Source organism: Chryseobacterium culicis (assembly GCF_900108365.1).
GTDB classification, from domain to species: domain Bacteria; phylum Bacteroidota; class Bacteroidia; order Flavobacteriales; family Weeksellaceae; genus Chryseobacterium; species Chryseobacterium culicis.
Genome location: NZ_FNWQ01000002.1, coordinates 57,672 through 115,342, shown reverse-complemented (window position 1 = coordinate 115,342; position 57,671 = coordinate 57,672). Strand labels below are relative to the sequence as shown.

The 57,671-nt window shown below is 38.3% G+C and carries 51 protein-coding genes and 2 tRNA genes (2 of these 53 cut by a window edge); 24 read left to right on the top strand and 29 right to left on the bottom strand.

Annotated features, from left to right (window positions below; all coding sequences use genetic code 11):
• Both BLW74_RS06835 and BLW74_RS06830 read right to left on the bottom strand, forming a co-directional pair.
• Positions 1–3,008, bottom strand: partial view of a TonB-dependent receptor gene (locus BLW74_RS06835; RefSeq protein WP_089690913.1) — the 5' portion only. Its footprint begins 280 nt before the window's first position; 3,008 of the gene's 3,288 nt are visible here — the first part of the coding sequence; the start codon lies at positions 3,006–3,008; its stop codon lies beyond the left edge, outside the window.
• A gap of 51 nt (positions 3,009–3,059) precedes the next feature.
• Entirely contained in the window at positions 3,060–4,007 is a 948-nt protein-coding gene (locus BLW74_RS06830; protein ID WP_228424802.1) for a FecR family protein, read from the bottom strand.
• A 242-nt stretch (positions 4,008–4,249) separates the two neighbouring features.
• Between BLW74_RS06830 and BLW74_RS06825 the strand changes: the two genes are divergently transcribed.
• Entirely contained in the window at positions 4,250–4,876 is a 627-nt protein-coding gene (locus tag BLW74_RS06825) for an RNA polymerase sigma factor (protein WP_089690909.1), read from the top strand.
• 437 nt (positions 4,877–5,313) lie between these two features.
• On the opposite strand, the gene hxpB is transcribed toward BLW74_RS06825, so the two are convergent.
• Both hxpB and BLW74_RS06815 read right to left on the bottom strand, forming a co-directional pair.
• Positions 5,314–5,961 (bottom strand): hexitol phosphatase HxpB, encoded by a 648-nt coding sequence (hxpB, locus tag BLW74_RS06820; RefSeq protein ID WP_089690907.1) that lies wholly within the window; start codon positions 5,959–5,961, stop codon positions 5,314–5,316.
• Positions 5,962–5,996: 35 nt separating this feature from the next.
• Positions 5,997–6,617, bottom strand: coding sequence for a helix-turn-helix transcriptional regulator (locus BLW74_RS06815; RefSeq protein WP_089690905.1), 621 nt, complete (start codon positions 6,615–6,617; stop codon positions 5,997–5,999).
• Between the two features lie 193 nt (positions 6,618–6,810).
• Here BLW74_RS06815 and BLW74_RS06810 point away from each other — a divergent pair, with 193 nt between their 5' ends.
• The 4 genes from BLW74_RS06810 to BLW74_RS06795 all read left to right on the top strand — a co-directional run bounded on the left by BLW74_RS06810 (position 6,811) and on the right by BLW74_RS06795 (position 9,104).
• Positions 6,811–7,437, top strand: coding sequence for a superoxide dismutase (locus BLW74_RS06810; protein ID WP_089690903.1), 627 nt, complete (start codon positions 6,811–6,813; stop codon positions 7,435–7,437).
• Positions 7,438–7,459: 22 nt separating this feature from the next.
• Positions 7,460–7,960 (top strand): DUF2480 family protein, encoded by a 501-nt coding sequence (locus BLW74_RS06805; RefSeq protein ID WP_089690901.1) that lies wholly within the window; start codon positions 7,460–7,462, stop codon positions 7,958–7,960.
• Positions 7,961–7,963: 3 nt separating this feature from the next.
• Positions 7,964–8,548 (top strand): NADPH-dependent FMN reductase, encoded by a 585-nt coding sequence (locus tag BLW74_RS06800; RefSeq protein ID WP_089690899.1) that lies wholly within the window; start codon positions 7,964–7,966, stop codon positions 8,546–8,548.
• 205 nt (positions 8,549–8,753) lie between these two features.
• Positions 8,754–9,104, top strand: a complete 351-nt coding sequence (locus tag BLW74_RS06795) for a 4Fe-4S dicluster domain-containing protein (protein ID WP_089692571.1) — start codon at positions 8,754–8,756, stop codon at positions 9,102–9,104.
• Positions 9,105–9,263: 159 nt separating this feature from the next.
• On the opposite strand, the gene BLW74_RS06790 is transcribed toward BLW74_RS06795, so the two are convergent.
• A complete protein-coding gene (locus BLW74_RS06790; protein WP_089690898.1) occupies positions 9,264–10,211 on the bottom strand; it encodes a ketopantoate reductase family protein in 948 nt (315 codons plus the stop codon).
• A gap of 64 nt (positions 10,212–10,275) precedes the next feature.
• Positions 10,276–10,857, bottom strand: a complete 582-nt coding sequence (locus BLW74_RS06785; RefSeq protein ID WP_089690896.1) for a Crp/Fnr family transcriptional regulator — start codon at positions 10,855–10,857, stop codon at positions 10,276–10,278.
• A 178-nt stretch (positions 10,858–11,035) separates the two neighbouring features.
• Here BLW74_RS06785 and BLW74_RS06780 point away from each other — a divergent pair, with 178 nt between their 5' ends.
• Together BLW74_RS06780 and BLW74_RS06775 are read left to right on the top strand one after the other, a co-directional pair.
• On the top strand, positions 11,036–11,791 hold the full coding sequence (locus BLW74_RS06780) for a helix-turn-helix domain-containing protein (RefSeq protein ID WP_089690892.1): 756 nt from the start codon (positions 11,036–11,038) through the stop codon (positions 11,789–11,791).
• Positions 11,792–11,815: 24 nt separating this feature from the next.
• The gene (locus tag BLW74_RS06775; protein WP_089690890.1) at positions 11,816–12,976 is read left to right on the top strand and encodes an FAD-dependent oxidoreductase; all 1,161 of its coding nucleotides are present in this window, start codon (positions 11,816–11,818) and stop codon (positions 12,974–12,976) included.
• Positions 12,977–13,087: 111 nt separating this feature from the next.
• Here the strand turns inward: BLW74_RS06775 and BLW74_RS06770 are convergent, their stop codons facing one another.
• The 3 genes from BLW74_RS06770 to BLW74_RS06760 form a co-directional block, all read right to left on the bottom strand.
• Positions 13,088–16,123, bottom strand: coding sequence for a reprolysin-like metallopeptidase (locus BLW74_RS06770; RefSeq protein WP_089690888.1), 3,036 nt, complete (start codon positions 16,121–16,123; stop codon positions 13,088–13,090).
• Between the two features lie 640 nt (positions 16,124–16,763).
• The gene (locus tag BLW74_RS06765; protein ID WP_139265711.1) at positions 16,764–18,188 is read right to left on the bottom strand and encodes a tetratricopeptide repeat protein; all 1,425 of its coding nucleotides are present in this window, start codon (positions 18,186–18,188) and stop codon (positions 16,764–16,766) included.
• A gap of 156 nt (positions 18,189–18,344) precedes the next feature.
• Positions 18,345–19,775: a tetratricopeptide repeat protein gene (locus BLW74_RS06760; protein WP_139265710.1), complete on the bottom strand. Its 1,431-nt coding sequence runs from the start codon at positions 19,773–19,775 to the stop codon at positions 18,345–18,347.
• Positions 19,776–20,254: 479 nt separating this feature from the next.
• Between BLW74_RS06760 and BLW74_RS06755 the strand changes: the two genes are divergently transcribed.
• On the top strand, positions 20,255–20,746 hold the full coding sequence (locus BLW74_RS06755; RefSeq protein WP_089690883.1) for a GNAT family N-acetyltransferase: 492 nt from the start codon (positions 20,255–20,257) through the stop codon (positions 20,744–20,746).
• Positions 20,747–20,779: 33 nt separating this feature from the next.
• On the opposite strand, the gene BLW74_RS06750 is transcribed toward BLW74_RS06755, so the two are convergent.
• A tRNA-Lys gene (locus BLW74_RS06750) sits at positions 20,780–20,852 on the bottom strand.
• A 289-nt stretch (positions 20,853–21,141) separates the two neighbouring features.
• Here BLW74_RS06750 and BLW74_RS22365 point away from each other — a divergent pair.
• On the top strand, positions 21,142–21,303 hold the full coding sequence (locus tag BLW74_RS22365) for a hypothetical protein (protein WP_167358392.1): 162 nt from the start codon (positions 21,142–21,144) through the stop codon (positions 21,301–21,303).
• Between the two features lie 156 nt (positions 21,304–21,459).
• On the opposite strand, the gene BLW74_RS06745 is transcribed toward BLW74_RS22365, so the two are convergent.
• The 4 genes from BLW74_RS06745 to BLW74_RS06730 form a co-directional block, all read right to left on the bottom strand.
• A tRNA-Lys gene (locus tag BLW74_RS06745) sits at positions 21,460–21,532 on the bottom strand.
• A 306-nt stretch (positions 21,533–21,838) separates the two neighbouring features.
• Positions 21,839–23,431, bottom strand: coding sequence for an efflux MFS transporter permease (locus BLW74_RS06740; RefSeq protein ID WP_089690881.1), 1,593 nt, complete (start codon positions 23,429–23,431; stop codon positions 21,839–21,841).
• Positions 23,424–24,488 carry an HlyD family secretion protein gene (locus tag BLW74_RS06735; protein ID WP_089690879.1) on the bottom strand — a complete coding sequence of 355 codons (1,065 nt, stop codon included), beginning with the start codon at positions 24,486–24,488 and terminating at the stop codon, positions 23,424–23,426. The genes BLW74_RS06740 and BLW74_RS06735 overlap by 8 nt, the downstream gene beginning before the upstream one ends.
• A 4-nt stretch (positions 24,489–24,492) precedes the next feature.
• Positions 24,493–25,815: a TolC family protein gene (locus tag BLW74_RS06730; protein ID WP_089690876.1), complete on the bottom strand. Its 1,323-nt coding sequence runs from the start codon at positions 25,813–25,815 to the stop codon at positions 24,493–24,495.
• A 131-nt stretch (positions 25,816–25,946) separates the two neighbouring features.
• Between BLW74_RS06730 and BLW74_RS06725 the strand changes: the two genes are divergently transcribed.
• Positions 25,947–26,759, top strand: coding sequence for an AraC family transcriptional regulator (locus tag BLW74_RS06725; protein ID WP_089690874.1), 813 nt, complete (start codon positions 25,947–25,949; stop codon positions 26,757–26,759).
• A gap of 76 nt (positions 26,760–26,835) precedes the next feature.
• Here BLW74_RS06725 and BLW74_RS06720 read toward each other — a convergent pair whose 3' ends face one another.
• The 6 genes from BLW74_RS06720 to BLW74_RS06695 all read right to left on the bottom strand — a co-directional run bounded on the left by BLW74_RS06720 (position 26,836) and on the right by BLW74_RS06695 (position 34,295).
• The gene (locus BLW74_RS06720; protein WP_089690872.1) at positions 26,836–30,321 is read right to left on the bottom strand and encodes a glycosyltransferase family 117 protein; all 3,486 of its coding nucleotides are present in this window, start codon (positions 30,319–30,321) and stop codon (positions 26,836–26,838) included.
• A gap of 109 nt (positions 30,322–30,430) precedes the next feature.
• On the bottom strand, positions 30,431–31,219 hold the full coding sequence (locus BLW74_RS06715) for an SDR family oxidoreductase (RefSeq protein WP_089692570.1): 789 nt from the start codon (positions 31,217–31,219) through the stop codon (positions 30,431–30,433).
• A 193-nt stretch (positions 31,220–31,412) separates the two neighbouring features.
• A complete protein-coding gene (locus BLW74_RS06710; RefSeq protein WP_089690870.1) occupies positions 31,413–32,222 on the bottom strand; it encodes a hypothetical protein in 810 nt (269 codons plus the stop codon).
• A gap of 381 nt (positions 32,223–32,603) precedes the next feature.
• Positions 32,604–32,993, bottom strand: coding sequence for a RidA family protein (locus BLW74_RS06705; RefSeq protein WP_089690869.1), 390 nt, complete (start codon positions 32,991–32,993; stop codon positions 32,604–32,606).
• Between the two features lie 97 nt (positions 32,994–33,090).
• A complete protein-coding gene (locus BLW74_RS06700) occupies positions 33,091–33,654 on the bottom strand; it encodes a Crp/Fnr family transcriptional regulator (protein ID WP_089690866.1) in 564 nt (187 codons plus the stop codon).
• A gap of 38 nt (positions 33,655–33,692) precedes the next feature.
• The gene (locus tag BLW74_RS06695) at positions 33,693–34,295 is read right to left on the bottom strand and encodes a TlpA family protein disulfide reductase (protein ID WP_089692569.1); all 603 of its coding nucleotides are present in this window, start codon (positions 34,293–34,295) and stop codon (positions 33,693–33,695) included.
• A 393-nt stretch (positions 34,296–34,688) separates the two neighbouring features.
• On the opposite strand from BLW74_RS06695, the gene BLW74_RS06690 reads away from it, so the two are divergent.
• The 3 genes from BLW74_RS06690 (at position 34,689) to BLW74_RS06680 (ending at position 38,348) form a co-directional block, all read left to right on the top strand.
• The gene (locus BLW74_RS06690; RefSeq protein ID WP_089690864.1) at positions 34,689–37,019 is read left to right on the top strand and encodes a TonB-dependent receptor; all 2,331 of its coding nucleotides are present in this window, start codon (positions 34,689–34,691) and stop codon (positions 37,017–37,019) included.
• Positions 37,020–37,022: 3 nt separating this feature from the next.
• Positions 37,023–37,841: a DUF4249 domain-containing protein gene (locus tag BLW74_RS06685; RefSeq protein ID WP_089690862.1), complete on the top strand. Its 819-nt coding sequence runs from the start codon at positions 37,023–37,025 to the stop codon at positions 37,839–37,841.
• Between the two features lie 111 nt (positions 37,842–37,952).
• Positions 37,953–38,348: a VOC family protein gene (locus tag BLW74_RS06680; protein WP_089690860.1), complete on the top strand. Its 396-nt coding sequence runs from the start codon at positions 37,953–37,955 to the stop codon at positions 38,346–38,348.
• An 80-nt stretch (positions 38,349–38,428) separates the two neighbouring features.
• Here the strand turns inward: BLW74_RS06680 and BLW74_RS06675 are convergent, their stop codons facing one another.
• From BLW74_RS06675 to BLW74_RS06655, 5 genes are all read right to left on the bottom strand, one after another.
• A complete protein-coding gene (locus tag BLW74_RS06675; protein ID WP_089690858.1) occupies positions 38,429–39,376 on the bottom strand; it encodes an alpha/beta fold hydrolase in 948 nt (315 codons plus the stop codon).
• A 178-nt stretch (positions 39,377–39,554) separates the two neighbouring features.
• Positions 39,555–40,019 carry a hypothetical protein gene (locus tag BLW74_RS06670; protein WP_089690856.1) on the bottom strand — a complete coding sequence of 155 codons (465 nt, stop codon included), beginning with the start codon at positions 40,017–40,019 and terminating at the stop codon, positions 39,555–39,557.
• Positions 40,020–40,101: 82 nt separating this feature from the next.
• The gene (locus BLW74_RS06665) at positions 40,102–40,500 is read right to left on the bottom strand and encodes an ACT domain-containing protein (RefSeq protein ID WP_089690854.1); all 399 of its coding nucleotides are present in this window, start codon (positions 40,498–40,500) and stop codon (positions 40,102–40,104) included.
• Positions 40,501–40,960: 460 nt separating this feature from the next.
• The gene (locus BLW74_RS06660; RefSeq protein WP_089690852.1) at positions 40,961–41,614 is read right to left on the bottom strand and encodes a response regulator transcription factor; all 654 of its coding nucleotides are present in this window, start codon (positions 41,612–41,614) and stop codon (positions 40,961–40,963) included.
• The gene (locus tag BLW74_RS06655; protein ID WP_089690849.1) at positions 41,592–43,325 is read right to left on the bottom strand and encodes a sensor histidine kinase; all 1,734 of its coding nucleotides are present in this window, start codon (positions 43,323–43,325) and stop codon (positions 41,592–41,594) included. Before BLW74_RS06655 ends, BLW74_RS06660 begins: the two co-directional genes overlap by 23 nt.
• An 821-nt stretch (positions 43,326–44,146) precedes the next feature.
• On the opposite strand from BLW74_RS06655, the gene BLW74_RS06645 reads away from it, so the two are divergent.
• From BLW74_RS06645 to arsB, 10 genes are all read left to right on the top strand, one after another.
• Entirely contained in the window at positions 44,147–44,932 is a 786-nt protein-coding gene (locus BLW74_RS06645; RefSeq protein ID WP_089690845.1) for a hypothetical protein, read from the top strand.
• Between the two features lie 235 nt (positions 44,933–45,167).
• Entirely contained in the window at positions 45,168–46,307 is a 1,140-nt protein-coding gene (locus BLW74_RS06640; protein ID WP_089690843.1) for a vWA domain-containing protein, read from the top strand.
• Positions 46,308–46,361: 54 nt separating this feature from the next.
• On the top strand, positions 46,362–47,816 hold the full coding sequence (locus BLW74_RS06635; RefSeq protein ID WP_089690841.1) for a sigma 54-interacting transcriptional regulator: 1,455 nt from the start codon (positions 46,362–46,364) through the stop codon (positions 47,814–47,816).
• Positions 47,817–47,999: 183 nt separating this feature from the next.
• A complete protein-coding gene (locus tag BLW74_RS06630; RefSeq protein WP_089690839.1) occupies positions 48,000–48,824 on the top strand; it encodes an AraC family transcriptional regulator in 825 nt (274 codons plus the stop codon).
• A 68-nt stretch (positions 48,825–48,892) separates the two neighbouring features.
• Entirely contained in the window at positions 48,893–50,014 is a 1,122-nt protein-coding gene (locus BLW74_RS06625; RefSeq protein WP_089690837.1) for an agmatine deiminase family protein, read from the top strand.
• Positions 50,015–50,142: 128 nt separating this feature from the next.
• The gene (locus BLW74_RS06620; protein ID WP_089690835.1) at positions 50,143–51,084 is read left to right on the top strand and encodes a 3',5'-cyclic-nucleotide phosphodiesterase; all 942 of its coding nucleotides are present in this window, start codon (positions 50,143–50,145) and stop codon (positions 51,082–51,084) included.
• A 192-nt stretch (positions 51,085–51,276) separates the two neighbouring features.
• Complete coding sequence (locus BLW74_RS06615) at positions 51,277–51,606, top strand: ArsR/SmtB family transcription factor (protein ID WP_089690833.1); 330 nt, start codon at positions 51,277–51,279, stop codon at positions 51,604–51,606.
• An 80-nt stretch (positions 51,607–51,686) separates the two neighbouring features.
• Positions 51,687–52,160 carry a DUF6428 family protein gene (locus BLW74_RS06610; RefSeq protein WP_089690831.1) on the top strand — a complete coding sequence of 158 codons (474 nt, stop codon included), beginning with the start codon at positions 51,687–51,689 and terminating at the stop codon, positions 52,158–52,160.
• A gap of 16 nt (positions 52,161–52,176) precedes the next feature.
• Positions 52,177–52,788, top strand: coding sequence for an arsenate-mycothiol transferase ArsC (locus BLW74_RS06605; protein WP_089690829.1), 612 nt, complete (start codon positions 52,177–52,179; stop codon positions 52,786–52,788).
• Positions 52,789–52,790: 2 nt separating this feature from the next.
• Complete coding sequence (gene arsB, locus BLW74_RS06600; protein ID WP_089690827.1) at positions 52,791–53,819, top strand: ACR3 family arsenite efflux transporter; 1,029 nt, start codon at positions 52,791–52,793, stop codon at positions 53,817–53,819.
• Positions 53,820–53,914: 95 nt separating this feature from the next.
• Here arsB and BLW74_RS06595 read toward each other — a convergent pair whose 3' ends face one another.
• Complete coding sequence (locus BLW74_RS06595) at positions 53,915–54,574, bottom strand: hypothetical protein (protein ID WP_089690826.1); 660 nt, start codon at positions 54,572–54,574, stop codon at positions 53,915–53,917.
• A gap of 34 nt (positions 54,575–54,608) precedes the next feature.
• Entirely contained in the window at positions 54,609–55,373 is a 765-nt protein-coding gene (locus tag BLW74_RS06590; protein WP_089690824.1) for a helix-turn-helix transcriptional regulator, read from the bottom strand.
• 134 nt (positions 55,374–55,507) lie between these two features.
• Between BLW74_RS06590 and BLW74_RS06585 the strand changes: the two genes are divergently transcribed.
• Positions 55,508–56,296 (top strand): PhzF family phenazine biosynthesis protein, encoded by a 789-nt coding sequence (locus BLW74_RS06585; RefSeq protein ID WP_089690822.1) that lies wholly within the window; start codon positions 55,508–55,510, stop codon positions 56,294–56,296.
• A 166-nt stretch (positions 56,297–56,462) separates the two neighbouring features.
• Here BLW74_RS06585 and BLW74_RS06580 read toward each other — a convergent pair whose 3' ends face one another.
• Positions 56,463–56,915, bottom strand: coding sequence for an Hsp20/alpha crystallin family protein (locus BLW74_RS06580; RefSeq protein ID WP_089692568.1), 453 nt, complete (start codon positions 56,913–56,915; stop codon positions 56,463–56,465).
• A 182-nt stretch (positions 56,916–57,097) separates the two neighbouring features.
• Positions 57,098–57,671 carry the final stretch of a cation:proton antiporter gene (locus BLW74_RS06575; protein ID WP_228424800.1) on the bottom strand. The gene runs 575 nt beyond the window's last position, so 574 of the gene's 1,149 nt are visible here — the last part of the coding sequence; its start codon lies off the right edge, out of view; its stop codon occupies positions 57,098–57,100.

The window sequence follows — 57,671 nt, the reverse complement described above, 5'->3', positions numbered from 1 at the left end:
GCGTAAGGGCGCTGTATTTCCTCCCCTTTGTAAGCATATCCTACCGTAATGTATTGATCTCCTTTGGCGTTATACAAAAAACTCAATCCTAATCGGGTTCCGTCATAGATCAAACCCAGATTGTACGCATATGGAGTCTGCCCGTAAAGCGGCCTTTTAACTTCATAGGTTTCGTCATTATCACCTGTTTTATACAGGTCTTTAAAAGCTACTACCTTTGTATGGTTATAGGTAAAGTTTCCGCTGACGAAAAGTTTTTCCAGAAAAGTTCCGTCTGCTATAAAACCGAGGCTTTTTCTCACTTCAGCCTCCACTCCTATCAGCTTTGCATTTTTTGAATTTCCATTGTACAGAAACAGATTACCCTCACTGGAAATATGACCTTCACGTTCAATAGGTCTGTCAATATTTTTATAATACAACCCTGCAGAAAATATCTCACCAAGCCCTGGAAACCATTCAAATTTGAAATCATAATTATTAATTACAGAAGAGGTTAATTCGGTATTGTATATTAAACCATTGGCGATAGGATCAAAGTATGGCAGTCCTGTTCTTTCATTGAACTGAGGACGGATGACAGATTTGTTGTACGCCAGCCTGAGGTTGATCTTATGGGTAGGGCTGTACGTAAAATTCACGGATGGCATCCACTGCCAGGGTTTATCATCAATAGCTGTTCTGGTGATGTATTTAGAATCATTAGGATCCAGCTGCTGGGAAATCATATTGTACTTAAAATATTCTGCACGAAGTCCCCAGACCAGTCTTAATTTCTTCCAACGGTTATCAAACATCACAAAAACAGCGTGCTGGTCCACTTCTCCCTCATATCTGTCGTTTTTATAAAGAGCTCTTGTTTCCCATCCAATACCCCCCGGAACATAATGGGAACCATTGAACCAGTCAGCGAGAGAGCCATACATCGTCAAATAGTTCTTCTCGCTATTCGGAACGTTCCGGTTTTCATCAACGCGAAGAAAAAATTTCTGCTGTTGATTGGTATTGGTTTTTAGAGCGCCGGCATATCCGGTTTTGATGGTATTTTTAAAACTTCCGGCATCCATGTCCCATTTCACGGAAGCGCCATAGTTGTAATCTGTTTCCTTATTTTCAATATATCCTCTGTAGAAGTCCGCTCCCGAATTATAGATCTTATGGAAGGTCAGGATTTCACTTCCGATAAAATCATACCGGGTAATATACTGTGTATAATCTTTGGTGTCCGAGGCTACTCCTGTACGGGCTGCGAACCAACTGATCTCTGTATTCCCCATTTTATGATTTCCCTCTAATTTATTTTGTAAAAGGGTTTGAAAAATCGGATAATTGGTATTATCGGTATACGGTCTGTCTAAGTTTTTGATCTGAGCAGGATCATTATTAGGAATGACTCCATTGTAGAAATAATTATATGCTAATTCTGCATTGGCTGCCATTCCACTTCCGGTTGAGTACTCATTCCAGCCTGTTACTCTTGTCAGGGTATTATCAAAAATATGGGTATATGAATTACGGAAAGAGATTCTGTTTTTTCCAAACTGCCATCCGAAGTTCAGCATTCCGGCCAGCGTAGAATTATAATTGTAGGAAGCTCCGCTGTTTTTAAAATTGTAGAATGGAATCTGCCCGCCGGCATCAGGCATTCCCGTTGTATCCAGCCAGTTTCCTCTTCCTGTATGGTCAATATCCAGTTTATTCTGTTCATTTCTGATAACAAATGCTCCGGCAAATCCCCATTTATTACTGTTTTTAAGAGTGTAAGTTCTACCTAAGGCCAGCTGAATGTTAGACCCCATGTCACCTCTTGTTTTGTAGGTACTGAAATTATCACTGGTAAACTGTCTGGATTGTTCAAAAAACCTGGGGTCTGTCCTGTTCATTGGCTCAAGTCCTTTGGGGAAATCCCTGGTTCCATCATCATACCCGAAATAATCATACTTTCCGCGTTTACGGGTGAGAAATTCTTTGAATGCCGACTGATCATTATAAGAGGTTCCCATGGTTACCGTTGTAAAGTTTTCATTGGGAATATCTTTTGTTCTCACTTCCACATAGCCTCCTGCAAAGCTGGCATTCATATCCGGTGTTGCAGATTTGCTTACCACCACACTTTCTACCATTGCTGTAGGGATGATATCAAATGAAAAGTTCTGATTATAGGCTTCCGTACTGGGCAGGTTAATGCCGTCCATCGCTGCGGTGTTCCAGCGTTCTCCCATTGATCTTACCACCACATATTTGTTATCAATCGTAGTGATTCCTGTTACCCTTTTCAATGTTCCTCCTACATCGCTGTCCGGAGTTTTTGAAATCTGTTCTGCTGAAATACCGTCACTCATCTGGGCTGCTTTCTTCTGCTGGGCAAGAAGTCCTGCCTGGGTATCTGCTTTACGGGATGCAGTAATTTTAACTTCTTTAATATCGGTAATCTTATCCGAAGCTTTGTTTAGTGCAAAGGAAACGGAATTGGTTTCTCTGTTTGTAACAGATAATCTTTCAACCTTCAGCGTATTATATCGGGAAGCTTTTATAGTAAGGGTGTAAGTTCCCGAAGGAAGATCTACTGTAAAATCTCCGTTATTGTCTGTGATCACGGTTTTCTGAGCGATATTCACTTCTGCTCCGGTAATGGGATTTCCCACCTCATCTACTATTTTACCGGAAATACGTCCGTTTCCCGGTACGGAAATGTTTGAACCTTCATATTTTACAGAAATAAGGTCACCATGCAGACGGTATAGTACAGGAAGTCCGCTGGTAATATCCTTCAGGCAGTTGTTCACGGAAGTATTTTCACATTTCACTCCTCTTACCTTCAGCTCTTTAATATCCACTTTAGAATAAGCGAGTCTCATCCCTGTTTTTCCGGCAAATTCTTCTAAAACTTCAATCAGCGGTCTGTTGGCCGGTACGGAAAATGTTACTTTCTGAACCAGTTCCTGAGCCTCTGCGGCTACCGTAAAAAATAAGGCTGCTATGGTTATCCCACATTTCAAACTTTTCATACTTAATAGTGTTCTCTTGATTATGATTATTTAATTTTTTTGAATATTGATTTATTTTGTAAGGATATAGGTGTTTTCTTTTTTCTGTACTTCCAGCCCCAGAATAAAGGCCAGTGATTCTATATTTTCACCCACAGTGCCTCCGGTAAAATCTGCGGTGATCTTTTTATCTTCGGCATCCTTAGGATAGAGAACCTTTGTTCCGTAACTGTTTTCCAGCACTGCGACCACTTCTTTCAGAGGAACATCATTAAAGCTTAAGGACAATATTGCGGGAACTTTACCTGCTGAGTTCTTTACTGGCTTCAATGAAACAATTGCTGTGGTATGAGCAATCCCGAAATTGGTCCATTTCTGATTAGGTGTAAGGAAAGAAACCGGAACGCCCGGAGATGATACGGCAACCTTCCCTTCATAAAGATCAACTGCTTTTTTCTTCCCTGATTGTGAGATTTTAAATACCGTTCCCAATACTTTAGTACTGAAACCATCTGCACGAACAATGAAAGGATGTGTTTTCGACTTCGCTACAGAAAAGATGGCATCTCCTTTCAGATCCACAATCCTTGTAGAAGCAGGAAATGACTGGGCTACCGTCAACTCAGCGCCCGGCAAAAGCGTAACTACCGATCCGTCTTCAAGATGTACCGTTTTGTTTTCATATTTTGCAAAGTATACATGTGGCTTAGTGAAAGCTGTGTACGTGAAAATGCAGCCAAGTGATAAAAGCAGAATAATAACGGCCGCAATTTTATAAAAATGGGTTTTAAAACTTTTTGCAGACCGTATATCTCTTTGAGGAAAATAATGTTCCAGTCCGGATAATATCCTTTCTCTGGATTCTTTAAGATGAGCAATATCCAGGTCTTTTTCTGCAATGATTTTCCATTGCTTTAAAAGCTCATTTTCTTTTTCAGAAATGTTATCTTCTGAAACTTCCCGTTCCCAAAGTCTGAAAACAAAGGCTTCAATATTTTTATAGGTCAAGCGTTTTTTCATAGAGTCTTTCATCGTATTCACAGATACTTCTATGTATAAGACTTTGAAAATGAAAAACTTCCCCGGCGCATTCTTAATATTATATTCACATTTACATTAAATTGTTAATAATTTTCGTTGTTTTTCACATTTACCCAACATTAACCTCTGATTTCGGGCCGTTTTTTCAGAAATAATTAATCTTAACCCACCCAAAGTTCACAAAAAGTTAATTTTCCTTTAGGTAATTTTGTCACTACAATATGAGCGCAACAGACTATACATTATTAAAGAAAATAAAATCAGGCGACCGCCCTGCATTTATGCTGCTGTATGACCGATACTGGGATAGTTTGTATCGTTTTGTTTTTGTACGGACACGGGATAAAGAAGTCTCTGAAGAAATTCTTCAGAATCTATGGATGAAGATTCTTGAGAATACAGATGTGATACAGACTGATGATGCAGAAAGTGCAAGAGGGTATCTTATCCGCCATCTTCATTATCGTATCATTGATTTTTATAACAGCTACAAAAAAACACCACCTACCTTAAGTATTGATGAACTGGATATTCCCAATGAAATTGAAATTGCAGATTCTGAGTATTATGAAATCCTCGAGGAGAATGAGATCAGTGATCTTTTATCCATGATTGATGAGGTAGTTTCCCAGCTTTCTTCTACAGAACAGCAGGTATATGATATGAGAATCCGCAAAAACAGGTCTGTACATGAAACTGCAGAAGCACTGGGAATCAGCAATAAGACCGTAAGTAACAAATTAAGCAAAGCTTTGGGAGAAATCCGCGAGAAACTCAATCCGGAATATCAGTCATCTAAAAAATTGGTTTCTATTCTGCTTCTGATGGAGGTTCTGACGAGGAATTGAGATGCGGGGTGCGCAATTTGCTGCGCAGTCAATCGTCAATTTTTACGATCATTAATAAAATCAAAGCAAAGCGGATTGACCACTCACATTCATAATTATTCGTCAATGGTAAGTTTGCTTCGCAGTCAATCGTGAATAATTAATTGCTGATTAGAAATACCTGCATACAAAAACGAATAGTTTACCCTTAACCTCAAATCACGCAACCCAGAACCTCGAACTTACAAAAAATTCACAGCAAAGCGGATTGACCACTCACATTCATAATTATTCGTCAATTGTCAGTTTGCTGCGCAGTCAATCGTGAATAATTAATTGCTGATTAGAAATACCTGCATACAAAAACGAATAGTTTACCCGTAACCTCAAATCACGCAACCCAGAATCTCGAACTTACAAAAAATTCACAGCGAAGCGGATTCACCATTCACCATTCGTTATTCAACCAATACGGCTGGAAAACCTTCATTAAAATCTAAGATTTTAAAATCGGCAAGATTTGAATGCATGCTTTCATCACTGTTAGTGAAAATTATGGTCTGCATTCCGGCCGCTTTTGCTGCTTTCAATCCGGAATGGCTGTCTTCAATAGCAATACAGTGTTCGGGAGAAACCCCCAGGTTTTTCGCGGAAGTAAGATATACGGCCGGATGAGGTTTTCCCTGTGTTTCAAATTCCGATGAGTGAACAGCATCAAACAGATGACGAACCTGAAGTTTATCAAGAACCACATGTGCTACACGCAAAGGAGCATTAGTGGCCAATCCTATTTTATACTCATTATTTTTAAGATTTTTAATAAACTCCTGCACTCCGGACATTGTACAGTCTTGGTTTTGTATCATTTCGATCACTCTGGTGACTACTTTATTTTCTAAATCAGAGGAATCAAAATTCTCCCACGGAAATCTTTCATACCAGAATTCTGTGACTTGCTGAGTGGTCATATATCTGGTTTGTGCCGCCAGTTCATCCGTAACCTGTACTCCATACGATGAAAATACATCAAGTTCTGCCTGCGTCCAGAATTTTTCTGAGTCTATCAGCACTCCGTCCATATCAAATATTACTGCTTTTAAAGCCATCTTTGAATGATAAATTATAAGTTGTGAATAATGAATTACTGGCTGATTTTATAAACACAGCGCTGTCCTCCGGAAATAATATGATCTACTCTTTCCACTTTGTAATCCTTTCCTATCAAAGACTGGAAATTGGATAGCTCAGCACGGCAAAAGCCTTGGCATTCCGTTGCAGCAGCACAGATCGGGCAATGGTTTTCAATCAGAAAATAAGTATCACCTTCTTTCTTCCATTCTGCCATATAACCCTCATCACTCCGGACTTTTGCAAGGGATTCAAGGCGCTGTTCCAGAGATTCTGTATTGGAGAGTATTTTTTCGTACCGGTCGTGAGTATTTTTTTCGCGATCGCTGATTAAAAGGTTTAAAGCATTTTCGCCCAAAAGATTTTTCACTGATTTCAAAATCTGAACCGTCACATCTGCATGGGTATCCGGAAACTGAGCCAACCCCTTCTCAGTAAGGGTATAGTAAGTAGACGGACGGCCTACTCCCTCACTCTTCACCGAGGAACGGATCAGTCCTTCCTGAGCCAGGTTCAGCAGATGTTTTCTGGCGCCTTCTTTGGTGATCGACAATTCTTCAGCGATAAGAAGCGATGTAGCCTCACCTCTCATCTTTAAAAACATCAAAATACGATCCGCAGCCGGCTTCTTCATTTGACAATATTTAGGTTGTTTTATTTTTCAACAACAAATATAGTCATTTTCTATAACTCAATAAAATCAAGCTTAAATTAAACAATTTCAATGCAGTAAACAACCAAAACACAACATTAATAAAACAAATTAAAAGTTGTTTTATTAAAATATATTTTTACCTTTGCGATATAGTAATCAAAAAAATAAAACGATGAACCCATTTACATTACCCCAGTTACCTTACGCTTATGATGCCCTGGTACCTTTTATTGATAAAGAAACAATGACGATCCACCATCAAAAGCATCACCAGGCTTACGTAGACAATCTGAATACTGCCCTGGCACAGGCTAATGAAACTAATCCTGATCTTGATTCCTTACTGCAAAGAATCAGCGAATACAGTCCGGCGGTAAGAAATAATGGGGGCGGTCACTATAATCACTCCTTATTCTGGGAAATCCTTTCGCCGAAACCCCAACTTACTCCTGAAGGTATCCTGCACAATGCTATTACAGCTACTTTCGGAAATCTTGAACATCTGAAATCAGAAATGAAAAAAACAGGTTTAGCTCAGTTTGGTTCCGGATGGGTGTGGCTTTTTGTAAAATTTAACGGATCTCTGGCGATCAGTTCTACTCCTAATCAGGACAATCCGATGATGGATATTCTTTCGATGAACAGAGGTTTTCCTATTATTGGAATAGACGTCTGGGAGCATGCCTATTATCTGAATTATCAGAATAAACGTGCTGATTATCTGGATGCCTTCTGGTCGGTACTGGACTGGTCTGCAGTTGAAAAAAAATATGAAGAAGCTCTATCAAAAGTAAGATAATGAACCCGTAATATAATAAAGTATGACTGAGGAAAAATTTATCAATAAAGCAAAGGCTTCAGGCATTATTGCTCTTGACCTTTCGGACTACAGGCCAACTACGGAAATTGTAGAATTTGATATCAAGGATCATCTTTTCATGGGAATGATTGTGAAGGAAAAAGAATTTAAAGAATCAATTGCTGCAGTGGATTTTTCTGTATACAACGAAAAAGCAGTAGGAATTATCTGTTCTACAGATGCTGTCATCCCGCCCTGGGCCTATATGCTGATTATGGAAAAATTATCTCCTTATGCGTCTTATGCTGACTTAAACAATGCGGAAACCATTCTGCTCGATCTCTGGAAACGCCGTCTTATCTATGCGGATCTGAAGCAGTATAGAAATCAGAAAGTGGTAGTTCGTGCCAATACCAATTATGATCCTGCTTTGTATTTATTAGCTGCCGGATTATTGAAGCCTTTGGTAAAAAGCCTGATGTATGGTGAGATAGGATTACCCAAAGTAATTTTTAAACAATAAAAAATGAAAGCAATTATCTTCAACGGATCGCTGGAAAGAAGAACCTTATCGACTTCCGGACTGATTTCGCAGTATTTCTCAGAACGTCTGAAACAGCAGGGAATTCAGACTGATATTTTTACGCTTGCAGATTCCGGTATTCCTTTATTTGATGTTACCCTTACTAAAACTCCTCTGGCAGTAGAACGAATGACCCAGATGTTTACGGATGCCGATATTCATATCTGGCTGGCTCCCCTTTATCATGGCAGCATTCCCGGAGTAATGAAAAACTGCCTGGACTGGCTTGAAGTAACTGCCGACCGATATGAACCTTATCTTACGGATAAAACCGTCGGGCTGGTTTGCTGGGCTGATGGCCTGCAGGCTATGCAGGGAATCAACACTATGGATTCTATTGCTAAATCCTTACGTGCGTGGCCATTGCCATTCAGTGTTCCTATTGTAAGATCGTCATTATTTGCTTCTGACAGCTCAACTGAAATTTCGGACCTCTATTCCGGTAAGTTTGATAAGCTTATCCGCATTGCAACTTCCAAAAAAATAGAAAGTATCAATTCTTCAGATGTACTGCGCCCGGAAGATTAGCTTCCAAATTCATTTCAGATTCCTAAAGGATGATCTATCTGTAGAAGTTACTGCTTATTAATGAGTTAAAAATAAAAATTAGCACGCTTTATGCTTCTTATTTGTAAAGAACAGTGTTGAACTGCTTTAATTAAGTTTAGTGGGGGTTTCCTATCCGTCCGACGTTGAGGAAATCCCCTTTATCAATCTTTTAAATCCAGATTATATGGCGATAAAAATAACGGATGCCTGTATCAACTGTGGAGCCTGCGAACCTGAATGCCCCAATTCAGCCATTTACGAGGGTGCCATCGACTGGCGCTGGAAAGACAAGACCAGACTTTCGGGACATATAACATTTCCTGATGGTACTGAAGGTGATGCTGATGCTTATCATCCGGCTGTTTCGGATGAGGTTTATTATATTGTTTCCGGAAAATGTACGGAATGCAAAGGTTTTCACGATGAACCCCAATGTAAAGCGGTATGCCCTGTAGACTGCTGTGTGGATGACCCCGATCACCGGGAAACGGAAGAGGTTTTATTGGACCGGCAGAAGTTTATGCACAGCGCTTAGATATTCTGCTCAGGTAATAACAGATTCCTGTTGGTTATAGAAGAAGTCAGAGAATTTTTAAAATTTCTATCTTTTATATTTAATTTCAATAAAGGCGGGTTTAGACCTGGTCATGGTCGGAAGAAATTTCCGACCATTTTTATGTTTTTTAATTGGGCTTTACCTTAGACGTATTTTCTCTTTGATCTCATTGTATATTTTTTGAGTAAAAGGGGTTTCTACACCTTCCTCAATCCCATATTTCAGCACTGCTCCGGCAAATAATTCCAGCTCATTATCTTTCTTTCCTGAATTGATATCAAGCTGTAAAGAAGTAGGGGTTTCAAAAGGAAACATAGAAGATTTTTCTAAAGTAGCAGTAATGATATCGTCCTGCAGATCAATTCCTTTCTTAGCTGCAATCCGCTGTATTTCGTTCATGATTCCTGCAGCTTCGCTCTTCTGCTGTTCATCAGTACGAACGGCTCCCATAGAAGAATTATATTTGGCGGTCACCAATCCGAAGCTCGCGATGAAAATGAATTTTGTCCAGATCGCATGCAGCGAATTATCTTTAAACTCAAATTCGATTTTACTTTCGCTCAATACATCTTTAACCCATTCTACCGGAGCAGAAAAATGTTCAGGATCTCTTCCTACAATAATTTTGCCCGGGCTTCCTTTGTGCTCTACAATTCCTCTTTCTTTAATATGGGAAGCTACGTATACACAGGTGGGAAGAACGACATGATCCGGAATTACAGTACGTATCCTGTCGTAGATATCTACTCCGTTCATCATTGGAAGCAGTACGGTATCTCTGCTGATAACCGGCAGTAATTGTCTGCAGACATTTTCAAGGTCATATTCTTTTACACCAATCAAAACAAGATCCGCATTTTTGATTTCACTGATGTTCTCTACTACAGCATCAGGACGGGTGTTTGAATTGGAATGCTCAGGAGAAACCAAAGTCAATCCATTTTCTTTTACCTTCTTATACGTTTCACCTCGGGCAACAAAAGAAACGTTATATTTTCCACTTGTTTCATTGGTTTGATTGATTTTAAAACCAAAATAACCGCCTACGCCACCCAATCCTACTACAACAATATGTTTTTTATTCATGAAATTATTTTTAAGCAAAGATCAGGGATGATTTCTGAACAATCACTTGACAAATGAAAAGAAATTACAGTTTATGAATATCTCTTCTGATCCGGCTCAGGGAACTGTCTTTGATTCCAAGATAGGAAGCAATCACCTTCAAAGGAACATGTTTAAAAATTTCAGGATCTTTCTTCATCAGATTAAAATATCTTGTAGAAGCTTTCTGGCTGGCCATTTCAATCAGCCTGTCGTGAATATTATAATAATTTAGAACAAAGAGAAGCCTGCTGAACTCCCTGAATTCAGGAATAGTATGGAAATTGTGCTGCACATTTTCCAATCCGGTCTCCCAAAAAACACATTCAGTCACCGTCTGGTATATTTCTTTGGCAGGCTGCTGTCTGAAAAAGGACAGAAAATCATTAACAAAACAGGGCGCTCTGTAAATATTGGTGGTAATTTCCTCATTATCCTCATTCAGTATGTATGAACGTACATAACCTTTTTCCAAAAAATAGGTTTTGGTGCTGATCGCATCCTTATGTATTAAAACAGTGTGTGCTTTTAATTCAAAATAGCTGAATTTTTCAGTGATTTTTTCGACTACCTCAGCTTTGATACTGAATAAAGAATGGAAGTAGGTATTAAGTGATGATTTGTCCATTAAAGTCTCGTCAAAATCTGTTTTTTGAGCAGTCTAAAATAATGATAATTCCCGGAAGTACGGATACCGAGATTTATTTCACCGGATGCGAATAACATTGAATTTCAAAGGACTTGCTGATGTATCGCGAATTTTTGTAATTTTCTTCGTTGAAAATCCGAATTAACGGACAATAATTATGGATGCTGATTTCACCTATACCTTCATTGAACCGGACCGCGAAATCGCAGATTTCGTTGAAAATCTGGGAACTTTTCAGAATCTTTCGGATAAGGCTAAAGAAGTGGTGATCATTCCTGATGGAAGGATCGATTTGTTTTTCTCGAAGTCTGCTTCAGAATCATTTCACATTACCCTTCTCGGACTGGAAACATACCCTGAGCAAAGAGATATTGCTGCGCATACAACTGCTTTTGTGGTCAGCTTCAAGCCTCTTGCCGTAGAATATATTTTACAAACTTCGATCGCAGATTTACTGAATATCGGAAAAGAGCTTTCTCCTGATTTCTGGAATTTTACAGCTGATGATTTAAATGATTTTAGTTACTGTTGCACAAAAGCTATGGAGAAGATAAAAGAGCTGCTTCCCCTGAAAACAGATGAAAGAAAACGCCGGCTTTTTGAGTTGGTGTATGCCTCAAAAGGTGAAATGAGCGTGCAGGAACTTTCTGAAAGAACAGGCTGGAGCAGCCGACAGATCAACCGCTATTTTACCAGGCAGCTTGGTTTATCATTAAAAGCCTACTCTACTATTTTGCGTTTCCGGGCATCGCTGGAACATATTGCGCAGGGAAGACTTTTTCCGGAACTTAATTATACTGATCAGAATCATTTCATCAAGGAGGTGAAAAAATTCTCAGGAGTTCCTCCCAAAGAATTATCCAAAAATAAAAACGACCGATTTGTACTATTATCCGTATTGAAAGGAAAATAAATTTGCATTGTAAAATTTAAAACAATGCTGATAGAAAATAAATCAATAGCAATTATTGGTGGTGGTCCTGCAGGGCTTACACTGGCAAGACTTTTACAACTGAAAGGAGCAGACGTAAAAGTATACGAAAGAGACTTTGACAAACATGCTCGGGTTCAGGGCTCTCCTCTTGATATGCATGAAGATTCCGGGCTGGCGGCCATCCGTAAAGCAGAACTATTGGGGGAATTTAAAAAGTCTTTTCGCCCCGGTGCAGACAGAACGCTAATCATGAATGAAAAGGCTGAAGTATTTTTTAACGATCATGAGACAAAACCTGAGGAAGATTTTGGTCAAGAACATTTCCGTCCGGAAATAGACCGTGGTCCGTTAAGAAATATGCTTTTAGATGCTCTTCGACCTGAAACGGTTGTCTGGGACAGCCATTTTCTCGCCATGGAACCTATGGGTGAAGGCTGGCTGATGCATTTCAAAAACGGAAACTCAGCGTATGCAGATCTTGTTGTTGCCGGAGACGGAGCCAATTCTAAAATCCGGTCTTACCTTACGGATATTAAGCCTGTTTATTCGGGAATTATTATGCTGGAAGGAAATGTTTCCAAAGAAAATGCACCTCAGATTGATGCTTTAATCAAAGGCGGGAAAATAATGGCATTCGGAAATACACAAAATATTCTGCTGGGACAGAAAGGCAACGGAGATCTTGGATTTTATGCAAGCTTTAAAGCTGATGAAAACTGGGCTGCAGACAGTGGTCTTGATTTTTCTGATAATGCTCAGATGCTGCAATGGTTTCAAAATGAATATTCAGGATGGAGTTCTGTCTGGGAAGAACTTTTTAGAAAGGCAAAAACACCTTTTATTCCCCGACTGATCTACTCCATGCCTCTGGACCAGACCTGGGAGGCTCAGTCTAATCTGACATTGATAGGTGATGCAGCTCACGTGATGCCTCCTTTTGCAGGAGAAGGTGCTAATATGGCGATGCTGGATGCGCTTGAGCTGAGTGAATATTTAACGGACGGCCGTTACCACACTTTACAGGAAGCGATTTCCAATTACGAACAGACAATGCGGAAAAGAGCAGCTATTGCTACTAAGGAATCTCTTGAGAACGGAGAACGGATGCATTCTGAAACATCATTAACCACTATGCTTGATTTTTTTAATAGCCATCTGGATTAATTAATAACCGTCAAAAGGCTGCCTTCTGTTGAAGACAGCCTTTTTTCCCTCTTGAAATAATTCTTTTTCTCTCCGCTTTTAGATCCTGATACGGAGATTCATTCGTGCCGTTTATTTTTTGATTAATTTGGTGTTATAAGTATTTTTCTCATCTTGTATTGTTACCACGTACATTCCTTTTACCAGTGACGCGACGTTAATTTTTCCTTCAATCTTACCTTCCTGAACAAGTCTTCCGTCTGCACTGTAGATTTTGTAATCCGCTTTACCTTTCAGATTCTTCACTTCTACAAATGTATCTGCAGGGTTAGGGTAAATAGATACTTCTGATGACCTGGTGTCTTTTATTTCTCGCACTGCAAGATTAGCATTTTCTGAAATTTTCACAGAAAAATCTCTGAAAGATCCTACCGAAACGATTCCTCCTCCATTTACAGGTACAGTAGGGCTTCCACAAGGTCCGCTAGCTGCATTAAAGAAAGTACTTGCCACTCTCATTCTCAATAATTTATCACCAGAATATGCAGTATCAGGCACTGTAAAGGTGACATCACCATCACGAAGATAAGCCTGAGCTGCGGCAGCATAGAAAGGAAGAGCTCCACTCGTTGCTACTTTTTCAGAGCTTTCGAATACTCCGTTTCTGTTATAATCGATCCAGATTTCAAGCCAGTCATTATAATTTCCTCCTGCAAGGTTTCTGAAGCTTGCTGTGTATGGTGTTCCTTTTGTCAGGTTTACAACTTTGGTTGCATCCTCACTAAAGTCGAGGTAGGTTTTATAAACATCTAATCCTGTATATACATAGGCCAGGTTAGATAATGTTAATCTAACAAGACCGCTGTTAAAGCTGCCGCCATTTCCTCCTGTAGTCATTAAACAATAATCTGTACCTGTTCTCAGACCTTTGGTTTTGAAGGAATAATTAGTTGAGAATGCACCCGGAACATTATTTACAACAGCAGCCACCTGCACTTCATAATTGGTTTCATCTTCCAGATTTGATAATAATACCGAATTTGCAGTGCTTGTTGTATTCAACCAGCTTGCTGCTCCTGCTTTTCTGTAGTTCACAGAATAAGTAGCTCCTGATACTTTATTCCAGGATATTCTTGCGGTTGTTTTAAACACTTCTGTATCTATCGCAGAAACTCCTGTTGGAGCAGCTGTAGTAGAAGTAGGAGCTGTCCCTACTGTTACCGCTGGAGATACAGCATAGAAAATATTACCAATTGCTGATATTCTTAATTTAACAGCACCAGTTACATTCGCCGGCATTTGTACAGTATAGCTTCCTGTGTTAGGGGTAGAAGCTACCAGGTCCGTCCAAGTAGTTCCGTTATTGGTAGTATAGTCTATTTTTACAGAAGCTACATTATAGGGGGCGTTATTGGTGTTTGCGGGATCCCATGTGATTGTATTGGAAGCATCATTATATAAAACAGAGGTTGTGGTAAGCCCGCTGAATTTGAAAGGTCCGTCAGCACCAACTGTTATTACTGTTTCCGCAGTGGAGGTCATTGGCCTTACGGCGTTTTGATCTCTTACAGTTACTGCATAATTTAACGTTCTTGGGATGTAGGAAACAGTTTCCCATACCTGCTTGTCTGTCAATTTGCCATTCACAACTGTTTCCAGCTTCGGGAAATATCTTCTGCCGTTAGCTGTTCCCGGCAATGATCTTGCAATGGCTCCTTCTGCATTGTATCCCCATCCGCTGTCTCCTGAAATAGAATTTCTGTCTCCTACACTATTATATTGTTCCCATGTATAATTCATCAGATCACCTTCCGCGTCTGCTGCTACTGCGTCCAGGTAATAAGCAGTTCCTTTTGGTATAGAATAATTAACCAGCGGTGTAATCACCGGTGCAGTATTGTTAATGATATCAGCAGCAAAACCGCAGCCTATTTTGGATTCAAGGTTATTTAATACCTGAGAAATAGATTTATAATGAAAATATCCGTCCATATTTGCCTGAATATTGTCTTGTGTAATCCCAGGATATCCCATAATTGTTGTTCCTCCCCAAGGCTCCACATTAGCATTTGAACCTTCAGTTCTCATAGAAAAGGTATGATTGGCGCCCAACTGGTGCCCCATTTCATGAGCTGCCATTAAATCAAATACTTCTCCTACCGGATCAGGGCTCATTGAAAAAGCAGATCCTTTTCCTAGAGAAGTATTTGTTGCAGGATTGGTACAAACAATTCCGATTCCTCCTGCATTTCCATTTCTGCTTTGTCCTGCATTGCGGTGAAATACGTGTCCGATATCATAGTTAGCATTTCCTACCTCTGCTGTAAGTTTTTGCTGTAACTGTAAGTTTAGAGACGGATCAGTTGCAACGGCCTGAGGGGTATAAAAATCAGTAGCAGGATCAGTATAAATAATTCCAGGAAGATCAAGAACATTAAAATGAGCTCCAAAGTCTCTCTCAAAAATCCCATTAATTCTTGTCATTGTATTATTGATGGCAGCAATGGCTCCGGCAGGTGTACCGCCATGAAATTGTGTATATTCACCGGTAGCAGCCATAGCCATTCTGAAAGTTCTGTATTTGGTATTCGTAGGTCGGTTGGTAATTCCTACGTTGGAAAGCATTTTTTTCCCGTTTTCCACCAGCTTATCAATATCTTTAAGATCATGGTCCGTATCACATTCAAACCCATGCATATCACCTTTTTCTTTGGTTTTATAAAAAACTCCGTAAGTTTGTTTATCAGCAGAGATGGGCTCTATAAACTGAAATATACCATCCCTGATGATCATAGACTGCATGTCATTGGGTGATGTACTGAATCTTAAGTATTTAGCAGGGTCATCCACTCCTATTCCTACATAGGATCCTAACTGATACTTTTCTACCAGAGATTTATCCATTACAGGATTGCTGTACACGGAAAATTTTTCTATCTTTCCTTCTGCTGTAGGCAAAGAAATAACAACAGGTCTGGCATTTTTACCGGTTTCTTCAGCATTTTTAAGAAGTTCTCGCAAAGATTTCAGATCTACCCTATACGAGTATTGTACTTCCACACCTTCTCTGATCTGAGAGGATTTTTGAGAAACAGACTCCCATCTCTGAGCTTTGAAAACGGTAAAACAAGACGCTAGCGCGCAAACTAATAAAATTCTTTTTTTCATAAATTAATTTAAAGGTATTTTGGAGAGCATGCTGCGAATAGAATAGTATTCAAATCTCCTTTCATTCAGGCAAATGTTATCATCAGTTCAACAAAACGATATTTATCATACAATATTCACAACAAAGCTGATTACAAAACTTATCTATTTTGAATAAAAAACAAAAAAAGACCCTACTACACAGATACAACCAATTTACAATAGGTTAATTATCAGCAAATTACAATCTGACAGTAATTTTTCTTTTTTAACCTTTCAATTTTTGAACTGTAAAAAATCAGTAAGATGTTTGCTGAAAATGAAGAAGATAAAACCGTTTGAAAATCAGATGGAACACAGTACTTAAAAGAACTCAAAATGATTCGTTGGCAGATTTCAGATCAAAATACGAGGCGGTTTTAGAAACATATTGTCTTTTTTCATCAATAAATGATCAGAAATCTATATTTATACAAAACACTGAATATCAATAACTTAAAAACACATATACGCCGTGTAGTACCCGTGTAGTAGAGCGTTTTTTTCTGTTTTAGCTAAAAATTTTCATATTTGAACCTGAGACCACAAAAAAATACAAGTGGTGAAAAGAGAATATTTCGAGTGCTGTCTGACCTGATGAATCAGACAGTTTTTTTTTGACTTATTTCAGGGTATCAAAAAACAGATAGATATCTGTTTCGCTGGGAATATTCAGTTTTTTTCTGATCCTGTATTTTTTCTGCTGAACACTTCTGTGCTGAACCAAAGTGTAAGCGGCAATTTCTTTGGACGTAAAATGCAGTTTGAGCATGGCACAAAAAGCCAGTTCAGAACTTTCGAGTCCGGGATTAATCGCCAGAAGCTGCTCTATGAATTCAGGATAAACTTCCTTGAAACGATTAAGAAATTCGGGATCGTTCTTTTTCCCCAGCTCTATAATCTCTTCCTGCTTATTGTCATTCATTTTTATTGCAAGATCCTCAGCTTCCATCTTAAGAACTTCTTTTCTTCTCCCCAAAGCGCGGATAATTCTCCATGCATATACTCCCAGTAAAGAAAGCCCTGCCAGTGATAAAAGAATAATCCACCGTATTTTGCTCTGATGCTGGTCTGCATCCTTCTGAGCTCCGGTAATAAATGCTTCCATATCCTGATTAATGGTTGCCAGTAAAGAACTGTTCGTCTTATAATAAGCATCGGTATATGCTTTCAAGTATAGGTAGGCTTTTTCTTTATCTCCGGTACGTTCATACAACATTCTGAGATCATTATAGATGTATTTGCCGTAATATGCATAGATTCTTTTCGTCTTTTCATTGATTTTCAATGCTTTCTTAAGCGCATCTTCCGCTCTGCCGTATTCTTTATAGGTAAGATAGTATTCTCCCATAATTGTGTTGGCATATAATGCAATACCGTCTTCTTTTCCCCTCGCACTGGCTTTGTTATAAGCTACTGACACATATTTATAAGCTGAATCCTTATTTTTATGCATATACACATAATCACCTATTGCACAATCTGTTAAACCTGTGTTGTCTAATTTTTTTGCCTGATGAAAATAGTGAAGTGCTTTTTCGTAGTTTTTTTTCTGGATAAAATAGACGGCCTGTCTGAAATAAATACTGAAAAGCAAATCATTTTTAAGCTCAGATGATCCGCTTTTCCGGATATAGCTCATGGCCTCGTTATTATACTGAAACGCTTTATCTATCCTTCTGAGCTCTATATTGAACCGGCCGTAGACATTGTAAAACCGCGCTTTATGGATATTATCTTGAGAACGGTCCAGGATTTTTTTAGCATTATCAAAAAGAATCTGTGATTTCTGAAAGTTTTCGAGAGATATATTCAGTTCCGCCAGATTGATATAGCATAATGCTTTACCGTCAGCATAATTCATGATGTCGGCTTGTCTGTAGTATCTTTTATTAAGATCGATCAGAGAATCGTATTCCCCGGCAATCCTGAATTTCTCATTCTGTCTCAGCAAAGAAACATCAAATTTCTGTTCCACCTCCTTTTTAGAATGAGAACGGCACGAAACCAAAATTAGTAATAAAACAGTAAGAAAAATACGAATCATACGTTTCTTTATTTAAGCTCAATTTCTGTATACATGATGATTAAAATACGCTCCTGGGAATGGGATGCTTTTAAATTTTCACTGGTTATTTATGCTGAGATTAATAAAATCTTTTCATAAAACAAAATCCTGACACTTTTATTGTGATGCGTATCTTTATTCGGTTAAATTTTCAAAAAAGTCATAAATATCTGTTTCTCCGGGGATATTCAATCTTTTTCTTATTCTGTATTTCTTCTGCTGAACGGATCTGTGCTGTACAAAAGTATAGTCTGCAATCTCCTTGGACGAAAAACGCAGTTTCAGCATAGCGCAGAATGTGAGTTCGGAATTTTCCAGATCGGGATTGATTTCAAGAAGTGCTTTTATAAATCCGGGATACAGTTCTTTAAATTTCAACAGAAACGAAGAATCATTTCTTTTGGCGAGCTCTGTTACTTCCTCAAGCTGCTTAGTGTGAACGCGGTTTTTCAATGCATTGGTCTGCTCCTTCAGGGTATTTTTCTTCTGTTTCAATCCATTGATCATTTTTCGGACATATACTCCTGAAACTGTAAGAACAGTGATTGAGAGGGCTATAAATAACGGGAGATCATTTTTATGCCAGTCAGACTCCTGCTTCACCTCGGAAATAAAATCTTCAGTAGCTTTATTCATGGTAGCAAATCTTGCGGCATCAGATTTCCTTTCTTCTTCCATATATTTCTTCAGATAAAAATATGCTTTACCTCCGTCGTTCTTTTTCTTATATAATTCTGCAAGGGCCTTATACACTTCTTTTATATGGGAAGAATAGGTACGCCTTGTTTTAATATTGATTTCAAGGGCCTTTTTAAGTGCCTTTTCGGCTTCTTCGCTATTATCAACCTCATTATAATAGTATCCCATGGTATAATATACCCAAAGGGATTCTACATCTGTAGTTTTTTGACTGATCATTTTTTCATCTGCTTTCGCGATGTACATGCCTGCAGAGTCCGGCTTATGATTAAATAAATAATATTGTGCCACCATGCAGTTTGTGTAAGCCGAATTTTCCAGCTCATTTCCCTTTTTAAAGCATTTTAAAGATGTTCCCATCCATCCTTTCCATGCTTCGTAAATCCCCTTGTTTACATAAAGTCTCGGAAGAAGCTTCTGAGTGAGTTCGGTCTTTTTTGACTGCTTATAATACTGAAATGCTTTACTGTTACATTCCAGTGCTTTATCATTGAGTTTAAGATGTGAATAGTACAGGCTGTAATCATTATAGAAAGCTGCTTTATGATAGGCTTGTTCAGAATTTTCCAGATCTTTTTCTGCTTTGCCGAAAAAATACCGGGCCTTTTCATAGTTTCCTGCCGAGATGTTAACACCGGCCATATTCAGATAGCACAGTCCTTTACCCTCTTTATAGTTCATTTTAGCAGCTTTTTTCAGAAATGAAATATTGAGGCGGACGAAAGCTTCATATTCACCGGATAATTGAAGATCAGCGCTCTGAGTCAGCAAAGACACATCGAAATTTTCCTTTTCTTTCTCGTAAGGATCAGGACTGCAGGCCATTATGCTAAAAAATAATCCCATACAGATTGCATAGGTTATCATTTTTTTTATCCTTTCCTTTTTATTACGACAATCGATCCTATTTACTTTTACCATCACCAATTTTCCCTATATCTACCTATGCATATTGAAGTGAAATATGCCAGCAATTTTCTACCGTTATTTTATTATTTTTCCGCAATATATGTTATAAATATACATAAATTATCATGCTTATTGCGAAATAAGCAGTTTATTTTGCAAAAATGTAACATATAAATAAAGCGACATGTTTTTCCCCTTAAACAGACACTTTTTAGTATTTCGGAATGTATTGTGCAGGATTTTCCGATCAAAAAAAATGAATGTTTTATATAAATAATAAGACTCTTTACAATGAGATTTGTTACAAATATCTCTTCAGATTTAAAAATTTCCCCAAACATTTAAACCGATTCCCTCATAAATATTGAAATTATGATTAAAATAATTATCATATTTACATTTATAAATTAATAAAAAACAAGCAAAATAAGAATTTAATGAATATAAATTATAGAAAACTTTTTCCAAAAGAAAGTAAAATGTATCGGAATATCAGGCTGGAAAGTCTGGAAAAATTTCCGGATGCGTTTTGTGCCAGCTATCAGGAAGCGTTGAAAACTGAAAAATTCCGTATGGAAAATGATATTGAGCTGCAAACAGCAGAAAGATTTGTATTGGGAGCTTTTATTGAAAAGCAACTTATTGGTATCTGTGCTTTTGTGAAAGATGAAACGGATACAGGAAATATTTACCAGATGTATGTAAAAAGAGAATTTCAGGGAAAAAATATAGGTTTGGGCCTGATTAAAGCTGTTATTCATCTAGCCCGTCAACAATTTGATAATATTGAAATTGGTTTAGAAGTTATTCCGGGAAACAATAGTGCTTACAGGCTGTACAAAAAGGCAGGATTTGAGGAAATAACAGACGAGTCTGATAAAGAGCCGGGAAAAAGCATTATGATGAAATACAGACATGATAAGATATAAAAAAAGCTTCAACAGGAGTTGAAGCTTTTATTGTGACCCGGCTGGGATTCGAACCCAGGACCCATACATTAAAAGTGTATTGCTCTACCAGCTGAGCTACCGAGTCGGCCACTTACTTTTTTAAGTAAATCCCTTTATTTAAGGGACTGCAAAGATAGAAACTTTTTGTTTATTTACAATACTTTCCTGATATTTTACCAACTGAATTACGCTAACTTTTACAAAATCAGAGACAAAAATTTTTGCGCTCTGTAACTGATAAAATGCTGCCAGTTTTACGCAGCGCAAAAATCCATTCAAATAGTCATTTCCAGTCAGCCGCTACTCCCATATTAACTTTCATTATTTTTTAAGTTAAAATTTGTTTTTTTCAAATCAATTCACTATATTAAGGCATGAAAAAAAATGAACGTCAGGACAATATAACACATGCTGGCAAAGTTAGTGAAAGAACAAAAGCTTTGGAAGTTCTTGAAAAAGCAAAAAAAGTACAGGGAAAAATTACATTTCTTCGTCAGGGAGTCGGAAAAAACTTTAAACCGAAAAATGAAGAGTAAGATGAAGCGGCGTTAGCATTTATAAAATACCGGCCGTTTTTGAAACATTATAGCAGACACTATAAAAAAACAAACCTGCAAATCATTGATTTTGCAGGTTTACTACTATTTTTCCTGATGCATTTGAAAATTTTATTTTTCAAATCTTTCAGATCGTGACCCGGCTGGGATTCGAACCCAGGACCCATACATTAAAAGTGTATTGCTCTACCAGCTGAGCTACCGAGTCGGCCATTTACTTTTTTAAGTAAATCCCTTTGTTTATGGGACTGCAAAGATAGTAAAACCCTCACTAAATCCAAATTTTTCACAACCTTTTTATGGTAAAACTGATGACAAAAAAGTCAAACACCTGTTTATAAATTAATTACGTTTACGCTTTTTTTGATAAAATTTTATAATAAAGATCCTTCACTGGCGGACAAAACCTTTTCTTATATACCACAAAAGAGACTGTCTTATCAGACAGCCTCAGCACTCTACTATAAAATCAGCTAACAAGCTATACTCTTTGTATTAAAAAATTCAGACTTCCTTATGCAGGTGACAGTTTACGAGATTTCAGATAAAGGGCGGTCCGGTTCAGGTAAGGAAATAGAACGATCAGCAGTAATGAAGCAGCCAGAATCCAAACCATTATTTCGTAATAATCCATAGCAAAACGGACGTGATTCTGAGCGTTTAATCTTCCCGTCAATAATTTATTGGCCGCTTTTATAGCTTTACCTTCAGGCATTCCCCCTGCAGCAAGCTTAGCCGTCTGCCGATGAAGAAATATTTTAACGGCGGGATCTACAGCACTCAGATGATCCTGAAAAGCGTTGTAATGACGGCTTTTTTCAAACAGTTCAAAAAAATTGATTAAAGCGATACTGGCACAAAATCCCAGATACCTGATTGTTAAAGCCGCTGCTGCAGCGGAAGGTCCAATAGCAGATGGTACAGATGAGATAATAAAGATAATTGTAGGAACCATAATAAGTCCTACTCCCAGTCCCTGTACAAATAATGGAATATAATAATTAAATTCATCAGCCTGAACATCGAAAGAATAATACATTATTCCGTGGAAGATCAAAAGCATTGTAAAGCCAGCTCCCCAGATATAACGTATATTCTTCTTTTGCAAAACCATACAGCAGGCAATGATTACCCCGATCACCAATCCCGCGAGATTGAAGATATTAATATAAGAAATGTGAAACGGATCCAAATGCAGCTCCGCCGCAAAGTACGTATTGACAATCCCGGATGCGAACCTGCAGATGTACATTACAAATAGAATCAGCAAACCTACTTTAAAGTTCCGGTACCTGAAAACCCGAAGGTCAATATAAGGCCTTTTAATAGACTGCTGACGGAATATGGATATTCCGGTTAAAACAATAATTCCTATTACACCTGCCAGAATCCTCCGGTCTTCCAGCCAATAGTATTCCTGGCCAAAAATGGAAATATATCCTACGAGTACCAGAATAATACTGAACAGTACAAAGCTTTGCCAATCCAGTTTATAGAGATGAAATCTTGCGTGTGTTCTGTAATTACTCATGGTAAGAGCCAGGAAAACAAGTCCCGGCAAATAGGAAAATATGGCGGTTTTGTAAACGATATTAAAATTATAAGAATCTATGAGGTCTGCTGTAATCAGATTATTGAATGGCAAGGCACAGATCAGGATTCCGAAAAAGACAGAAAAACTGATCTCCCGTCCCCTTTCACTGCTTAACCTTGTAAAAATAAGAGTGAGCGAAAGATTTACATTTCCTGCAAACAGCATTCCCTGTATAAAACGAACCGGCAATAAAATGCCAATTTCGCGGGTACAGTAACAGATCAGACAAGCCAGAATCTGGAGGGTGGTGAAGAGAAGAAAATATTCTTTGGCGGCCAGAAAGCTGAAAAATCTCCGTTCCAGACTGTAAAAGCCAACATATCCCGCATAAAATAAAGCCACAGAAAACTGAATGTCAGCCGGTTCACATCCATAATATCCTGCTGCGGCATTCACATTCGATAATGGCAGAAAAAATATGATAATTCCCGGAAGCGTCATTGAAAAAAGAATGATCTTAATAAGCCACTCCGGCGCCCAACTCCTGAAAAATGGCATCTGTCTTTTAGCCATGAGAATGTTTTTTGTCGGCATACACATTCACATTCATTCCTACTTTCAGCACCTCTATATCTTTCCTGCTCCCCTCCACTTTAATTCTCACAGGAATACGCTGTACAATTTTCACGTAGTTTCCGGTAGAATTATCGGGTGGGAGCAGCGAAAAGCTTGATCCTGTTGCCGGAGAAAGCGAAATAATGGTTCCCCGAAACTCTCTGTCCGGATAGGAATCAGCTATAATTTTCACGTGGTCTCCGATACGCATATCTTTGATCTGAGTTTCTTTATAATTGGCGACCACCCATTTATCGGTTTCATTATTAACAATAAATGCGAGGGTTTCTCCTGCATCAATCATCTGCCCTACTTCAACGGTTCTTCGTCCCATTCTTCCGTTATAAGCAGCGATAACAGCCGTATAACTTACATCCAGCTGATGACGGTCCAGCAACGCCTCCAGCCTTGCTATTTCCGCTAAGACAACTGTTTTTTCAGCCTGAATATCTCTGATTTTAGACACGGAAGCTTCATAATGTTCCTGAGAAGATTTATAATCGCTTTCATTGACATCCAATGTTGCTTTCACATCTTCGAGACGCTGCCTGGTAGCAGATTCTTCGTCATACAGTTTTTTATACCTGTTATAATCAAGCTGCTGTTTCCAGACCTTTGCTTTGCTGGCATCTACCTGAGCCATGGCTGCTTCGGCTTCCTTTTCTGTAGTTCCTGTTGTACTTTCCAGCACTTTCAGCTGGGCACGGGCTTTCTGAATGGCTGCCTGCGTCTGTTTCTCCTGAAGAACATATTCACGGTTATCAATTATGAGGAGAGTATCTCCTTTTTTAACTTCCTGATTTTCTTCAAACTTTACGGCTACGATAAATCCTCCGGCTCTTGAAATGACAGGATTAACGTATTCCTGAACCTGTGCATCATTGGTCTGCTCGTAGGCATAGTAATTCTTAAGAGTAAAACCGCCCCACACGGCAAGTGCAGCTACGATTATAACAGAAATCCATCCTGTGATCTTTGTGATCAGCCTGTCGGTGGGAGTATATTTTTTTTTCATTGTATTATAAAATGCCTGTAATGTTTTGTAATAGATAATAATTGTTTTGAGCCATAATTTTTGCCGCTTCCAGTTCAAATTTGGTCTGAAGCAGCTGTATATCCGCATCCAGCAGCTCTGTAATTAACGAAGTCTGGCTGAAATAGGTATTTTTAATGATCCGTGCATTTTCTTTGGCCTGACTGACATTGGCTTCCGCTACCTTTATCTGCTCAAGCGCTTCCTGATATCTTAAATAGGCTTCCTTCACCTGTTGTCTCACCTTATCCTCGGTATCTTTGTGGGCTTCTTCTTCTTTCTCAAACTCCAGCTGCGCTGCTTTCACTTTATGGGTGTTATGATAAAGGGAAGAAATAGAAAAGGAGGCTTTAATGCCTACAATTCCCAGTGAGTACCAATACGGATTATAGGGATAAAGAAAAATCTGTGGATTGGCGTAATAAAACTCACCATACATTCCTATTTTAGGTCGTACATTCGCTTTTACCTGCTGCACTCTAAGTCTGCTTAATTCCGTCTGCTGTTCAGAGACATGATAGTTGAAAGAATGCTCCAGTGCCAGTTTCAGATATTCGCTGTAGGATGTATTTTCATTCCACTGATTAGTGGGTGCTTCGGGTATTACCATCTGTTCATCAGGAATTCCGAGTATAATATTCAGTTTTTGTGTTGCAATCAGAATATCATTTTCGATGGTTATAAGTGTCATCTTTCGTTTTGAAAGCTCAAGCTCAATTCTTAACACATCACTTTTTAAAACCACTCCGTTTTTATAAAGCGCCTGTATTTCTTTGAGCTGTATTTTCTGATCGGCAATATCCTGCTTAATAAGATCTCTGAAAATCAATGTTTTCTGAAGTTCAAGATAAAGAGCTGCTGTTTTATAATGAATATCGGAAACCGACTCTTCTTTCCGAATATCCCTTATTTTCTGAAGCGTCTGATTTTCTTTAATTTTAAGGTTCAGCTTATTTCCGTTATAGATGTTCAGATAAAAATCGGCTCCGGCTCTGTAAAGGGTGTGGATCACTTCATGCTGTGTGGGTTTTGAAAAAATTCCATTTTCATAAATGGGAATATTGGACGCTTTTTCTACAGAACCTTTTACCTCAATTTCCGGAAGTCGTTCTCTTTTGGCATCTTTTATTTCAGCTTCGGCAATGTCTGCATTGATGGTATTAATTCTGATATGGCGGCTGTTTTCTTCCGCTTTTTGCCATGCTTCTTTTAGGGAAAGTCGTATGGTATCCTTTGCTGGACTGCCGGTCTGAGCTGATAAGTTGCTGGAAATTCCGAGCATCAGCAATCCGGCGACATAAGTTTTCATTTGAATTTTTGAATTATTGCACTGCAAATTTATTGGCAATCCTGAAATTTTATTTATCTAAAATAGTCAACTTTTACATGATTCCAGCCAAATGACTATATTTGCATTTTAACGGATATTTGATATTGGGTATGGGATTAATTGCCGCGCTTCCGGATATTGATAAAGATGACAAAAGTGTATTTGTGATGCACGAAAAATCGGAAAAACTGATTCCTTTTCATAAACATACAAAGGGGCAGCTGAGCTATGTGGAGGGAGGAATTGCTTATATTACCATCAACAACAGGACCTATGTGGTTCCGGCAAGACATTTTTTCTGGATTCCGCAAGGGATGGAGCATATTTTAGAGATCGGATATACCGCAACAGTCCTGCGGTCTCTTTATTTTTATGCCCATGATGATATTTCAGATCCTTTCTACAGCAGACTGGGGATCTATCCTGCGTCAGAATTGCTTATCCAAATGATAAAATATTCAGAAATATGGGATGAAAAGCATGTTACCGCAAAAGATGAAAATTTTGAATTTTTAGTGGCTTTAAAAAAGATTCTTCCCAAAATCCATCAACAGCCCCTTCCCATTATTCTCCCTGCCACCCACAATAAACAGATGATGAAAATAGTGTCTTATCTGGAGTGGAATATTGGAGAAAAACTTACGTTAGCAAGTGTAAGCAGCAGATTTGGGTTGAGTGAACGTTCTCTCTCCCGACTTTTTAAAGCGGATATGGACATTTCGTTTCTTCAGTACCTGAAAACGTTAAGAATCATCAAAGCCATTGAGCTCCTTTTAAATACGGATAAGCCCGTTAATGAAATTGCCGATGATGTGGGTTACAGCTCCATAAGCGCATTTAGTGATACCTTTCACGAGTTTACCCAGTCCAGGCCAACCGATCTTAGAAAAAGTAATAAAGCGACCCAAAATATGGCGGGATAACCTGTTTTTAGAATAATGATTTTTCTAAAATAAAACAAAAAGCCTTTCCGTAAAGAAAAGGCTTTTTATTATTGGTTTATTGTGTGGCTTTCATCATCGCACTGGTAATTTCAATTTCTTTTTTTCTGGAATATGCAGAATCATAAGGTTCCATTACATTAAACAAATACTGATAAAAAGGAGCGATCTGACGCACATTTTCAGCCTCCTTACCTGCCTTTTCTTTCCCCATCTGCTGAAGTCCTTTTATAAATGTACTGAACTTTTTATCAATCGGTTCTACTGACTGCAAAAGGTAAGACTTAGCTTTTTCTCTTTGTCCCAGCGTTTTGTAAGCCTCCGTAACGGCTGCAACAACGAGCGCATATTCCATAGGCTTTGATCTCATCTGATTTCTGGACATTGCTTTCAATGAAGGGGAAAGGTTTTGATAGTAGTCATATTCTTCAAATATTCCTTTCTTAAGTGTTTCTGCCAGCTGAAGACCTTTTTGTTCCTGGCCGGCAACAATATATCCGGTCACCATAGTACTTAGAGAACGTGGATCATTATATTTTTCAACCGGAATTTCTTTGGTGGCAAGATCCATGAGTTCGAGTGCTTTGGTTCTCTCTCCGTTTGCTACAAGTGCAGATACCGCTCTGCTCACGGACATCCTATACCCCAGAATGTTAGAAGTAGCCGTTTCGTCATAGTGGTTACTGAGATCTTTAAAATTTCCCCATCTGAAGTTTTTTACCACCTGATACAGAGAGCCGGCATCTACCCTGCCTTTGTCTCCATCTGGGCTCTGAGGCGTATGAACAGGCACCAGCCTGTAGCTTAAACCGTCAAACTGAAGATACTCATCAAGATAAAAAATGTTTTCACTGTCGTACATTCCTCCTGAAGAGAAGCTAACCGGGCGCTTCCAATCGAAGTTGGCCAGCATGTCCAGCATCATCAGATTGCTTTTATAAAGGGTATTAGCCTGATAATTAATCATAATCTGATCTACAGCGTTGGATATGTCGGCTTTCGTAATAATCCCAGATTTCACAGCATTTTCTTTATTCACAGGAAGAATAAATTTGCTTACCGGAAGGATATTGTACTTCTCATATTGCTTTTCTCCAAAGTACATTTTCAGCAGTTCGTCTTTTTCGGACGATTTTAATTTCAGGAATTTCATTGCATCCTTCAGCGTCAGAGAATCCTGTGTCAGATATTTTCGGAATTCCTGAAAAGTGCTGTCCGGAGCTCCCTGTTCTTTGAGCATTTGAAAAATCCCTTCCCAGTCCTCTTTTTTCATCAGATATACCTGGTCGTTCACTCCGTCTCTGTACTCCTCATGCGTCAATTCTCCCGGGATTCCCATGGCATTGTATGTTCTTCTTTTTACCTGATCAATATTCCATGGTGTAGCCAGAAGGGTAAAGTTGACCGTTTTCACATCATCCCTAAATCTTTCCGTTTCCTGAATTGCCCATACCGGGAAAGTATCATTATCGCCATAAATGAAAATAATATCGTTCTGAGGCAGCGAACGTAACAATGAATACGCGTAATCACGGGCTGCTGTTTTCTTGCTTCTGTCATGCGAAGAGTAATTCTGAAATCCCATCATAAAAGGAATTCCCAATAAAACAATTCCAAGAACAATATGGGCAGCATTGGATTTGAGTTTAGACTGAATCAGCCAAAGTACAGCTCCCGCTCCCAGACCAATCCAGATGGCAAAAGCGTAAAATGAACCTACCATGGCATAATCTCTTTCCCTTACTTCAAATGGCTTTACTCCGGTATAAAACACAATTCCCACACTTGTCAGAACAAACAATGAAAGCATTGCATAAAACCTTCCAAAATCTCTGTTCAATTGGAAAAAGAACCCGATCAAGCCTAAAACAAGCGGCAAAAAGAAAAACTTTACCGTACTTTCATTTTTAAATTTGGCAGGCATATGATCCTGATCTCCCAGTAATGCATTATCAATAAAAGAAATTCCTGAGATCCAGTTGCCATGGGTATTTTCCATATGTCCCTGAAGATCATTCTGCCTTCCGGCAAAGTTCCACATCAGGTATCTTACAAAATAATATCCATTCTGAAATGAGATAAAATAATCCATATTCTGAGCAAAAGACGGACGCTTTACTTTGATAATATCATAAGGTTTTACTTTCAGATAATCTTCTGCAGTGATCGAATCTCCTTCGTATTTAGCTCTCAGCTCTTCAAAGATTCTTTTAGCTTCCGGATTATCAGCAGCTTCTTCATTATCATCATTAAAGGTGAAATCCGGAGCACCGTATAGAGCAATATAATTTGCCATCACTTCTTTATCTTCATTGAACATTCTTGGCATAAGACTGATGTGCGATTTATTAAACACATAGTTGAATCTCTCTCCCGTTTTTCTATAGGTACCGGATTTTTCATCCTTTTCGTAAATATCTCCTGTGACATCCCTTTTATAGCTTCCGTCTTCATCTTTTTCCAACCCGTTTTTATCGAGAAATGCCGTATAGTTTTGTCCATAAATGGTGGGCCAGTCACCATACTGCACTCTGTTATAATAATCTCTCATCCCAATGGCTGTATCCGGATTATTAAGATTCATAGGAGGATTGGCATTCGCTCTTATAGGAATCACCAGCCAGCATGAAAATCCAATGATCATATAAACAAGTGATAATGCTACAGTCTGATACACTTTTCTCCGGGCTTTTCGGGCATATGTAATCAGAAAGTAACAGGCTCCTGACATAAGAATAAATGCAGCAATGGTTCCTGAATGGAAAGGCAGCCCCAATCCGTTTACAAAGAAAATTTCAAGCTTTCCAAAGATTGTCATAATCAATGGAAAAATAATTTTGAATACCAATACAAGAATTCCGAGAGTAATTACATTCGCTGCCGCAAAACTCTTCCATGAAAAAGAATAATTGCGGGCATAATAAACCAGGCATATTGCAGGGATAGCCAGCATACACATCATATGCACTCCCACAGAAAGTCCTGTGATAAAGAAAATAAGAATAATCCACCTCTCACTGTAAGATGCTTTATATTCGTTTTCCCATTTCGTGATGAGCCACACCAGCAAAGCAATGAACATGGAAGCCATAGAATATACTTCTCCTTCTACTGCTGAAAACCAAAAGGTGTCTGAAAATGTAAAACATAAAGCACCGGTTACTCCCGCAAAAAGAATTGAGATTTCCTGATGTTTCGTAATTTCTTGAATATCTTTATCTAATAGCCGTCTTAAAAAATGGGTAATGGTCCAAAACAGGAACAAAATTGTAAAAGCACTGAACAATGCTGACATTGCATTGATCACTATAGAATAATTTTCTGCATTTCCCAATGCAAAGATACTTGCCACAGCTCCCATAATCTGGAATAAGGCAGCACCGGGAGCATGCGTTACTTCAAGCTTCACTGCAGAAGAAATATATTCTCCGCAATCCCAAAAACTCAGGGAATGTTCTATGGTTGAAAGATAAGTGATAAGCGCAACAGCAAAAAGGAACCAGCCCAGTACGGTGTTCCATTTTTTAAAAGACCAGTTTTTCATATAATATTTCAATATCTATATGACAACTGTATCAAAGTATTTATTACATCCCACTGATTCTTATGGTGAAATTATAAAAATTCAGTAAATAAGCGGTTTTACATGAAAATCAATATGTATTATTCAATCCTCCATCCAAAGGAATGCTTGCTCCGGTAAGATAATTTGAATATTCTGAAGCCAGAAAAGCTACCAGATGACCATATTCTTCTGGCCGTCCGAACCTTTTCATCGGAATTTTATTTTCTCTCGCCTTTTTTATTTCTTCTTCTGAAACATCACTTTGCTGAGCTTCATGAGCAACCAGTTTTTGAATTCTTTCCGTGTCAAAGTATCCCGTTAATACATTATTTACAGTAATTTGATGCTGTGCAATTTCATTGGAAAGTGTTTTTGCCCATGCCATTACGGCAGAGCGGATAGAATTGGACAATGCCAGATTTCCTATGGGTTCTTTTACTGATAAAGAAGAAACATTAATAATGCGCCCACTTTTCTGGCGGATCATCTGTGGTAAAGCCAATAAGGTTGTTTCGCAAACTGTTTTAAAGAGAAGATCAAATGCTGTCTGATAATCCTCCGTGTTTTTATCTACTGCTAAACCGGGCGCCGGACCATTTGTATTATTCACCAGGATGTCCACCGAATGGCTGCTAAAATATGCAGTAATAATTTTTCTATAGCTTTCAAAATCCGAGAAGTCTGCTACCAGATACTCATGTTTCTGATCAGAATTAAGGACCGGAAGTGCAGAAACAAAGCTTCTCAGTTTAGCCTCATTACGGGCCATAACGGTAACATTGGCTCCGCACTTAGCCAGCTCAATGGCAATTCCGGCTCCTATTCCCTGGGTAGCTCCGCCTACCAGAGCATTTTTTGAAAAAAGTTCAATATTCATCTTGATAATGATTATGGATTGATCCATATAAATGTATGAAAAGCTGTACTTCCTGAAAAGCATCTGATCATAAATAATAAATACAGAAGAAAACTTTTGCTAATAAAAAACACCGGCATGCACCAGTGTTTTATTATTTGTGTTATTAGAATCTTCCTTGGATCATTATTACTTGTTTGGGAACATAAAAGTATTAATCTCCGATTCGGAAGACCAGTATCTGAGTAGATGTTGCAGAAAGATTCATTCCTGCACCTGAGCAATTACCGGATTGACCTCTTCCTAAAGAAATTGTCCAGTTTCTGTTGGCTGGAAGTGTAGTGGCATAGGTAATGGTTCCTCCGTGATTGGAAAGCGCTCCCTCCGAATGCGCTCCCGTACTGTGGATTCTTGAAGTTGTAGCATTAAGTGGAAAGTCTACAAAATAGGAACTGATTGTACATCCTGTAGCGTTATGTTGCGCTTCATAAACAAATGTAATCTGATATGTTCCTGCAGGAAAAGTTATTGTACTTGTTCCAGCATTATAGGTAAGCCCGGGAATAGAGTTTTTGATCATACTCATAGGTACCACCTGTGCTCCTCCAGCTCCCTGTGCCTGCAAAAAGTTATTCTGTGCAGTTTCTAGCCGGAAAACGGCAGGGCTCGGAATAGATAAGGCTCCTAAGGTACCAATGTTTTTTACGACACCATTGGCGTCAATTACCAACAGAGGGTCTGTGGTACTGTTTCCGGTTCCTACGCCTTGCAGACGTAATGGATCTGTGCCGTTCACATGAAGTTTATTGGTGGGAACGGTGGTCCCTATTCCCATATTTCCTCCAACAGTTACAGCCACATCATTGGCTTGCTGTGCTGCTGATGGCACTCCTGTGGTAGGATTATCCTTAGCACCGTCAATATTAAATACGCCCTGCGGGTTGGTGGTATTAATCCCTACCTGCGCACTCAAAAAAATAAAACTGCCTGTTAAAAAAAATAAGTAGATGAGTTTACGTTTCATAATAATTTTGTTTTTTGATTAATAATATACTCTGAAACTTGAAGAAATATCACATAAAAAAATTCACCATTTATTCAAAATAAACGTTTATTTTACATCAAATATAACTAATAATTTACAAAAACATCATAATCATTAGTAAAATAATCATTAAAATAAATTAATTCAAATTTTTAACAACAATATTGTATTGCTATTTTTTCAATATCGTCCGCTATTTTCACCACATAATGAATAATTGAAATCATAAATGTATTTACGTATAATTTATAATTTAACAGCCATGATTTTTGAACAGTTATATCGTTTTATACAGGATTCAACGAAATGAAAAGACCTTCAGACACAATGTGAAGGTCTTTGGTTATCTTTTGGTCTGGATTATTTCACCACAGTAGCCTCAAGCTCTACCTTTAATGTTTCGAATAAGCCTTTTACTTCCAGCATCGTAACTGCCTGCTGGATTTTATGCTTAGCGATCCACTCCTGAAGAATAGGGAAATAAGGCCAGAGTTCTTCCGTAGAAGTTGTATAGATATTTAATCTCACAATACCTTCACACGCATAGCCTGCTGCGCTGATCACTTCTTCCAGATTGGCAATAGCCTGGTGAAGCTGAGATTTCATTTCCTTGTTACTGGATGTTCCGTCAGGGTCAATAGCTGCCTGTCCTGAACAATATAAGGTACTTTTAACGTTTTTTACTTCTACAGCCTGAGAATAGCTTCTCCCGTCCTGCCATTTCCATGGATTGACTGTTCTTTTTTCCATTGTTTGAATTGTTATTGATTACAATACAAAAATGCGGAACAGATGTACTAAAGTTCTGTGACCCGGGTCACAATTATGGTGTGAGCACTGTCACATGCTACAGAGGCAGCCGGCTCAATGTTTCTCTGGATACTCCCAGGTAGGCAGCTAAGAGAGATTTCGGAACACGCTGAACCCAGGAAGGATATTTTTTCAAAAGCTGATCATATCTTTCTTTAATTCCGGTGGTCATCATTGAAATTGTACGCTGCTGAGCAGTTATAAATCCCATGTACGCTTTTTCAAGAAAGAAATGCTCCATTTTGGGAAGCTTTGTACAGAGCTTTTTATAATCATCCAGCTTAATGCATAATACTTCAGTATCTTCCACACATTCCAGAGACATTGTGGCGGTGGTTTGCTGATAGTAAGCAGGAAAATCTGTTTCCCACCAATCTTCCATAGCAAAACCTACGATATGCTCTTTTCCTGCTTCATCTGTATATACCAGCTTCAGAAGTCCCTTTACAACAAAATAGTTGTAGGGTACGACCTCCCCTTCCTGTATCAAAAACTGATGCCTTTTGTATTTTTTAAACGTAAAGCAGGATGATATCAATTCAAATTCATCATCGTTAAGCGGAATTATTTTTTCAATATGGGTTCTCAGGTGATGAAGCATATTTCAATTCTTAGGAAATTAAAGTACTGTTTATAAAATTAAGGTTTTTCATCCAGCAGTTGATCTATCTGCCTGTAAAATGATTGTTTGCCGTAATCCGCCACTCCTGTATGATGCAGTCGGATTTCACCCTTTTTATCCAATATTATCGTTGTAGGGAGTGAACCATTGTAAAGTACCGCAGGAATATTACCGGCCGGAACAAGGAAAGGAACTGTAAAGCCTTTTTCTTTTAAGTAAGATTTCCCCAGTACCGCATTATCATCAAGGTTGACGGTGAGAAATACCATATCCGGGTTATTTTTGTATTGCTCATACAGCTTCTGAACGGATGGAAACTCGGCACGGCACGGAGGACACCAGGAAGCCCAAAAATTAATAAAAACGACCTTATTCTGTAAATCTGTGGAATTAACAACAGTTCCGTCTTCATTTTTCAGCATAAAACCTGCATAAGATTCTTTTGCTGAAGTATTTTGGCTATCTTTCGATTCAGCGATGCTGGAATTGAGAATTCCAGTGGAAGCAACCTGTCTCATCAGCCATGCTTTTGCGTCTTTATTCACCAAAATGATGATAAACAAAACAGTTAGTATTGCTGTTGAGATATTGTTCCTTAGCCAGATTTTTAGATTTTCCATATTCTTCCGCTGAATTCTCAGCCAATATAAGATTAATATTCTGATCAGAATTCGTGAAGCTTTCACTTTTAAAGCAAAAGTACTTTACTTTTCTGGGTTGAGGGTATTATTCAGAAATAATAATAAAATTCAGCAAACAACCGTTAATAATCTGTTCTTTAACAAAGTCATAAAAAAAACAACAATAAATTAATATACAATGCATAATATTATTTTTTATGTAACCGTCTTGTTGTATTCTTGCTTTTACCATTTCACAAAACCTGTTTTTTTTAATGGATTTATTTCATAATTAAATTGTTACATGTAACAAATCCCCTGTTCATCTAACTAATCATGTATCACTTAAACATTAATTCATATAAAAGAGATCTACTACTTTAAAATAAACTAATGCAAACATCCTTTTTAAAAATTACCGCTGCCACCGCTGCGCTCTGCTTCAGCACTCTGGCAATGGCTCAAAAAACCTATTCTGTAAGCGGAACCGTGAAAGACAAAAAAAACGGAGAACTGCTGATCGGGGTATCCGTAAAAGTAAGTGAAGATCCTGCCATTAATGTAGTTGCCAATGAATATGGATTTTACTCTCTTTCATTACCTGAAGGCAGCTATACCATCATTATTTCCAATCCGGGATACCAGGATTTTGAACAGCAGATTACGGTAGATCAGAATATAAAGCTTGATCTTCCTTTACTTCCGGCAGAAACCGCTGAAAAAGCAATTGATGAAGTGGTGATCACCGGGATTAAAAAAGATAAAAACTTAACTTCTGCTCAAATGGGAGCAGAAACATTAAGCATTAAAAATATAGAAAAACTTCCCGTTTTGTTCGGAGAAAAGGATGTCATGAAAACCATACAGCTTTTGCCCGGCATTAAAAGTAATGGCGAAGGAAGCAGCGGATTCAGTGTGAGAGGTGGCGCAACTGACCAGAACCTGATATTACTGGATGAAGCTCCGGTGTATAACGCGTCTCACCTTCTTGGCTTTTTCAGTACATTCAACAGTGATGCCCTGAAAGACGCCAGCATCATTAAAGGAAACAGCCCGGCACAATATGGTGGCCGCCTGTCTTCAGTACTGGATGTAAAAATGAAGGACGGAAACAATAAAGATTATAACCTGAATGGAGGAATTGGTCTTATCAGCAGCAGACTGAGTGTGGAAGGGCCCATTCAGAAGGAAAAATCTTCATTCATTGTTTCAGGAAGAAGAACTTATGCGGATTTGTTCCTGAAAACCAATAAAGATTATAAAGACAACAAGTTATATTTTTATGATTTGAATCTGAAAGCCAATTATCAGATCAATGAAAACAACCGTATTTATCTTTCCGGATATTTTGGAAGAGATGTTCTGGGATTGGGAGATACTTTCAATACAGATTGGGGAAATACCACGGCAACGCTCAGATGGAACAGCATTATCAGCAGTAAGCTATTCTCCAATACATCTTTCATCTACAGTAATTATGATTATAAAATCAGTCTGAAAAATGATGATACTGTATTTGATTTAAATTCAAAAATACGCGACTGGAATCTCAAGCAGGATTTCACCTGGTTTGCAGGAAACAAACACGCTGTACGTTTTGGTCTTCAGTCTATTTATCATACCCTTACACCAAGCAGTGCTTCCGGTACCACAGTGAGCAGTTTTGCGAGGAATCCGAGATATTCCTGGGAAAATGCGGTTTACATCAACGATGATTATAAAGCCACAGAAAAGCTGACGATCAATTATGGGTTAAGACTTTCGATGTTCAGTGTGCTGGGCGGAGACACCTTCAATACATATGAAAATGGAGTTCTTACCGACAGCCGTTTTTTAGAGAAAGGGAAATTCGGGAAAACGTATACCAATCTGGAGCCCCGTATTAGTGCCAACTACCGTATTAATGAAGTCAGCAGCGTAAAAGGAGGCTACTCCCGAAACACACAAAATCTCCACCTTTTAAGCAACAGCAACAGTGGAAACCCTACGGATCAATGGATCGGAAGCAGCTATACAGTAAAACCGGAAATTGCAGATCAGATCAGTCTTGGGTACAGCAGAAATTTCAACAATAATAATTATGAACTGAATGCTGAGATTTATTATAAAGACATGAAAAACCAAATTGACTTCAAAAATGGAGCTCAAATTGGATTTGATACAGGAGCCGATGTAGAAAGTGAGCTGTTATTCGGAAAAGGAAGAGCCTACGGTCTGGAGCTTATTGCCAAAAAGAAAAGCGGAAAACTGACAGGATGGATTTCCTATACGCTTTCCAAAACAGAAAGAAAGATCAACGGTATTAATAATAATGAATGGTACAACGCCAGAATGGACAAAACCCATGACCTTTCTGTTGTGGCCACCTACCAGCTAAATCCAAAATGGAGTTTTTCGGGGTTATTTGTCTACAGCACGGGAAATGCAGTCACCTTCCCTACCGGAAAATATGAGCTGAACGGGCAGACCATTTTCCAGTACAGCAACAGGAATGCAGACAGAATGCCGGCCTACCACAGAATGGATCTGAGCGCTACTTATGAACCAAGCTCCAACAAACGATTCCGTGGCTCATGGACGTTTGGTATTTATAATCTTTATGGTAGAGAAAATGCATATACCATTAATTTTGAGGATAATCCAGACCGTCCCGGAACAACGCGTGCCATGCAGACTTCATTGTTCAGATGGGTACCCAACATCACTTATAATTTCAAATTCTAAATCATGAAAAATACGTTTTATATCATATTATCGCTCTTTGCCTTAACTTCTTGTGAAAAAGAAATCGACCTTGACCTGAATGATCAAAGCGGCAATATTGTCATCGAAGGAAATGTCACCAATAAACCAGGACCTTATATGGTAAAAATTACAAAATCTGTAGGATTTTCAGAACCGAATCAGTATCCGGCTGTAACGGGAGCTCAGGTAATTCTGAGTGATGATACGGGGCAAACCGAAACCCTTCAATATGCAGGAAACGGAATATATCAAACGACAACGTTTACCGGAGAACCCGGCAGAACCTATACCTTAAAAGTACAGGCTGAAGGAAAACAGTATACCGCGCAGAGCAAAATGCCTGATGTGGTGTATTTTGACGGATTGGAGCAAAGCTCATTTAAATTTGGCGATAAAACCACCTATACCCTTTTACCGATTTTTACTGATCCGATGCCATTGGGAAACCGGTATCTATTTACCTTTACGATCAATGATCTGACCAAAAAATACATGAATACCTTTTCAGACAATGTAAATAACGGTTTGGCCAACCAACAGCCTCTTATACTTCCTAATGATGATAATAAAGGAAGAGATCATGAAGTGGTAGCGGGAGATAAAATTCATGTGGAAATGCAGTGTATAGATAACAATGTATTTACGTATTACAGCTCACTGATCCAGATTTCGGGAGGCAATGGGGGAACCGCCACGCCGGCCAATCCGCCCAGCAATATCAGCAACGGAGCGTTAGGATATTTCTCAGCCCATACAACTGATACGGAAACTTTTGTTATTCAACAGACAACCACTCCATAAAAAAATCCCGGTTTATGCCGGATTTTTTATTTAAACATTATCGTCCCTGCTGACAGCTTGTTGTCATAACACTGCCCTACTTTTGCTGTATTATCATTCAAATAAAACAGCATGAAATTTACCTCATTAAGAATTATCAGCAAAGACATCAAAGCGGCAGTAGCGTTTTACGAACAAGCTATTGGATTAAATACCCAATGGTACACCGAAGATTTTGCAGAACTCTCCACAGATTCTATTACCATTGCCATAGGAAGTGTAAGAACGATGCAGCTATTTTCAGAAGGTCTTACAGACTTTACAGGAACAAAATCCACAATTATCGAATTCATGGTTAAAGATGTAGACACAGAATATGAGAGAATTAAAAATACCGGAGTTCATATCATCCAGGAACCTACAACAATGCCATGGGGAAACAGATCACTTTTGTTTTCTGATCCGGATGGTCATATGATTAACTTTTTTACGCCTGTGAGTGCAGAAGCTGTACAGAAATTCAGTTAGGCATCCTCATTCATCAGCACAAAAACCCGCTGCAGTTTTCAGCGGGTTTCTGTATGAACAGGGTTGATATAACTTTCAAATTATTTACCAAGGAATTCAATGGCTTTTGCTACAAAAACATCATGGTACTGATAAAAGGAAGCATGCCCTGAATCCGGGAAAATCACCAGTTCTGCATGGTCTAAATGCTGTGCCATATTCTTGGCATTCTGAACAGACACAGGAAGGTCATTCTCTCCATGAACAATCAATACCGGATTTTTAATTTGTTTAATTTCCGTAAGCGCATCAGCATTGGGCTGGGCCCAGCTCAGAACAGCAGTAAATTGCGAATTGGAAGCCGCATCACTCAAAGGAAGATCTCTTTCTGCCGTACGAAGCTGAATTCTGGCATAAGATGCCTTTCCTTCTGCAGTACTTGGGGCAGATTCTGTAAATCCGAATTTCAAAAAGGAAGCCTCCGGACTCAATCCTGCTGTTCCGGCAATAATATCAGGCAGATTAGCTAATCCGATAGCTCCCTTCGGGCCGGTACCTGTCAAGATAACCTTATTAATCAGTGAAGGATGGGTAAGTACTATTCTCTGTGCGATAAAACCACCCATAGAAAATCCCATGATATTCACTTTATTCAGATTCATTGCTTTGATAAAATCAGCGGCATCATCTGCCATCGTCTGAATGGTGTTTGGGGTTGTTCCTTTGGAAGAAGAAACTCCTTTATTGTCGAAGATAATCACTTTATACTTTTTTGCCAATCCGTCTGTTACAGCAGGATCCCAATCATCCATTGATCCTCCGAGCCCGGGAAGAAGAACCAGGGGAATTCCGTCCTGGTTTCCTAAAATGCGATAGGCAACAGCATCTCCTTTAACGTTTATGAATTGGGTTTTGGCATTTTGATGATTTGTGTTTTGTGTCTCCTGCATCGTGGGAGGCTCATTTTCTTCCGTACAGGACATGGTGACTACGGTGAAAAGAGTTAGGCATAGTAAGCTAACGGCTGAGATTTTTCTGATTGTTTTCATTGTCGTTTATTTTTGTAAGATTATGGTGCAAACATAAAATACAAAAACAGGCGAAACACTCAAAAACAAGTGGAACAGGACATTTCGGCGGTTTAACCAGACAATTCAAAAACCGAAGAAAAAGAGATGATAACCTGCCTTAAAAATTTCAGGACAGCTTGGGTATCTTATTTCATCACTACTTCGTTTTCTTCATCATTCTCTCGATCTCAGCCTTATCCAGATAGAAATTGTCTGTCACAGAAATTCCATTTTCACTGATAATGGCACTCTTTGATACAAATTTCTTATCATTCCAGTTAAGAATATAAGTTCTGGTATTGGTCATATAATTATTTGTTTTTTCAGTGCCATCCGAGTTCATCGCAGTAATTCGGTTGAATTTGGCTTCATCCATAGCGATTGGTTCGTTATTATATAGATATATCATTCTGTATTCCAAGATACAGCCATAATATTTCATCGCATATTCGTTGCAGTTCTCTTCTCTCAGCTTTATACTTTGGGATAATAACTCGTTGATTTTTTCAATTTTCGTCCTGTCATCATTACCGAGATGATCAAACTTTATTTGTTCTATCAGCGACTGCCCCAGGCACAACTGAAAAGCTACGGCAAAAAAAAGAATAAAAAAATTCTTCATAATGGAATGACTTAAAATTAAAAAAGGCGTAGGTTAAGTGTAACCATAAAGTTAAAAATTAAACTTAAGGTATTAGCTTACATTAATTACTTTTTAAAGTATAAAGAGCTTCCATTGCCTTTTCAGCATCTTTTTTCGCTATAAAAATATGATCGTGAAAGTAAGCCGCCACTACATTACAGCTGATGTTTTCTTTTTTAAGCACATTGGCGAAAGCAGCAGTAAGTCCTACGGCTTCGAGAGATGAGTGAATATTCAAAGTGATCCAAGATGAAATATAGCTGTACTCTAAAGACCAGCTATCTGCCATACTTTTTTCTAAAACAATGGTAACGGCTTCAGCTTCTCGAAAGAAAAAAAGGATGTTTTCTATATCCGGAACCTCATTTAGTTTTTCAACGGTGCAAAAAACATATTCACCGGCATTCAGTACCGGTTCCATATTCTGAAGCAAAATGCTTAAATCTTTTTCTCCTGACATATTTTTTTGTTGCAAATCTAAGATATAGATCACGGTATCTGTTTATCAAATGATAAAAAACAAAGAAGGAGGCAGACTGCCTCCTTTTTGTTGTACTCGTAACCTATCAACTGAACCTCACTATATGTGTTTGTGTTTTTTTCATTTGGTTTTTAAGAAGTCTTGTTTACAGGGTTATTCATACACTTCTAATTTTTCATCAATTGCTTTTTTCCATCATTTGCATTCTTATAACTATCTGCGGACAGCTATAATCCTTTGTGTTTTTCGTGAAACTTTTAAAATCAAAACCATTATTTCTCATTGGCTTTTTCATTACTTAAATTTCACAGTACAAAGGAACAACATTACGGAATAAAATCTTCTATAAAACCTATCGATACATCTCGATTGCCGTATCGACATTTATCTATAAACGATATTTTGATGATAAGAAGTGTACAATCCTGTTAAGATTTCTCTATAGTTTATGGTGTGTTTTGACAAGTTCTATAAGCTCTACCATGTTTTCTATCTTCAGTTTTTCAAAGATATTTTTTTTGATGGTGCTTACTGTATTCTGTTTGATATTCAGCTCATTAGAGATTTCAAGATTTCCGTACCCATCGGCATATAGCTCTGCTATTTCCATTTCTCTCTTGGTTAAACTCATAAGAGGACTTATCAGGTTAGGATTATGAACCAACTGTACCATCAGGTTTCTCAGATGTTCAGAAAAATATTCTCCCTTCTCTATAAAAGTTGTTATAGCACTCTTTACCTCTTCCTCTTCGCTCAGTTTACTCAGGTAGCCATTAGCACCTGCCTTCACAAATTTAAGGCCATGCAGATCCTCTTCTAACCCTGTGAAGACTAAAATCTTAATATCGGGATTGATACTTCTCATCTGAGGCAGAATATGAAGACTGTTTCCATCCGGGAAATGGGCATCAATAATTACCATTTCTACCTGTTTTGATTCTATCAGCTCCAATACCTGATTTAAGGCTGATGTCTGGTAAACTATAGCCTCAGGCACAATATCGCTGATCACAATTTCCATACCCTGACGTACAATGCTGTGATCGTCTGCCAGCAGAAATATAATTTCTTTATTTTGATTTGATATTTCCATTATTATTAATATTTAAATTAATTCTGAATGTCACTTTAGTTCCTTTATGCAATTTACTTTCCACTGATATATTACCATCAAAAAGTTCTACAATTTCTTTTACGAGATTAAGCCCCAGCCCGGCTCCCAGATTATCCACCTCATCAGACACCATACCCTGATAGTAAGGGTCAAAAATTTTACCAAGATCAGATTCTGATATCCCTACTCCCGTATCTCCTACTGAGGTAATCAGACAGATTTTATTTTCCCCTGCCGGTTCGGTATTCATCACAAGATCTATTTGTCCGTTTTCGGTAAACTTATTGGCATTTCCCAATATATTCATGAAAATCTGGTTGATTCTGATATTATCGGAAAATACATCTACATTCTCCGGAATTCTGTCTGTTACCAAAAATCTGTTGTTTCTTGTTTCCAGATAAGGAGTTATTACTTTTACAATAGAGCTGATTTCTTCTTTAAGGTTAAAATTAGATTGTATAAGTTCCTTTTCAGCATTTTCATTCTTGGTATATTCCAAAATCTGATTGGACTGCAGCAGCAAAGTACTGTTTGTAAATTTTATGGATTTAAGATAATCTTTTATTGTTTCATCCTTTGTTGTTCTGTGGATCTTATCTATAAATATATTGATAATCTTCAGCGGAGATCTTAAATCATGGCTCAGCATTCCCAGAATTCTGTTTTTGAAGTTAAGATTCTTTTTGATTTCTTTATTGGCGGCATTCAGCTTTTGTTCATAGATAAACGCCATTCTTGTAAAGTACATAATCAGAATGGAAACAATAAACATCAGTATCATAAGCCCCAATACCAGATTTGTTCGGATTTGGTTATTGGCAGAGCTCTGTTCGTTATACTCCTTCTCAAGTTCTTTTTTAAAGTCGTTTATTGCATTTTCGTAAACATCTATCAGGCTGTTACTGTATACCAGCAACTTACTGAAATTACTGTAAAACTGTAAATTTTTCTTTTGATTTTGAGCGGCAAGCTGCTGCATTTTCTTTACTTCCGCCACATAATGCTGATCCATAGATCGTATGGTGTTGTCCATTTTGGATTTTACCTGGGAAATATCTATGGTTTTGTTGTTGGTCATCGTAATCACCGTACTTTCCTTCTGAACATCCACTTTACCTGTTACGGCATCTTTTAAACGTCCGAGGAAGCCTTTTTTCTTAACGGTATCTGCATAGGTACGGGTCTGGATTTTGAAATCTTCAAAGTCATTTTTATACTTTGCAGGTTCAAATGGCTCATTTTCAATATTAGAAGGCGGATTGAGGGAATTCTTGTAGACAGAATCGATCAGTGTTTCAAGTTTTACGGGCTTGTTGGCATCCTGGCGGTAAGCGTCCAGACTTTTTTTCAGTTTTGGGCTTGTGTTTTCATATTCTCCAATCTTATCAAAATTGATTTTAAGTTTTCTCAGCGACTGAAAATAAAGCTGCAGATCATCATTATTCTGAGTAGCCATATATTTTTGCAAATAATCCTGTGCGGCCCTAAAATCTTTCCGCGAATTATCCGTTAACCCTCCCAATGCCCGGCTTTCTTCCAGCTGATCTTTAATAAATTTCAGCTTCTTTCCATTAACAAATTCGTTATAAAAAAATATGGCAATGATTACTTGTATTAACAAAATACAAAGGATCATTGAATAATGAACAACTTTTCTCAATTTGAAATTTAAGAATTTCTTTTTCATATCTGTTTATCAGTTAAATTAATTCTCAGACATCATAGGTCTATTTGATATTAATTTTCAACAATATACCATTATTTTCAGTAATTCTGCAATAGCTGTATATCATTCATTTGGCAAAGTTAAAGTAATTTTTGTCTTCTTGTAATAATGAATATTTGATAAATCCCATAAATATTAATTTTATTTTATATTAAAACGCTTTGTTATCCCTCAGTTTTCTTTGCGTAAACTCATTTTATTAGATCAATTGCAAAAAGTTGAGGTTCAGCAAAATATTCTTTTTCTCTCTGTTTTAGTACAAATAGTAAACAATTACTCAAAAAAGAATACTGCGTAACCATAAGCGACCATTGGAGACACGCACTCCACGCAACACCAGAAGTATCCCTTAAAAAATTGCACAGGTTTTTATTTATTTTTGCCATAACAGTTACTATACTAAATGATGTTCCGGCATTGTTCCGGAGACCGATATCGCTTAGGCTCAAAAATCATGCAATTCCATGAACGCTTACCATTATTCTTTAACAATTGATACAAATTAAATATAATTACCCGCACAACTATAATCAGCTAAAAAACAAACAAATATAAATTGACCACATCATAAATGATGTATGTATGCTGTAGAAGTGATGTATTTCACAACAGCATGAATAATAAACAGTGCTGTAATAAAGTTGTATTTTTGATGTAGGTAAAATCTGAGAATTAATCTTTTTTGTTCTTAAAATTGCATCTGTAAATTTAATTATCGAATAACACAGATGGCCCCTCGGTCATAATATGAAATTTGAATAATTTTAAAAGACACTAAACTGATGAAAAAATTAATTCTTCCCTTAGCATTATTGGGGTACACACTTACGTACGCCCAGGTCGGAATTCAAACTTCCACCCCGCAAAAAACATTACACGTAAACGGATCTTTACAGGTAGTCAATGAACTTAACGTTGGAGGAAACGCTTCTACAGCAGGCACCGCAGGTACGGCAGGTCAGGTTCTTACTTCTAATGGTCCGGGAGCAGCTCCTACCTGGAATACAAGTCCGGCAGGAAATTATTTACCTACCGATACCGGAACCGTACTGGTGTTGAACGGACAACCCTCAGTAGCGGATGAAATTACGGTTTCTTTATCTAAAGATATCCCTTTATTTACAGCTACCAATGGACTTAATATTCCTTTTGCCCTTCAATACTTGACGTCGGAAATCATTGATAATAAAAATACTTTTACAGGTCTTGCCACCACCAACACCTTTACAGTTCAAACTGACGGTATCTATATCATATCTATGAATTTTTCTGTACAAAGTACAGCGGGAGTATCCACCGGAAACCTTCGTTTTGGTATTGTAGATGCTGTAACCAGTAACTGGGTTACCTACTCTCTTCAGACCTTACCATCATTACAGGCAGGTGATTTGATTAATTTATCCAGTGAAAGAGCGGCTCACCTGGTTCCCGGTGTAACTTATCAATTTGCAGCAGTACGAAATCAGGGAGCATCTGGAACCCTTACCATGAGAGGTACTGAAGCCACTGATAATACCAATAATCTGCCGTTGCCAATATCGTTGTTCTCCGTAAAGCGTATCAAATAACCGGGGTTAAATGTAAAACGTAAACATTCAAAACAAATTTTAATATTTTAGAAGACTCTCCGTAAGATTACGGGGAGTCTTTGTTTTTAAAGCGGGTAAGATGAAATTTAGAAAACAATTATTCTATTACTATATAACCATCATTAGTATTTTCTATTTTTCTAAGGGAATCTTAAAATGATATTTTCCTAACTTTTCAGTTTGAAAAAGGAATAGCAAAACAGCTTAACATCTTATGAAAGATAAAAATTTTAACCCTCATAGAGGTTTTGTATTCAGTAAGCATGTGCCGGAAGAAATATCTCATTTTGACCGGGTCTTTGATGTTTTCAAAGACTTGTTTACGCACACCTCAGGAGATCTTGAGGAAGCCTTCGAGTGGCTTGATATGCTGGACAAGGAATATGATATCTTCAGTGATGAATATACACTTCAGGATTTTGAAGAAGATTTGAAAAAGAGAGGTTATATCAAAGAGGAAGATCCTGAAGAAGGCAATACAGGAAGCGGAAAAGGAAAAAATATTTTAACACCCAAACTGGAAGCAGCACTTCGTGAGTATGCTCTGGATCAGATATTTGGGAAACTGAAAAAAAACGGAGCAGGAAATCACCGCACCAACAAAACAGGAATCGGTGATGAACGCGATGGTGAAAACCGTTCTTTCCAGTATGGAGATGATCTGGCAGCCGTAAACATGACGGAAAGCTTGAAGAATGCACAGATTAACAACGGAATCTCAGATCTGCGATTAACTGAAGAAGATCTTATTGTAGAGGAAACCAAGCATAAGGCACAGATGAGCACCGTGCTGATGATCGACATCAGCCACTCTATGATCCTGTACGGTGAAGACCGTATTACCCCGGCTAAAAAAGTGGCAATGGCCCTTGTGGAAATGATTAAACGGAAATACCCCAAAGATTCCATAGATATCATTGTGTTTGGAAATGAAGCCTGGCCCATCAAAATCAAAGACCTTCCCTATCTCAAGGTAGGCCCTTATCATACCAATACTGTGGCAGGACTTGAGCTGGCCATGGATATTCTCCGCAGAAAAAGAAATACCAACAAGCAGATTTTCATGATTACAGATGGAAAACCAAGCTGTATTCAGCTGCCGAGCGGGGAATTCTATATGAACAGCTTCGGACTGGATGAAAAAATTGTGAACCAATGCCTCAACAGAGCTGCACAGGCCAGAAAACTGAAAATCCCAATCACTACTTTTATGATTGCACAAGATCCGTACCTGCGTCAGTTTGTAGAAGAATTTACGGCTCAAAACAAAGGAAAAGCTTTCCTGACCGGACTTTCAGGCTTAGGGCAGATGATTTTTGAAGATTACGAGAAAAACAGAATAAGAAGAATATAATGACCAGATTTTCAGCCTTAAACTGAAATCTTACCTAATTAGTAATACAAGAAAATGAAAAACGATATTACATTCAAAGAATTAAAAGACTCCGGTTACACCCATAAAACGATTAATGAGGAAATCCAAGCGAACCTCATTGCGAGGATTAAAGCTAAAGAGCCTGTTTTCGAAGGACTTTGGGGCTACGAAGATACTGTTGTTCCCCAGTTAAAAAAAGCAATTCTTGCCGGTCACCACATCAATCTGCTGGGATTGCGCGGTCAGGCCAAAACAAGAATTGCAAGAAGTATGGTTAATCTTCTTGACGAATATATGCCTATCGTAAAAGGTTCAGAGATTAATGACAGTCCATTTCAGCCTATCTCAAAATTTGCCAAGGATCTTATTGAAGAATTAGGAGATGATACCCCTATTTCATGGGTACACCGCTCTCACCGTTTCTATGAAAAATTAGCAACTCCGGATGTAAACGTAGCTGATCTGATCGGAGATATAGACCCTATCAAAGCTGCTACCTTAAAGCTGCCGTATTCTGATGAGCGTGTTTTACATTACGGAATGATTCCGCGTGCCAACCGTTCTATTTTTGTTTTGAATGAATTGCCCGATCTGCAGGCAAGAATTCAGGTTTCCCTGTTTAATATTCTGCAGGAAGGAGATATTCAGATCCGTGGATTCCAGCTGAGAATGCCGCTGGATATTCAGTTCGTATTCACAGCCAATCCGGAAGACTATACCAACAGAGGAAGTATTGTAACCCCTCTGAAAGATAGAATCGGGTCACAGATTTTCACCCATTATCCGAAAACTATAGCTCTTGCCAGACAGATAACCGAGCAGGAAGCATTGATTTCTCCTGAAGATAAAGCACAGATACAGATTCCTGATCTGGCAAAAAACCTGCTGGAAGAAGTCGCTTTTGCAGCACGTATCAGTGAATATGTAGATGCGAAAAGCGGAGTGAGTGCCCGTCTTACCATCAGCGCGATGGAGAATTTAGTGGCAGCCGCCAAATTGCGTTTGATTGAATCCGGTGAACAAAAGACAACGGTCCGTCTGCTGGATTTTATGTCCATCATTCCATCCATCACAGGAAAAATTGAACTGGTGTATGAAGGCGAGCAGGAAGGCGCAGATTATGTCGCTAAAATCTTAATTGACAAGGCGGTAATGACGCAATTTGAAAGTATATTCCCACGCATTTCCAAACTGGAAAAAGAAGGAATCAAAACACCGTATACAGACCTGATCAGATGGTTCAATAAAAATCATCTGGAGCTGAATTACAATGATACGGATGAAGAATTTTACGCTAAACTGGATAAGATAGAACCTTTAGAAACCGTTGTTGCGGAAAATGCTTCAGATTTGAGTAAAGAAGATCAGAACTTCTGTAAAGAACTTGTGCTATGGGCCTTAACCATAAGCAATAAAATCGACAAGTCTGAAAATCAGAATGCTTTTACTTTTGATTCGCCCGGTATTGGCCAGTTCTTGCGTAATTAATCGAATTCCGACCTATTCAATAACAAACCTTCAGATAAGCTCTGAAGGTTTTGTGTTTTTTGAAACAGTATTTTCATCTTTTAAAAGTTTAAAAACATCACAAGGATAATCCAGAAACACCTTTTTATTTCTTTTATTTGTAATTTTATTCTGTGCTAATTATTTCGGAAAATTTCAAAAGGTATGGAAGACCACCTGAATTGTATTTACAGAGTTATAAGTTTCATAGAAAAGAATTATGACCAGCCTGTTTCCGTAAAAGAACTGGAAGATATTTCCCATTATTCTTACCGAAATATTCAACGTATCTTTAAGTACAGCTGTGGAGAAACAATAGGTGCTTTTCAGCAAAGATTAAAGGTAGAAAATGCCTATAAAAGGATTCTTTACACCCATGAAAGTCTCACCTCCATTGCCATTGAAGTAGGTTTTGCCAATATTGCTTCCTTTTCAAAAGCATTTAAACAGCATTTCGGGATTTCTCCTAAAGCAGCAAAATTAAGTAAGGAAAAACTTCTCTGCGAAGAGATGATTATTCCTGTAACATCTGATATACTGCTGGAACCTGAGATCATCTATCTTAAACCATTGCAGGTGTACTACCAAAGTGTTAAAACCTATTATAACAACGAAGAAATTGAAGTACTCTGGGAAAAATTCATGAAAAATGAATTTCCGGAGCCCGGAACAGAATATTACGGCGTTATAGCAGATGAACCCTTAATCAGAACGGAAATCAACTGCAGGTATGATGCATGTGCTTCGGAACCTTCTGCCCTCAAAAAGCTCCCTTCAAAAACAATACTCGGAGGCAGGTATGCCCGCTTTATCCATACGGGAAGTTATCAAACAATAGATGAAACCTATACCAAAATCTATTCGCGCTGGATCTTGAATTCAGATCTTGAATTTTCGCACACTCCTATTATAGAAAAGTATGAAAGGTACGCAGCACATGAAGATGGCGAGAAAGAACAGCTGACGTATATTTTAGTGCCATTGAGGTAAGTTGGCAATTTGGGACAACTTTAAAATTTTCTGCGGATCTACTTTTGCCTTGTTAAAATAAATCAGTTATGCAAAAAAAGAAAATCATGTCCCTTTTATTTCCTGCTCTTGTACTTTCATGTTCACAGACAGATGTACCGGAACCTCCGGAAACCACAAATCCCGGGACTGCTGTTTACAAGATGCCGGAAGAATCTGCAAAACACGAAGGAACCTGGCTGCAATGGCCCCATCAGTATCAGTACGGAACCACTTACCGTAACCGTCTGGATGCAACCTGGGTAGCAATGACCAAAGAACTTGTACAAAGTGAAAAAGTTCACATTATTGCTTATGATGAAACCGAAAAAGACCGTATTACAGCGCTTTTAAACAGTGCCGGAGTTCCCCTAACCCATATCAATTTTAAAATGTACCCGACCGATGATTTCTGGGTAAGAGATAACGGGCCGATCTATGTGAAAGATCAGAATGGCCAGTTATTCATTCAGGATTGGGGATTTAACGGCTGGGGAAATAAGGCCGGTTACAGCCAATGTAATGCGATTCCTTCCAAAATAGCAGCTGACACTAATATTCCGAAGATCAATCTCAATTCAGTGATGATTAATGAAGGCGGAAGTGTGGAAATTGATGGAAACGGAGTATTAATGGCCTGCAAAAGTTCCATTCTTAACAACAACAGAAACCCGGGAATGACTCAGCAGGAAGCAGAAGCGATATTTACGAAAAATTTAGGGGTAACGAAATTTATCTGGCTGAATGGGAAGGCTGGTCTTGATATTACAGACATGCATATTGACGGTTTTGCAAGGTTTGCCAACCCTTCTACTATTATTACTATGAGTCCTGATGATTTGGCTTACTGGCAAGTTCCTGATAATGATATTGATAAATTATATGATGCCACCACCAAAAGCGGAGCAGCTTATCAGTTTGTAAAAGTACCCCTAACAAGAAATGATGTGATCACCACTTACGGGAAAAATGTGGGCCGTGCTTCTTATATCAATTACTATATTGCCAACAACCGTGTATTGGTTCCGAATTACAATGACCCGAACGATGTGGTTGCCAATAACATCATTCAGCAGCTCTACCCTGGTAAACAAGTGGTCGGAATTGACTGCCGCAATCTGTTTGCCAATGGCGGTATGGTACATTGTGTAACCCAACAACAGCCTCAGTAAATAATTTTAAAAAGAAAGCCTGCTTATTTCCAGCAGGCTTTACTGATATAGACAATGCCGGTCGGAAAAAAATAGCGTAAATTTGCTCTGTCCATCTTTGTAAGAGATGGTTTTCTATTGTAAGTATTATGAAAAAAACAGCACTTTCTTTATTCGTTCTTCTCAATATTGTTTGTAAAGCACAAAATTTTGATGTTATTCCCTTGGGAATATATGGTGGTGAGCAGGAAGACAATTTGTCTGCCTATCTGGTAGGCGCTCCAAAGGACAATGCCTTTCTATGTCTTGATGCAGGTACTGTAAATACAGGAATCCGGAAAGCAATTGAAATGAAAAGCCTCCAGGGATCAGCAGAAACAGTTCTGAAGGATCAGATAAAAGGATATTTTGTATCACATGGCCACCTGGATCATTTATCCGGGCTTATCATCAATTCTCCGGCAGATTCCAAGAAAGATATTTTTGCTATTGCTCCCGTAATTCAGATTTTGCAGAATCATTATTTTATCACAGATACATGGATCAATTTTGCAGATCAGGGACAAAAGCCTATCCTCGGAAAATACCATTATAATGAACTTCAGGAAGGAACGGAAATTCCCGCACCTAAAACTCCATTCTTTATAACCGGATATGAACTGAGCCACGTCAATCCCTATAAAAGCAGTGCTGCACTGGTAAGAAGAGAAGATCACTATCTGCTTTATCTGGGAGATACCGGTGCAGACCGCATTGAAAAATCTGACCGTCTTGATCACCTTTGGAACACAATCGCTCCACTTGTTAAAAAAAGACAGCTAAATACGATATTAATTGAAGTTTCTTTCCCCAACAGCCAGCCTGAACATTTGCTGTTCGGACACCTTACCCCTAACCTGCTGATTGAGGAGCTGAGTAAGCTGAAAGAAAAAACCGGGCAAAACAGTCTTGCGGGACTTAACATTGTGGTTACCCACAGAAAACCCACAGGTGATAATCCCGAATTGATTAAAAAGGAATTACTGAAAAACAATCCTCTCAAAGTAAATTTTGTCTTCCCTGAACAAGGTAAAAAGATCAGTTTACCATAACAATACACGAAAAGATGAAGCGAAAAATGCTTCATCTTTTTAATTTCAACTCCTTCCATAATAGTATAAAAATAGCAGAAATAAATTTGAACTATTAAAAATCAACACTTTAAATATAATACACTGAAATTTATTGATTTTTTTATTGTCTAATCAATTTATCATCGTAATATTGCAATATAAAATTAAGCAATGGGAGTTACAAAAACAGAAATCTATACGGAAGAACAAAACAAGCTGGCTTCTCTGCTTAAGGTTTTGGGGCATCCGGCAAGAATAGCCATTTTACAATATATCATTAATCAGAAAGCGTGTATATGTAATGATCTGGTTGAAGAACTCGGGCTGGCCCAGGCTACCATCTCCCAGCATTTAAAAGAGCTGAAGAATATTGACATCATCAAAGGTTCTATTGAAGGAAAATCTGTATGCTACTGCATTAACGAAAGTACCTGGAAGCAATTTCAAAATGAGTTCAACCTGTTTTTCAATCAGGATGTAACAATAAAACAATGCTGCTAAGGCATTTTTTTTGACCAAAATCATCGTAATATTGCAATATAACATAAATAAAATAATTACTTATTAAATTTTAATCTGCTATGAAACTATCAGAAATCAAAGAAATTCTGCTTACACTGGACAATGTAGAGTTTCAATTAGAAAACGGTTCTTTCGTTCCTGAGCATTTCCATGTAACGGAAGTGGGACAGATCGTAAAAAACTTCATTGATTGCGGCGGTGTGCTCCGAAATGAGAAAGTGACCAATTTCCAGCTTTGGAATGCCGATGATTATGAACATCGCCTGAAACCGGGAAAACTTCTGCATATCATTCAGCTTTCGGAAGAGAAACTGGGAATAGAAGATTCAGAAATTGAAGTGGAATATCAGAGTGAAACTATTGGCAAATATGACCTGGATTTTAACGGGCAGAATTTTGTCCTGAAAAACAAAACAACAGCCTGCCTAGCTCAGGAAGCATGCGGTATTTCTTCTGAAAAACAAAAGAAAAACCTGTCTGAATTATCTGTAAACTCAACTTCAGGATGCACTCCGGGCTCAGGATGCTGCTAATTAATACTAAACAATTATGTATCAGGAATTATTCAATACAGTTCAGTCCCTGCAATGGGATACTATAGATGCCGACAGAAAAGAGATTTTGAAGCCTCTGATCAGTTTTATCCAGAAAAAAACAGATGATCATAAAGCAATCAATCTGAATTTTATCTGCACTCACAATTCCCGCCGCAGCCATCTGGCACAGATTTGGGCACAGGCGGCTGCTTCCTATTTTTCAATTGCCGGAGTTTACTGCTATTCTGGCGGAACAGAAACAACGGCTTTATTTCCTAAAGTCGCAGAAACGCTGGCAGATCAAGGTTTTAAAGTTTTCAGCATTGCTGATACAGCTAATCCCGTGTATGCCATACGGTATGATGACAACAGCCTACCCGTTATCGGCTTTTCAAAAAAATACGACAGTCCTTTTAATCCTGATTCAGAATTTGCAGCAATTATGACCTGTTCTCAGGCGGATGGCGGATGCCCGTTTATTCCAGGTGCGGAAAAAAGAATTCCTATAACGTTTGATGATCCAAAGATTTCAGACAATACTCCTGAGCAGGCAGCTGTGTATCGGGAACGAAGCTTACAAATTGCTGAAGAAATGTTCTATATTTTTTCTCATATCAAAAAATAATCATGCAGCCCAGATTAAAATTTCTTGACCGTTACCTTACCCTTTGGATTTTTCTTGCCATGGGAGCAGGGATTGCTCTGGGTCATTTTTTCCCGGCCATTCCGGTGATTATTAATGAACAGTCTATTGGAACAACGAATATACCTTTGGCAATAGGGCTTATACTGATGATGTATCCGCCGCTGGCAAAGGTTGATTATTCTCTTCTCCCGTTACTATTTAAAGATAAAAAAGCAATCGGCATTTCTCTATTTCTTAACTGGATCATTGGCCCGGTACTGATGTTTGCGCTTGCAATCATTTTTTTACGGCACGAACCCGATTATATGGCCGGTTTAATCCTTATCGGACTGGCGAGATGTATTGCTATGGTTATTGTGTGGAATGACCTTGCAAAAGGAAACAGAGAATATGCCGCTTTGCTGGTAGCTTTAAACAGTATCTTTCAGGTATTTATGTACAGCTTCCTGGTTTGGCTATTCATCAATGTGCTGCCTGATCAACTGGGTTTGGCCAGCTACAATGTAAATGTTTCCATGAGGGACATCACAGAAAGTGTACTGATTTATCTTGGAATTCCTTTTCTGGCAGGTTTTCTTAGCCGTTATTTCCTCGTAAAATCAAAAGGTGCCGAATGGTATAACAGAAAATTTCTGCCTCAGATATCTCCTGTCACGTTATATGCCTTACTGTTTACCATCGTACTGATGTTCAGCTTAAAAGGTTCCAAAATACTGGAATTACCCATGGATGTCGTAAAGGTAGCCGTTCCGCTGATCATCTACTTTATTCTGATGTTTTTTATAAGCTTTGTCATCAACAGGGCATTAAAAATTCCGTATGACAAAAATGCTTCCATAGCTTTTACCGCTACCGGAAATAATTTTGAACTGGCTATTGCGGTGGCGATCTCAGTCTTTGGTATTCATTCTCCACAGGCTTTTGTAGGGGTGATTGGCCCTTTGGTAGAGGTTCCGGTGTTAATACTTTTAGTTAAAGCAAGTTTATTATTAAAAAAGAAATGGTATTAAAATAATATGAGATCTCTAAAGAGAAAAGCATTGCAAAAAGAGTGATGCTTTTTCTATTATATTGATTTTAAAAAGAATATTTTTTTTGCCTGTAATTAAATTGCCTCACTAGCAGAACTGCTTATATTTTTTTTGGAATGGGCATACCGATAAACAAAATACCAGGTTATAAAGATCTGAAATAGAATTACCGATGGCAAAAGAAATGGGTAGTGTATAAAAGGAGTCAGTGCATCATCATGCGCCAGCATCATAGGTAAATCCAGTATATTGAATATAATGATAACCCAAAGCAAAGCCCTATTTCCTTTAAAATACCACCAGCAAAATACGCCGTAAGCAAACTCAAGGATAAAATTCAGAATGGGGCGGTCAATAATTCCAAGTCCCCAAACGGGTGTAGATGAAAATGGTGACAGCTGCACATCTTTTTCATGGAAAATTACATCTATCATCACATGAGATACCACACCTACAGCAAAAGCGATGGCGAGTTTCTTATTTTTATATCCCCAGCTGATTATACAAAACGAAAGTATTGCAGCCGCTACGCCTGAAAAAATGGAATGGGAATAAGGAAGAAAATCAAGATGTACCTTCCCATCAGAGATTGAAAAATACTCCCAGCCCATATAATTGAAAAACACCCATAATACTTCTACAAGCTGTACCGAGACCAGAAGGGGAAATAATGGAAGCTTCGGATTATTTTTTTTGATCAGTAAAGCAGTTGCAGCATGGTTAATGGCATACATAATATCAAATTTGGATCATACAAATATGCTGAACTTATTTTACGTAGGCTTGTATGATTTGGCTATTCTGCAGCAAAAGTGAGGGGGACTGCCCAAACATCCGCTTAAAAGTCCGGTTAAAATGAGGTGCATCAGAAAAACCTGCTTCCAGAGCTGCTTTTGTAATAGTACAACCGTTAAATATACACTGCAATGCTGTTAAAAGCCTTGTCCAAAGAATATACTTTCTCACGGGAATCCCCACCTGTTCTGTAAACAGATGAACAAGTCTGCCCGGAGAAAGATGAACTAAAGACGATAGATTTTGAATTTTCAGAGGTGCATTTCCCGGCTGCTTTAGAACCTTCAGAACTTTAATGATCCTGTCATCCATATTCTTATGTTCATCTGTCTCTGATAATTTCTTCAGAAACTGAAGTATTGCATCAAAAATGGCATCAGCGGAAATCGTATTGATCAGCAGCGGTTTTATATTTCCTAAGAATTCTTCAACTATTGACTCCGGTAATGCTGTAATTTGATCGGCTGTCAAATAAGTTTCCTTGATGCCAGTGCCAATTTTACTTTCAGGATCAATGTTGATTAACAGAAAAGCATGGTTGTGGGTTCTGCATTCATGGGGTTCATCAGAACTAATGATAACGGCTCTATGCTTCATCACAGAACCGGAGGATATTATTTCTATTTCATTCTCGAGACTTATGGCAATCTGTACCGCATGATGCTCATGAACTACGGTATCAACAGCACGTCCAAGATAAATAAAGTATCCGGTTGAAAAGAATAATAATGGCTGCATGATATAAACGATGCGCTTAGATTTTAGATTCAAATATATTTAAATAAAGAAGAATTTGAAATAATATTTTGCGGACATCCAGAATTTTAGTCCGGGAAATGGGTTATCTTTATACTTTACAAATTTTGCAACCTATGAAGTTAGAGTTATACCAGATAGATGCTTTTACAGAATCTATCTTCCATGGAAATCCGGCGTGTGTTGTTCCATTAAAAAATTGGTTACCCGATGAAATCCTCTTAAAAATAGCCCGCGAAAATGCGGTAGCAGAAACCGCTTTTTTTATTGACCATGGCAATACGGTTCACCTGAGATGGTTTACCCCTGAAATAGAGATGGATTTATGCGGCCATGCTACCCTGGCAACCGCTCACTGCTTAGTTTCCATCTTAAATTATCAGCGTAACAGAATCATTTTTGAGACCAAAAGTGGTGAATTAGACGTTGATGTCAAAGAGGGAACATATTATATGGATTTTCCGTCAAGAATGCCCGAAGCGTCGTCTCTGCCGGACACCCTCTCCCGATCGCTCAATATACAGCCTAAAGAGGTGTTCAAAGCCAGAGATTATGTTCTGGTTTATCATTCTGAAGAAGAGGTAAAAAATATCAACATTGAGCGATCTGTTTTTGATCTAATCAATCTGGATCCTGGCGGTGTGATCGTAACGGCAGCAGGTACTGACTGTGATTTTGTCTCAAGATATTTTACCCCTCAATCCTCTATTCTTGAAGACCCAGTTACGGGTTCTGCCCACTGCTCACTCATCCCCTTCTGGGCATCAAGGTTAGGAAAAGATCAGCTTTTTGCCCGCCAGATATCTGAAAGAGGCGGCCAGCTCTATTGTGAAAACAAAAATGAAAGAGTAATTGTGGCCGGGAAAGCCAAAACGTATTCTGTAGGGAATTTCTGGATAGAATAGATTTTCTGCATTACGACAGTCACCAGATAAAGTACAACAATTACAAATTCTGGAAACAAATAATCCAAAGATTTTACGTTAATCTGCATTTAAGACTAATGAATCATATCTTTGGCTCCAAAATAAAAAAATTGGCTACCTTTTGGTAGCCAATTCTGTATTATTTCTATGATATTTCAATCATTCTCGGAGGTTTCTGCTTCGCATCTTCTTTTTTAGGAATGGTTAACATTAAAAGGCCATTTTCATATTTAGCATTAATGTTATCCTGATCCACCACATCTTTCGGAAGCTCAAAACTTCTCTGGAAGGATTGGTAACTGAACTCTCTTCGTGTGAAATTGTCATCTTTCGTCTCTTTATGATCTTCCTTCGTTGATGAAATGGTAAGCAGGTTACCATCCAGCCTGATCTGAAAATCATTTTTATTCATCCCTGGTGCCGCTACCTGAACCTCGTAAGCATCTCCATTCTCCTTTATATTTACTGATGGTACGGTTGTGCTGGTAGATGAGTAATTGTTATTGCCCCAGTTAAAAAGTTCACGACCAAAAAAATCATCAAAGACACTTGAAAAGCCCAAGTTGCTGTTTCCGTTTCTTCTTATTAGATTATTCATAGCAATCATTTTAATTAAGTTTAACAATCATTAAAAAACACATCAGCTGGCCAGCTGTACATCAAAAATTACAAAAAAAATACCATGTAAGCAAGTGTGAAATTTTTTCAGATATTCTGTCATTTTTTCAGAAATAGTGACATAAAGTACTGATTACAAAGACACTCACTCCTTTCTTATTCTCAATACGAAATCTTTTTACGAAGTCTGAAAAACGTGCCGCAGCTGATCCATATGGTGGACAATAAAAGTGATAAGCAGGTAATACCCAGCCCGGCTTTATAGAGATCATATTCTACCATACCGGTTTTGTAAGCAATAGAAATAGCCAGTATTCCAAATTCACCTGTCTGAGAAAGCAGCGCACCTCCATAAAAACTATCCTGCCATTTAAAATGTAAAATCCTGAAAAAGAGCGCCGACATAATACTGTTGCTTATCAGTACAATTAAAGTTCCTATCGTGATCAGCTTATAATTGGATATCAGATAATGGATGTCCAGCCGTAAACCAATGGATACAAAAAACAAGGCAACAAAGAAAACCTTGAATGGAAGCAGGGAATGTTCCAGCCATTGAAATGCCTGAACTTTTCCTACCAAGACCCCTGCAATAAAACTTCCCAATGCGGCGCTCATACCGACCGTTTCTGCCACAAGACCAAAGCCAAGACAAATCAGTAAACCGGCAAACACCTGGAGGTCATGGTCATTTTCCAGGAATGAACTTGAGAATTTAATTTCCTTCAGGTGCCTG

What these genes read in the sequence shown, in the direction of transcription:
- BLW74_RS06680 (WP_089690860.1), top strand. Translation starts at nt 37,953, where the DNA reads ATGAAATTTACCTCATTAAGAATTATCAGCAAAGACATCAAAGCGGCA.
- BLW74_RS06795 (WP_089692571.1), top strand. Translation starts at nt 8,754, where the DNA reads ATGGCGATAAAAATAACGGATGCCTGTATCAACTGTGGAGCCTGCGAA.
- BLW74_RS06630 (WP_089690839.1), top strand. Translation starts at nt 48,000, where the DNA reads ATGGAAGACCACCTGAATTGTATTTACAGAGTTATAAGTTTCATAGAA.
- BLW74_RS06660 (WP_089690852.1), bottom strand. Translation starts at nt 41,614, where the DNA reads ATGGAAATATCAAATCAAAATAAAGAAATTATATTTCTGCTGGCAGAC.
- BLW74_RS06620 (WP_089690835.1), top strand. Translation starts at nt 50,143, where the DNA reads ATGAAAAAAACAGCACTTTCTTTATTCGTTCTTCTCAATATTGTTTGT.
- BLW74_RS06700 (WP_089690866.1), bottom strand. Translation starts at nt 33,654, where the DNA reads ATGCTTCATCACCTGAGAACCCATATTGAAAAAATAATTCCGCTTAAC.
- BLW74_RS06595 (WP_089690826.1), bottom strand. Translation starts at nt 54,574, where the DNA reads ATGTATGCCATTAACCATGCTGCAACTGCTTTACTGATCAAAAAAAAT.
- BLW74_RS06780 (WP_089690892.1), top strand. Translation starts at nt 11,036, where the DNA reads ATGGATGCTGATTTCACCTATACCTTCATTGAACCGGACCGCGAAATC.
- hxpB (WP_089690907.1), bottom strand. Translation starts at nt 5,961, where the DNA reads ATGGCTTTAAAAGCAGTAATATTTGATATGGACGGAGTGCTGATAGAC.
- BLW74_RS06685 (WP_089690862.1), top strand. Translation starts at nt 37,023, where the DNA reads ATGAAAAATACGTTTTATATCATATTATCGCTCTTTGCCTTAACTTCT.
- BLW74_RS06645 (WP_089690845.1), top strand. Translation starts at nt 44,147, where the DNA reads ATGAAAAAATTAATTCTTCCCTTAGCATTATTGGGGTACACACTTACG.
- BLW74_RS06690 (WP_089690864.1), top strand. Translation starts at nt 34,689, where the DNA reads ATGCAAACATCCTTTTTAAAAATTACCGCTGCCACCGCTGCGCTCTGC.
- BLW74_RS06720 (WP_089690872.1), bottom strand. Translation starts at nt 30,321, where the DNA reads ATGAAAAACTGGTCTTTTAAAAAATGGAACACCGTACTGGGCTGGTTC.
- BLW74_RS06830 (WP_228424802.1), bottom strand. Translation starts at nt 4,007, where the DNA reads ATGAAAAAACGCTTGACCTATAAAAATATTGAAGCCTTTGTTTTCAGA.
- BLW74_RS06655 (WP_089690849.1), bottom strand. Translation starts at nt 43,325, where the DNA reads ATGAAAAAGAAATTCTTAAATTTCAAATTGAGAAAAGTTGTTCATTAT.
- BLW74_RS06605 (WP_089690829.1), top strand. Translation starts at nt 52,177, where the DNA reads ATGTATCAGGAATTATTCAATACAGTTCAGTCCCTGCAATGGGATACT.
- BLW74_RS06815 (WP_089690905.1), bottom strand. Translation starts at nt 6,617, where the DNA reads ATGAAGAAGCCGGCTGCGGATCGTATTTTGATGTTTTTAAAGATGAGA.
- BLW74_RS06615 (WP_089690833.1), top strand. Translation starts at nt 51,277, where the DNA reads ATGGGAGTTACAAAAACAGAAATCTATACGGAAGAACAAAACAAGCTG.
- BLW74_RS06610 (WP_089690831.1), top strand. Translation starts at nt 51,687, where the DNA reads ATGAAACTATCAGAAATCAAAGAAATTCTGCTTACACTGGACAATGTA.
- BLW74_RS06635 (WP_089690841.1), top strand. Translation starts at nt 46,362, where the DNA reads ATGAAAAACGATATTACATTCAAAGAATTAAAAGACTCCGGTTACACC.
- BLW74_RS06585 (WP_089690822.1), top strand. Translation starts at nt 55,508, where the DNA reads ATGAAGTTAGAGTTATACCAGATAGATGCTTTTACAGAATCTATCTTC.
- BLW74_RS06740 (WP_089690881.1), bottom strand. Translation starts at nt 23,431, where the DNA reads ATGGCTAAAAGACAGATGCCATTTTTCAGGAGTTGGGCGCCGGAGTGG.
- BLW74_RS06790 (WP_089690898.1), bottom strand. Translation starts at nt 10,211, where the DNA reads ATGAATAAAAAACATATTGTTGTAGTAGGATTGGGTGGCGTAGGCGGT.
- BLW74_RS22365 (WP_167358392.1), top strand. Translation starts at nt 21,142, where the DNA reads ATGAAAAAAAATGAACGTCAGGACAATATAACACATGCTGGCAAAGTT.
- BLW74_RS06825 (WP_089690909.1), top strand. Translation starts at nt 4,250, where the DNA reads ATGAGCGCAACAGACTATACATTATTAAAGAAAATAAAATCAGGCGAC.
- BLW74_RS06710 (WP_089690870.1), bottom strand. Translation starts at nt 32,222, where the DNA reads ATGAAACGTAAACTCATCTACTTATTTTTTTTAACAGGCAGTTTTATT.
- BLW74_RS06625 (WP_089690837.1), top strand. Translation starts at nt 48,893, where the DNA reads ATGCAAAAAAAGAAAATCATGTCCCTTTTATTTCCTGCTCTTGTACTT.
- BLW74_RS06730 (WP_089690876.1), bottom strand. Translation starts at nt 25,815, where the DNA reads ATGAAAACTTATGTCGCCGGATTGCTGATGCTCGGAATTTCCAGCAAC.
- BLW74_RS06705 (WP_089690869.1), bottom strand. Translation starts at nt 32,993, where the DNA reads ATGGAAAAAAGAACAGTCAATCCATGGAAATGGCAGGACGGGAGAAGC.
- BLW74_RS06760 (WP_139265710.1), bottom strand. Translation starts at nt 19,775, where the DNA reads ATGATAACCTATGCAATCTGTATGGGATTATTTTTTAGCATAATGGCC.
- BLW74_RS06695 (WP_089692569.1), bottom strand. Translation starts at nt 34,295, where the DNA reads ATGGAAAATCTAAAAATCTGGCTAAGGAACAATATCTCAACAGCAATA.
- BLW74_RS06775 (WP_089690890.1), top strand. Translation starts at nt 11,816, where the DNA reads ATGCTGATAGAAAATAAATCAATAGCAATTATTGGTGGTGGTCCTGCA.
- BLW74_RS06770 (WP_089690888.1), bottom strand. Translation starts at nt 16,123, where the DNA reads ATGAAAAAAAGAATTTTATTAGTTTGCGCGCTAGCGTCTTGTTTTACC.
- BLW74_RS06590 (WP_089690824.1), bottom strand. Translation starts at nt 55,373, where the DNA reads ATGCAGCCATTATTATTCTTTTCAACCGGATACTTTATTTATCTTGGA.
- BLW74_RS06800 (WP_089690899.1), top strand. Translation starts at nt 7,964, where the DNA reads ATGAAAGCAATTATCTTCAACGGATCGCTGGAAAGAAGAACCTTATCG.
- BLW74_RS06675 (WP_089690858.1), bottom strand. Translation starts at nt 39,376, where the DNA reads ATGAAAACAATCAGAAAAATCTCAGCCGTTAGCTTACTATGCCTAACT.
- BLW74_RS06640 (WP_089690843.1), top strand. Translation starts at nt 45,168, where the DNA reads ATGAAAGATAAAAATTTTAACCCTCATAGAGGTTTTGTATTCAGTAAG.
- BLW74_RS06810 (WP_089690903.1), top strand. Translation starts at nt 6,811, where the DNA reads ATGAACCCATTTACATTACCCCAGTTACCTTACGCTTATGATGCCCTG.
- BLW74_RS06725 (WP_089690874.1), top strand. Translation starts at nt 25,947, where the DNA reads ATGGGATTAATTGCCGCGCTTCCGGATATTGATAAAGATGACAAAAGT.
- BLW74_RS06665 (WP_089690854.1), bottom strand. Translation starts at nt 40,500, where the DNA reads ATGTCAGGAGAAAAAGATTTAAGCATTTTGCTTCAGAATATGGAACCG.
- BLW74_RS06670 (WP_089690856.1), bottom strand. Translation starts at nt 40,019, where the DNA reads ATGAAGAATTTTTTTATTCTTTTTTTTGCCGTAGCTTTTCAGTTGTGC.
- BLW74_RS06580 (WP_089692568.1), bottom strand. Translation starts at nt 56,915, where the DNA reads ATGAATAATCTAATAAGAAGAAACGGAAACAGCAACTTGGGCTTTTCA.
- BLW74_RS06785 (WP_089690896.1), bottom strand. Translation starts at nt 10,857, where the DNA reads ATGGACAAATCATCACTTAATACCTACTTCCATTCTTTATTCAGTATC.
- BLW74_RS06805 (WP_089690901.1), top strand. Translation starts at nt 7,460, where the DNA reads ATGACTGAGGAAAAATTTATCAATAAAGCAAAGGCTTCAGGCATTATT.
- BLW74_RS06735 (WP_089690879.1), bottom strand. Translation starts at nt 24,488, where the DNA reads ATGAAAAAAAAATATACTCCCACCGACAGGCTGATCACAAAGATCACA.
- BLW74_RS06765 (WP_139265711.1), bottom strand. Translation starts at nt 18,188, where the DNA reads ATGATTCGTATTTTTCTTACTGTTTTATTACTAATTTTGGTTTCGTGC.
- BLW74_RS06755 (WP_089690883.1), top strand. Translation starts at nt 20,255, where the DNA reads ATGAATATAAATTATAGAAAACTTTTTCCAAAAGAAAGTAAAATGTAT.
- arsB (WP_089690827.1), top strand. Translation starts at nt 52,791, where the DNA reads ATGCAGCCCAGATTAAAATTTCTTGACCGTTACCTTACCCTTTGGATT.
- BLW74_RS06715 (WP_089692570.1), bottom strand. Translation starts at nt 31,219, where the DNA reads ATGAATATTGAACTTTTTTCAAAAAATGCTCTGGTAGGCGGAGCTACC.